Origin of the sequence: Streptomyces sp. SA15 (assembly GCF_002291145.1) — a bacterium.
Classification (GTDB): Bacteria; Actinomycetota; Actinomycetes; order Streptomycetales; family Streptomycetaceae; genus Streptomyces.
The window spans coordinates 1-55,745 of sequence record NZ_NTGE01000169.1 but is presented as its reverse complement, the minus strand read 5'-3'; the positions used below and the strand labels follow the sequence as shown (position 1 = coordinate 55,745).

The window sequence follows — 55,745 nt, the reverse complement described above, 5'->3', positions numbered from 1 at the left end:
AGGACCAGGGCGTCGAGACGACGCTCCAGCTCGATGATCAGGGCCTCACCGGTCTTGCCCTGAACCTTGGAGGCACGCTCGTAGGCGCGGACGAGCTGGCGCTCGGACACGTCGTACTGCGCGCGCAGACGCTGCTTCTCCAGCAGACGGACCTTGTAGTCCGAGTTCTGCTTGCGGCCACGGCCGTGCTCACCCGGCGGGTAGGGGCGGGCCTCGAAGTACTTGACGGCCTTCGGGGTCAGCGCGATACCGAGGGCACGCGACTTCTTGACCTTGGGGCGGGACTGATTCGCCACTGTCTTTAGTCTCTCTGTCTGTATCCGGCTCACCAGGGTTAGGGGAGGTCGCATCCGCAGCCGGGGAAACCCTGCGGGTCCGCAAGGGGACCTGCGGGGCAGCCGCTCCCCTGGTCTGGGCACATACGTGCAGCACGCGAGTGGCCCACCGACCCTTCCCGGAGCTCCGGGTGGTGGTGGGCTGCCCGCGACACCGTTCGACGGTGCGCGACGCTCCTGGAGATCCTGGCGGACCAGGCCTCCGGCTGGATGTCCCGTTCTGGTGGTGCCGGCTCCCTTGCGGGGTCCGGACACGGGACTCAGCACTTCAGGTGAGTCTACAGGGTGCTCAAGGCCGCTTGCGACCGAGGTGTTTCCTGGTCCACTCAACGGCGTCCGCGTACCGCGCCTCCGCGCCGTGCCGGCCCGGCGTGTAGTACTCGCGGTCCTTGATGGCGTCCGGGGCGTACTGCTGGGCGGCGATGCCCTCGGGCAGGTCGTGCGGATACACGTACCCCTGTGCGTGTCCCAGCTTGGCGGCGCCCTTGTAGTGCCCGTCGCGCAGATGCGGCGGCACCGGACCGGCCTGGCCCTTTCGTACGTCGTCCAGGGCGGCGCCGATCGCGGTGGTCGCGGAGTTGGACTTGGGGGCCAGGGCGAGGGCGATGGTGGCGTGGCTGAGGGTGAGGGCGGCCTCGGGGAAGCCGATCATGGCGACCGCCTGGGCGGCCGCGACCGCTATGGGGAGGGCGCCCGGGTCGGCGAGCCCGATGTCCTCGCTGGCGGAGATCATCAGGCGGCGGGCGATGAAGCGGGGGTCCTCGCCGGCCTCGATCATGCGGGCGAGGTAGTGCAGGGCCGCGTCGACGTCGGAGCCGCGGATGGACTTGATGAGGGCGCTGGCCACGTCGTAGTGCTGGTCGCCGTCGCGGTCGTACTTCACGGCGGCGCGGTCGACGGTCTCCTCGAGCGTGGTGAGGCCGACCTCCGTCTCGCCCTTGTCCAGCGCGGCCCCGGCGGCGGCTTCCAGGGCGGTCAGGGCGCGGCGGGCGTCGCCGCCGGCGATGCGCAGCAGGTGGGCCTCGGTGTCCTCGGGGAGGGTGACGGCGCCCTTCAGACCGCGCTCGTCGGCCAGGGCGCGGTGCACCAGGCCGCGCAGGTCCTCGTCGGTGAGGGGTTCGAGGGTGAGGAGGAGGGAGCGGGACAGGAGCGGGGAGATGACCGAGAAGTACGGGTTCTCGGTCGTCGCGGCGATCAGTGTCACCCAGCGGTTCTCGACCGCGGGGAGCAGGGAGTCCTGCTGGGCCTTGCTGAAGCGGTGGATCTCGTCGAGGAAGAGGACGGTCTCCTTGCCGTATCCGCCGGTGGCGCGGCGGGCGCCGTCGATGACCGCGCGGACCTCCTTGACGCCGGCGGTGATCGCCGAGAGCTCCACGAAGCGCTTGTTGGTGGCCTTGGAGACGACGTACGCCAGGGTCGTCTTGCCGGTGCCGGGCGGGCCCCACAGGATCACCGAGGACGGTCCGGCCGGGCCGCCGCCGCCCTCGCCGACCAGCCTGCGCAGCGGGGAACCCGGCTTCAGCAGATGCTGCTGGCCCACGACCTCGTCGAGGGTGCGCGGGCGCATCCGGACCGCCAGGGGGCTGCTGGACGGCTCCTTCTCCTGGCGTTCTTCTGCGGCTGCGGTGAACAGATCGGGCTCCACGCTCAGAACCCTAAATCACCGCACTGACAACGCGGAGGCCGCGTCAGCTGGTCCAGAAGTCCCACCAGCGGGTCAGGATCAGCATGCCGATGATGCCGATGTGCAGTACCGGCATGACCCAGGTGAACTCGCCGAAGAAGCTCTTCAGCCAGCTGGGCGCGGGCAGAAAGCCGTTGCGCACGTTGAACGAGGTCACGTACCAGAACATGATGATCGTCGCGACCCAGGCCAGGCAGCACCACAGGCACAGCGCGTTGATGCGGTACAGGGACTGGAACGTCAGCCAGGCGCAGAAGCCGACGCCGAAGAGGGTGCCGGCGTTGAAGGTGAGCCAGTACCAGCGCGGGAAGCGGGCGCGGCCGAGAAGGCTCATGCCGACGCAGATGACGATGCCGTAGGCGACGAGACCGAGCATCGGGTTGGGGAACCCGAAGGCGGCGGCCTGCTTGCTCTCCATGACGCTGCCGCAGGAGACGACGGGGTTCAGGCTGCAGCCCGGTGTGAAGGACTTGCCCTCGACCTTGGCCTCGAGCAGCTTGAACTTGTCGATCGTGATGACCCACGCGGCGAGCAGTCCCGCCGCACCGGTGATCACCAGCAGCAGGGCGAACGCGCGACTACCGCCCACCGACCGCGGCGCGACGTCCGCTCGCTCGGGCTCGGGTTCGGGCTCGGTGGAGACGTCTTTGACTGTCGTCTTGCTCATCACGCCGATTCCGTCACTTGAGAGTTGGACCTGGTCGGGACACGGGCCATTGTGCCGCACGCGCGCGCGTGTCCACCGTTCGGTGGACGTAAGGAGGTACGCACGGTCGTCCCGGAGCGCTCGATTCAGGACGAGGCTCGTCTCCATGACAGCACACGCGAACGGACTCGCGGTGGACGTGCGGGGGCCGCGCAAGCAGTACGGCTACGTGACCGCGGTCGACTGGCATCGATCTCGGTATCCGCAGGGGCGAGGTCTTCGGACTGCTCGGCCCCAATGGCGCGGGCAAGAGCACGACGGTGGAGAGCCTCCAGGGCAACCGCGCGCGGGACGGGGGCGAGGTGTCCGTGCTGGGCACGGACCCGGCGCACGGCACGTGCGCGTGGCGCTCGCGTGTCGGAATCGTCTGGCAGGACGAATCCGCGCCCGCGGAGTTGACGATCCGCGAAACACATCGCGCTGGCGCACGCCGACGAGACCCTGACGGTGTCCGTACGGGACGACGGCTGCGGCTTCGACCCGGGCGCCGCCGGTGACGGCTACGGTCTGGCGGGACTGCGCGCCCGGGCCGCCGAGGTGGGCGGCACAACACGGATCAGCAGCGCGCCGGGCGCCGGCACGACAGTGACGGTCCGCCTCCCCGTACCACCGTCCCTGTCGCCGTCAAGGAGCGCATCGTGATCCGGATCATCCTGGCCGACGACCACCCCGTCGTACGGGAGGGTCTGCGGGCGATGCTGAGTGCCGACCCGGACCTGGAGGTCGTCGCCGACGCCTCCAGCGGTCCGCGGGCGGCCACACCTGTCGGAGCGGGAGACGGCGGTGCTGCGGCTCGTGGCCGAGGGGGTGTACGAACGCCGAGATCGGGCGGCGGCTGTGCATCGGGGAGTCGACAGTAAACCCACCTGCTGCGGGCCTTCGGAAAGCTGGTGGCTCCGCCCCAGACCCCCGGCCTATGCCCACCCACCACCCGACTCGGCAGATCAAGAGGTGAAACCACCCGCGCCCGTCCGGCGTGGGGATGAGGCCGTTCAGGTCGATGGGTGCGGGGGCGGAGCCCTGGGCCAGGCCCTCAGCGATATTCAGGGCCGGAACTCCCAGCGGGTGCAGGGGCGAAGCCCCGGCGGAATTCTGGGCCGGAATTCCCAGCGGGCGCAGGGGACGTAGTCCCCGCCGACGTACAGGGGCAGACCCCTGGCGAGGTCGAAGGGGCGCAACCCAGCGGGGTGCAAGCGCACTCCGTCGGGTGCAGGGGCGAAGACCCAGCCGGGTGCAGGGGGGAGCCCCATGGCCGGGCCCCCAGCGGAGTACTGGGCCGGAATCCCAGCGGGTGCAGGGGACCCAGTCCCCGCCAGGGTCCAGGGGCGGAGCCCCTGGCGGGGTCGAAGGGGCGGAGCCCCTGGCGGGGTCAAAGGGGCGGAGCCCCTGGGATGGGACGGGTAGGGGCGGCGGGGGCGAGAACCACCCGGCGCGCCCCACCGCCTCAGCCCAGCCTCGACTCCAGCTCCGCCACGATCTCGTTCACGCCGACCGCCGTCTGCTCGCCCGACCCCATGTCCTTCAGCTGCACCACGCCCTCGGCGAGGTCGCGTTCCCCGGCGACGATCGTGTAGCGGGCGCCACTGCGGTTGGCGTTCTTCATCGCGCCCTTGAGGCCCTTGGCGCCGTAGGAGAAGTCCGCCGCGATGCCCACCTTGCGCAGCTCGGTGACCTTGGCGAACAGGACCCGGCGGGCCTCCTCGCCGAGCGGCACCGCGAACACGCTGGTGGCGGAGGGGAGTTCAAGCTCGACGCCCTCCGCCTCCAGGGCGAGGACCGTGCGGTCGACGCCCAGGGCCCAGCCGACGGACGGCAGCGCCGGGCCGCCGATCATCTCCGACAGGCCGTCGTAGCGGCCGCCGCCGCCCACCGCGGACTGGGAGCCCAGACCGTCGTGGACGAACTCGAAGGTCGTGCGGGTGTAGTAGTCCAGGCCGCGCACCAGCTTCGGGTCGTCCTCGAAGGAGACGCCCGCCGCCGTGATCAGCTCGCGCACCTCCTCGTGGTACGCCTTGCAGGCGTCGCACAGATAGTCGCGCAGGAGAGGAGCGCCCGTCAGCTGCTTCTGCACCGACTCCCGCTTGTCGTCCAGGACACGCAGCGGGTTGATCTCCGCACGGCGCAGCGTGTCCTCGTCCAGGTCCAGGCCGCGCAGGAAGTCCTGCAGGGCGGCCCGGTAGACCGGTCGGCACTCCTTGTCACCCAGGCTGTTCAGAAGGATGCGGAAGTTCCTCAGCCCCAGCGTGCGGTACGCCTGGTCGGCCAGGATGATCAGCTCGGCGTCCAGCGCCGGGTCCTCCGCACCGATCGCCTCGGCGCCGACCTGGGAGAAGTGGCGGTAACGGCCCTTCTGGGGGCGCTCGTAGCGGTAGTACGAGCCCGAGTACCAGAGCTTGACCGGGAGGTTGCCCGCCTTGTGCAGGTTCGCCTCCAGCGCGGCACGGAGGACGGATGCCGTGCCCTCGGGGCGCAGGGCCAGCTTGTCGCCGCCCTTGGTCTCGAAGGCGTACATCTCCTTGGTCACGATGTCGGTGGACTCACCGACTCCGCGCGCGAACAACTCGACGCTCTCGAAGCCGGGCGTCTCGATGTAGCCGTAACCGGAGTTGCGCAGCGGGGCGGCGATCGCCTCACGGACGGCCAGGTACTTGGCGCTGTCCGGCGGAGTCAGGTCGTACGTGCCCTTGGGGGCCTTGAAGGTGCTCACGGAAGGTCTCTCGTCACATTCCTCGTCGGGGAGGGGTGTCCACACCCGCGCCACGATCTTGGCGGCCTGCGGCCACTTGCCGCAGATACGGGTTGGTGGCGCGCTCCTGGCCGATGGTCGTCTGGGGGCCGTGGCCGGACAGCACCACGGTCGAGTCGTCGAGCGGCAGGCACACGCGGGCCAGCGAGTCGAGCATCTCGGCCATGTCACCGCCGGGCAGGTCGGTGCGTCCGATGGAGCCGGCGAAGAGCAGGTCGCCCGAGAAGAAGATCGGCGGGATGTCCGCCGCCTCGGGCAGCCCGAAGGTCACCGACCCCTTCGTATGGCCCGGCGCGTGCGCGACGGACAGCTCCAGACCGGCCAACTCCAGCTTCGCGCCGTCGGTCAGCTCCTTGACGTCGTCCGGCTCCCCCACAGTCAGCTCGCCCATGAGCGGCATCCCGATGGAACGGCCGAGACCCATTGACGGGTCGTTCATCATGTACCGGTCCTCGGGGTGGATCCACGCCGGTACGCCGTGCGCGCCGCACACCGGGACGACCGAGGCCACGTGGTCGATGTGGCCGTGCGTGAGGACGACGGCGACGGGCTTGAGCCGATGCTTCTTCAGCGTTTCCTCGACTCCCTCGGCGGCCTGGTGGCCGGGGTCGATGATCACGCACTCCTCACCGGCGGCGGGGGCGACGAGATAACAGTTCGTACCCCAAGCCCCGGCGGGGAACCCGGCAATGAGCACGATCGTCCTTCGTTTGTGTCGATACGGGTGTGCTTCAGGGCGGCTGCGCCTGTGGTCAGAGCCTACCGGCGCTGCCGATTCCTCAGCGAACCCATATACGGTACGGGGCACACGCAGGCGGTCGGCTCACAAGACGCACGCGTCCCAGTCGACGTACGAGACGCACGAGGAGAGAACCCGGTGGTCACCCAGGAACAGCGGAAGCGTCAGCTCGCCCGGGAGAAGTTCTTGCGGCAGCAGCAGCGGCGTACGGCCGCGCGGCGCAAGGCGCGCATGCGCAACTCGGTGATCGCGTCGGTGCTCGGCGTGATCCTGGTGGGCAGCCTGGCCCTGTACACGACCGACGTCCTCAAGGGCGACGACAAGGCCAACGCCAGCTCCGAGACGAGCCCGAGCGCGCAGGCGTCGCCCAGCAAGGCGCCGGACCCGTGCGACAAGCCGGCCGCGGGCAAGGTCAAGTCCGAGACCTGGAAGAAGGAGCCGGCGATGACCATCGACGAGTCGGCGCAGTACACGATGAAGCTGGCCACGACGTGCGGTGAGATAGACATCGCGATGAAGACGTCCGCGGCCCCGCACACCGTGAACTCGTTCAACTTCCTCGCCGGCAAGGGCTACTTCGACCACACCAAGTGCCACCGGCTCACCACCAACGGCATCTACGTGCTGCAGTGCGGCGACCCGACCGGCTCCGGCAGCGGCGGTCCCGGCTACACGATCCCGGACGAGAACCTCAAGGACAAAAGCCTGAAGGGCAACGTCTACCCGGCGGGCACGGTCGCGATGGCGAATACCGGCCAGGCGCACACCGGCGGGAGCCAGTTCTTCCTCGTGTTCCAGGACAGTCAGCTGCCGCCCAGCTACACACCGTTCGGTACCATCTCCGGTTCCGGAATGAAGGTGCTGAAGAAGATCGCCGACGCGGGCGAGAGCACCGGCCAGGGCGACGGGGCGCCCAACGCGACGGTCGTGATCAACAAGGCAACTGTCACCAAATCCTGACCGCCAACTGCGAAATTTCGGTCGCGCGGGATGCGGACAGGCAACCCGCCGGTCGCCTATGTTGGCCGTGACGAAACTGTGGACGATGCCCGGGGGTACGTCAGGCCCCCCGCAGGCATCATGTGGAGGAGGCGCTGTGAGCAGCGACCCGTGGGGACGCGTCGACGAGACGGGGACCGTGTACGTGCGGACGGCCGACGGTGAGCAGGTCGTCGGTTCCTGGCAGGCCGGCTCCCCCGAGGAGGCGCTGGCCTACTTCGAGCGCAAGTACGAGGGCCTGGTTGTCGAAATCGGCCTCCTCGAGAAGCGAGTGAAGACCACCGACCTGTCGGCGAAGGACGCGCAGGCCGCCATCGACCACATTCGGGAGCAGGTCGACGCACACCACGCGGTCGGCGACCTGGACGCGCTCCGGGTCCGGCTGGACAAGCTGGTGGAACTCGTCGAGAAGCGCCGCGAGGAGCGCAAGGCGCAGCGGGCGAAGCAGTCGGACGAGGCGCGCCACGCGAAGGAGGCGCTGGTCGCCGAGGCGGAGGAGCTGGCGCAGTCCGACCAGTGGCGGGCCGCCGGCGAGCGGCTGCGTGCCCTGGTGGACACCTGGAAGGGTCTGCCGCGTCTGGACCGCAAGTCGGACGACGAGCTGTGGCACCGCTTCTCGCACGCCCGCTCGGCGTTCTCCAAGCGCCGCAAGGCGCACTTCGCCTCGCTGGACGCGCAGCGCGAAGAGGCCCGCAAGACCAAGGAGCGGCTGGTCGCGGAGGCGGAGGCGCTGTCCGGGTCGACGGACTGGGGTCCGACCGCGGCGCGCTACCGCGAGCTGATGGCCGAGTGGAAGGCCGCCGGCCGTGCCCAGCGCGAGCACGAGGACGACCTGTGGAACCGCTTCCGCGGCGCTCAGGACGTCTTCTTCGCCGCCCGCAGCTCGGTCTTCGCCGAACGCGACGCCGAGCAGGCCGAGAACCTGAAGCTGAAGGAGGAGCTGGCCGAGGAGGCCGAGAAGCTCCTGCCGATCGGGGACCTGAAGGGTACGCGGGCCGCGTTCCGCTCGATCAACGAACGCTGGGAGGCCATCGGCCACGTGCCCCGTGACGCGCGGCCGAAGGTCGAGGGCCGGATGCACGCCGTCGAGCGGGCCATCCAGGAGGCCGAGGAGACCGAGTGGCGCCGGACCAACCCGGAGGCACGCGCGCGTGCCGAGGGTCTGACCGGCCAGCTCCAGGCCGCCGTGGACAAGCTGAAGGGCCAGATCGAGCAGGCGCGCGCCCAGGGCAACAACGCCAGGGCCGACAAGCTGGAGAAGGAGCTGGAGGGCCGCCAGGCCCTACTGGACCAGGCATTGAAGGGTCTGCAGGAGTTCGGCGGCTGACGGACACGTGAAGAGGGGCTCCCGTACCTGTCCGGTACGGGAGCCCCTCTCGTCGTATGCGGTGCTAGCGGCTGCGCGCCGACGTCACCCGGTACACGTCGTACACGCCTTCCACACCTCGTACGGCCTTCAGCACATGGCCGAGATGCTTCGGGTCGCCCATCTCGAAGGTGAAGCGGGAGGTGGCGACGCGGTCGCGGGAGGTCTGGACGGCCGCGGAGAGGATGTTGACGTGCTGGTCGGACAGCACGCGCGTGACGTCCGACAGGAGCCGGGAGCGGTCCAGGGCCTCGACCTGGATGGCGACCAGGAAGACCGAGGACTGGGTGGGTGCCCACTCGACCTCGAGGATGCGCTCGGGCTCGCGGGACAGTGAGTCGACGTTGACGCAGTCGGTGCGATGAACCGATACGCCACTGCCGCGCGTGACGAAGCCCATGATGGGGTCGCCGGGGACGGGCGTACAACAGCGGGCCAGCTTGACCCACACGTCGTCGACGCCCTTGACGACGACACCCGGGTCCGTGCTGGAGCGGCGCTTGCGGCTGCGGCCGCGGGACGGCGGTACCGACTCGTCGATCTCCTCGGTGGCGGCCTCCTCGCCGCCGAGCGCCTGGACCAGCTTCTGTACGACGTTCTGCGCGGAGACGTGGCCCTCGCCGATCGCCGCGTACAGCGCGGAGATGTCCGGGTAGCGCATCTCGTGGGCGAGCGTCACCAGTGAGTCACCGGTCAGGATGCGCTGGATGGGCAGGTTCTGTTTGCGCATGGCACGGACGATCGCGTCCTTGCCCTGCTCGATCGCCTCGTCGCGGCGCTCCTTGGAGAACCACGCCCGGATCTTGTTGCGGGCACGCGGCGACTTCACGAAGCCGAGCCAGTCGCGGGAGGGGCCCGCGCCGGACGCCTTGGAGGTGAAGACCTCCACCAGGTCGCCGTTGTCCAGGGTGGATTCGAGCGGTACGAGACGGCCGTTGACCCGCGCCCCTATGGTGCGGTGGCCGACCTCGGTGTGCACCGCGTACGCGAAGTCGACGGGCGTGGCCCCGGCCGGGAGCGCTATGACGTCGCCCTTGGGGGTGAAGACGAAGACCTCGTTGCGGGAGAGGTCGAAGCGCAGGGACTCCAGGAACTCGCCCGGGTCCTCGGTCTCCTTCTGCCAGTCCAGCAGTTGCCGCAGCCACGCCATGTCGTTGATGGCGCCGGCATCCTTGCCGGCCTTGCCGGACGATGACTTCGGCGCGTCCGTACGGACCTTGGAGGCACCGGCGACGGCCTCCTGCTTGTACTTCCAGTGTGCGGCGATGCCGTACTCGGCGCGGCGGTGCATGTCGAACGTGCGGATCTGGAGCTCGACCGGTTTGCCGTTGGGTCCGATGACCGTCGTGTGCAGCGACTGGTACATGTTGAACTTGGGCATCGCGATGTAGTCCTTGAACCGGCCGGGGACCGGGTTCCATCGCGCGTGCACCGTGCCGAGGGCTGCGTAGCAGTCGCGGACGGTGTCCACGAGGACGCGGATGCCCACCAGGTCGTAGATCTCCGCGAAGTCACGGCCGCGGACGATCATCTTCTGGTAGACGCTGTAGTAGTGCTTCGGGCGGCCGGTGACGGTCGCCTTGATCCGGGCGGCCCGCAGGTCGGCCTGGACCTCGTCGGTCACTATGGCCAGGTACTCGTCACGCTTCGGTGCCCTTTCGGCCACCAGCCGTACGATCTCGTCGTACATCTTGGGGTAGAGGATCGCGAAGGCGAGGTCCTCCAGTTCCCACTTGATGGTGTTCATGCCCAGGCGATGGGCGAGCGGCGCGTAGATCTCCAGGGTCTCGCGCGCCTTCTTCTCCTGCTTCTCGCGCTTGAGGTAGCGCATGGTGCGCATGTTGTGCAGGCGGTCGGCCAGCTTGATGACCAGGACGCGCGGGTCCTTGGCCATCGCTACGACCATCTTGCGCACGGTCTCGGCCTGTGCGGCCTCGCCGAACTTGACCTTGTCCAGCTTGGTGACGCCGTCGACGAGCAGGGCGACGGAGTCGCCGAAGTCGCGGCGGAGCTGGTCGAGGCCGTACTCGGTGTCCTCGACGGTGTCGTGCAGGAGACCGGCCATGAGGGTGGCCGGGTCCATGCCGAGTTCGGCGAGGATCGTCGTCACCGCGAGGGGGTGCGTGATGTACGGGTCGCCGCTCTTGCGTTTCTGGCCGCGGTGCCAGCGCTCGGCGACCTGGTAGGCACGCTCGATCTGGCGGAGCGTCGATGTCTCGATCTTCGGGTCGTTGCTGCGGACTATCCGCAGCAACGGCTCCAGGACCGGGTTGTAGGGGTTGGAGCGCTGCACGCCGAGTCGGGCGAGGCGGGCGCGGACGCGGTTGGAGGAGCCGGTGCGGGCGGGCTGGCCGGCGGGCGGGCGGACCGCGGGCGGATTGGTGGGCCGCTGGGCCGATGAGGGTTCCCCCGCTCGAGACGAGTCGAGAGTGGGGGAAGGCTTGGGGCGCGTCTGCTCGGCCGGCTTGTCGACGGGCGTGGACTGGGCATGCTGGACCGGCCCGCGAGTGTCGTTCTTCACGTTCGGCGCGTTGGTCGCGTTCGGCGCGGGCTTCGCCGCCGCTGCCGAGGCGGACTCGGGCTTGGCGGCGGTCAGGTGCTGGGCCTCGTCTGGCAAGAGGGCTCCTCGTGCGCGATCCGGGTCCCCCGGTCAGGCTCCGGAGACCCCATGGTAGCCATCCTGCGCCCCAGGATCGCCTTCAGGCCAATGTGAAGGCCGTCTACCCGAGAAACGCGAGAGGCGGGCGCCGGATTCCTCCGGGCCCGCCTCCCTGTCCTGCGAGGGCCTGCGAGGGCCTTCGAGAGCCTTCGAGAGCCGTCAGACCGTGAGCAGCGCCTCCAGCGGGGCCCCGGACAGGGCCGGTTCCAGGCGGGTGCGGCCGCCGAGGAAGCCGAGCTCCATCAGGACCGCGAGGCCCGCGACCTCGGCGCCCGCCCGGCGGATGAGCTGGAGGGAGGCCTCGGCGGTGCCGCCGGTGGCGAGGACGTCGTCGACGACCAGGACACGGTCGCTCGCGCTCAGGTCCTCGGCGTGCACCTCGATCTCGGCAGAGCCGTACTCCAGGTCGTAAGCCTGGCTGAGGGTGGCTCCGGGCAGCTTGCCCGCCTTGCGTACGGGGATGAAGCCGACGCCCGCGCGGACGGCGACCGGCGCGCCGAGGATGAAGCCGCGGGCCTCCAGGCCGACGATCTTCGTGGCTCCGGTGTTCCCGGCGATCTCGGCCAGCGCGTCGGTGAGCGCGGTGAACGCCGCCGGGTCCGCCAGGAGCGGGGTGATGTCCTTGAACATCACGCCCGGCTCCGGGTAGTCGGCCACGTCACGGATCCGGCTGAGCAGCAGCTCTTCGATGCCGGTCATCGGCGCTTCCCCGAGGGTCGGCCGCGGCCCCGGTTGCGGGAGGCGGGCTGGTTGCGCGGGCCCACGACGGCGGAAGCGGCGTCGACGTCCTCGGGCTCGTCTTCGAGCGGCTCGTCGGTGACCGGCGCGTCCAGGGACTCGCCCTTCGCGGCGGCCTGGGCCCGCTTGGCGAGCACCCGCTTCCTCAGGGCCTTCATCTGCGGCTCGCGCTCCTTGAGGTCGGCGACGAGCGGCGTGGCGATGAAGATCGAGGAGTACGCACCGGCCGCGAGGCCGACGAACAGCGACAGCGAGATGTCGTTGAGCATGCCGGCGCCGAGCACACCGCCACCGATGAACAGCAGGCCCGCCACCGGCAGCAGCGCCACCACGGTGGTGTTGATGGAGCGGACCAGGGTGCTGTTGATCGAGCGGTTGGCGATGTCGCTGTAGGTCCAGCGGGTCTGTTTGGTGATGTCCTTCGTCTGCTCCTTGAGGCTGTCAAAGACGACGACCGTGTCGTAGAGCGAGTAACCGAGGATGGTCAGCAGACCGATCACCGTGCCGGGTGTGACCTCGAAGCCGACGAGGGCGTAGATGCCGACCGTGATGGTGATGTCGTGGATCAGCGCGACGAACGCGGCGAACGCCATGCGCAATTCGAAGGCGATCGCCAGATAGATCACGACCAGGACCAGGAAGATGCCGAGGCCCTGCCACGCTTTGTTGGCAATCTGCTCGCCCCAGCTGGGGCCGACCAGGTCGGCGTTGATGCTCTCGGCGTCGACCTTCAGGTCCTCGGCGAGGTCCGCCTTGATCTGGTTGGACTTGTCGGTGTCGATGCCCGCGACCTGGATGCGCAGGCTGCCGTTGCCGAGCTCCTGCACGATCGCGTCGTGCCCCGAGGCCTCCTCCGCGTACGTCTCGGCCTGGGACACGGAGACGGAGGTTTTCTCCGGGGTGGTGAAGACGGCACCGCCCTGGAACTCGATGCCCATGTTCAGGCCGCGTACCGCCAGGCCGACGATGGCCGTGATGGTGATCAGGATCGAGAGGCCGTACCAGATCTTGCGGTTGCCGACGAAGTCGTAGCCGACCTCGCCACGGTGCAGTCGGGCGCCGAGGTTGCCGAGCTTCGACATCTCACGCCTCCTTCGTCTCGACGGGGGCGGAGGGACGGCGCGTGCGGCGCAGCGGCGGCTTGGCACCCAGGCTCTTCGGGTCGAGGCCGGACCACTTGTGGCCGCTCGCGAAGAACTTGCGGCGGGCCATCAGCGTCAGCAGCGGCTTGGTGAAGAGGAACACGACGACCACGTCGAGCAGGGTGGTCAGACCGAGCGTGAACGCGAAGCCCTGGACCTTGCCGACGGTGACGACGAACAGCACCGCCGCGGCGAGGAACGACACGAAGTCGGAGACCAGGATGGTGCGCCGGGCGCGCGGCCAGGCCCGCTCGACGGCGGGGCGCAGCGAGCGGCCCTCGCGGATCTCGTCGCGGACGCGTTCGAAGTACACGATGAACGAGTCCGCTGTGATGCCGATCGCGACGATGGCACCGCAGACGGCCGGCAGGTTCAGGGCGAAGCCGATGGTCGGGCCGAGCAGCGACATGATCACGTATGTCAGGGCCGCGGAGACCAGCAGTGAGGCGATGGCGATGAACGACAGGCCGCGGTAGTACGCCAGCAGGTAGATGACGACCAGGGCGAGGCCGATCGCGCCGGCGATCAGACCGGCCTTCAGCTGCTCGCCGCCGAGCGCGGCGGTCACCGTGGTGACGCTGTCCTCCTTGAAGGTCAGCGGCAGGGCTCCGTAGGACAGCATGTTGGCCAGGCTCTCGGCCGACTGCTGGTTGAAGTTGCCGGAGATCTCCGCGTTGCCGCCGGTCAGCGCCTGGCTGACGTACGGGTCGGAGACGACCTCGCCGTCCAGGACGATGGCGAACTGGTTCTGCGGGGACTGGTTCTGGGCCAGCTTGCCGGTGATCTCGGCGAACTTCTTGGTGCCGCTGGACGTGAACTCCATGGTGACGGTCCAGCCGGCGCCGGTCGTGGTGTTGAGGACGGCCTGGGCCTTGTCCACGTCCGTGCCGTCGACCTCGGCGGGGCCGAGGATGTACTTCTGCCACTGGCCCTGCGAGTTCTGGCCGCAGGCCACGGTCGAATCGCCGGGCTTGGCACCCTTGCCGGCGTTGGCGCGGGTCTCCGGCTTGCTGCAGTCGAGGGCGGCGTACTGGGCCTCGAGGTTGCCGGTCGCGTCACCGGAGGGGCTGCCGCTCGCGGACGGGGGGGCGCTCGTCGACGGGGATCCACTCGCGGACGGCGTGGGGTCGGCCTTCAGGGCGTCGGTGACCGCGCGGCCCTGCGAGGTGGGGCTGGCGGAGCCGGAGGGCGACTGAGACGAGGTCGCCTTGTCCTTGTCGGCGGACTGGTCGGTCGCCTTGTCCGAGGCGCTGCCGGAGGGGCTCGGCGACGGGCTGGTCGGCGCGGCACCGCCGGAGACCTCGGTCGCGATGACCGGCCGGAAGTACAGCTTGGCGGTGGTGCCGACCTGGTCCTGGGCCTCCTTGGAATTCGTGCCCTTGGGGATGTTGACGATGATGTTCGCGTCGCCCTGGGTCTGAACCTCGGCTTCCGTGACACCCAGACCATTGACACGACGGTTCATGATGTCGACCGCGGTGTCCATGTTGGTCTTGTTGATCGCGGATTCCTGGCCGGCCTCGGGGACCGCCCGGAGCGTGATGCTCGTACCACCGGCCAGGTCGATGCCGAGACGCGGAGTGGTGTGCCCGGAGAGGAACATCCCCCCGGTGAGCGCCACGATGGCGATCAGGATGAGGGCCAGCGAGCGCCCTGGCTTGCTCTGGGCGCTCGCGCTCCGGCCCCTCTTAGGTGCTGCCACCTTCTCGTACTCCCTCTCGGGCCGCCTCGCGCCTGGTCTGCGGGCGGGCGGCCATCACATGGTGTCGGGATCCCGTGCGAGCTGTGCACGGCCGGGGCGCGCGGAGGCAGGCCCGCGCGCCCAGGAGTGTGCGACTACTTCGCGTCGGAGTCGCCGTCGGTCTTCTTCGGCTCTTCGTCCGTCTTCGCCTCGGCGGCGGGGGCCTCGGCGGGCTCCTCGGCCGGGTCCTTCTTACCAAGGTCGACGGACTTGTCGTCGGAAGCGGCGGCAGCGTCGTCGGCGGGCTCGTCGGTTTCGGTGAGGGAGGAGGCGTCGTCCGGGACGTCGGTGTCGGACTTCAGGTCGTGCTCGATGCCGTGGACGATGCGGTTGTACTCGTCGTCGGAGAGAACGGCACCGATCGCGTTCTTCGCGAAGAGCAGCTCCACGCCCGGACCGGCGTCGACGAGAACCGAGTCCTCGTTGACTTCCTTGACCGTCGCGTAGATGCCCCCGATGGTGCGGATGCCACTGCCGGGCTGCATCTGGTTGCGCATGTCGGCGGCCTGCTGCTGCTTCTTCTTCGCCGACCGAGTCATCAGGAACATGGCCCCGATGAGCACGATGAACGGGAGGAGGGTCACGAGACTCACGGGTCGGAACTTCCTTCACGCGACCGCGATGGTGAGCGGCCTGATGGTTGGGGGTGTGCATACCGCCGACAAAGGCGGCATCGGCGGAGTCTAAGCGAGTCCGCGCGCATGGAACAACGTTCAGCATGGCACCGGGGTTCCTGCTCCGGCCAATGCTCGCGCCGTCACCGCGTCGTCACGTCCCGAACAGGTCCTGTTGTCCGTTTCCTGCAGCCGACGAACGGGGCGGGGTGAGGCCGAGATGCGCCCATGCGGCGGGGGTGGCGACGCGACCGCGCGGCGTACGGGCGAGCAGCCCCTCCCGGACGAGGAAGGGCTCGGCCACCTCCTCCACGGTCTCACGCTCCTCCCCCACCGCGACCGCCAGCGTGGACAGGCCCACGGGGCCGCCGCCGAACAGCTTCAGCAGGGCTTCCAGGACGCCTCGGTCGAGGCGGTCGAGGCCGCGGGCGTCGACCTCGTAGACGGCGAGGGCCGCCGCGGCGATGTCGCGGGTGATCAGGCCGTCGGCCTTGACCTGCGCGTAGTCCCGAACACGGCGCAGCAGACGGTTGGCGATACGGGGCGTGCCGCGCGAGCGGCCGGCGATCTCGGCGGCGCCGTCGGGCTCGATCTCCACGTCCAGCAGGTGCGCCGAGCGGTGGATGACGCGCTCCAGCTCGACGGGTTCGTAGAACTCCATGTGCGCGGTGAATCCGAAGCGGTCGCGCAGCGGGGGCGGCAGCAGGCCCGCGCGCGTGGTGGCGCCGACCAGGGTGAAGGGCGGCAGTTCGAGCGGGATGGCGGTGGCGCCGGGGCCCTTGCCGACGATGACGTCGACGCGGAAGTCCTCCATCGCCATGTAGAGCATCTCCTCGGCGGGCCGGGACATGCGGTGGATCTCGTCGAGGAAGAGGACCTCGCCCTCCTGAAGGGAGGACAGGATGGCGGCGAGGTCGCCGGCGTGCTGGATCGCGGGGCCGCTGGTGATCCGGATCGGGGCGTTCATCTCGGCCGCGATGATCATCGACAGGGTGGTCTTGCCGAGGCCGGGGGCGCCGGAGAGCAGCACGTGGTCGGCGGTGGCCCCACGCGCGCGTGCGGCGCGCAGGACGAGGTCGAGCTGTTCGCGGACCTTCTCCTGGCCGATGAACTCGTCCAGGTCCTTGGGGCGCAGGGCGGCCTCGACGGCCTGGTCCTCACCATCGGCGACAGGGCCCACCAGCCGCTCGGAGGCGGGGGTGTCGGTCGTGTCGTCCCAGTTCATGTGGAGTGCCTCAGAGTGTGATGGGTCAGCGGGCTCGGTTGAGAGTCTGCAGGGCCGCCTTCAGCAACTGGCCGACCTGCGGGGTGCCCTCCGCGGCCTCGGCCTGCGGGGCCACGGCGGACACCGCCTCGTCGGCCTCGCGGGTCGCGTACCCCAGGCCGATGAGGGCGGCGTGCAGCTGGTCGCGCCAGCCCGTGCTGACCGGTGCGCCCACCGCGGGCGCGCCGATCGGCTGCCCGAGGCGGTCCTTCAGCTCCAGCAGCAGTTTCTGGGCGCCCTTCTTGCCGATGCCCGGGACAGCGGTGAGCGCCTTCTCGTCCCCGGTCGAGACGGCCCGGCGCAGGGCGTCCGGGCTGTGGACCGCCAGCATGGCCTGGGCCAGGCGGGGGCCGACACCGCTCGCGGTCTGGAGCAGCTCGAAGGTCTGCCGCTCGTCGTCGTCCGCGAAGCCGTACAGGGTCAGCGAGTCCTCCCTTACGACGAGAGAGGTGGCCAGCTTGGCCGGCCGGCCGAGCCGGAGCGTGGACAGCGTGTTCGGGGTGCACTGGATGGCCATGCCGACGCCGCCCACCTCGATCACCGCGGCGTCGGGAGCGAGTGCGGCGACCGTGCCGCTGACGAAGGCGATCATGCCCTACGGCCTTTCGATGCGTGCAGGGCGACGGCCTGCTGGAGTCGGTTCTGGGCGGGGGCGCGCCAGATGTGGCAGATGGCGAGGGCGAGGGCGTCGGCGGCGTCGGCCGGTTTCGGGGGCGCGTCGAGCCGCAGCAGGCGGGTGACCATGGCACCGACCTGGGCCTTGTCGGCGCGGCCGCTGCCGGTGACGGCCGCCTTGACCTCGCTGGGGGTGTGCAGGGCGACGGGAATACCGCGGCGGGCGGCGCAGAGCATGGCGACGGCGCTGGCCTGGGCGGTGCCCATCACCGTGCGGACGTTGTGCTGGCTGAACACCCGCTCCACGGCGACGAATTCTGGCCGGTGTTCATCAAGCCATTGCTCGATGCCCTCTTCGATGGCGACGAGTCGATGGCCCAAGTCCGCGTCCCCGGGCGTGCGTACGACACCGACGCCGAGCATGGTGAGCGACCGCCCGGCCACGCCTTCGACCACGCCGACACCGCATCGGGTCAGCCCCGGGTCCACCCCCAGTACGCGCACGCGCGCTCCCCTCTTTGCGGCTGAACCGCCGCCGCTCTCGCGGAGCTGGCTGAGCACCGTCGTGGGTTCCTCAATTGATGGTCGCGGTCCGTGGACGGTGATCTTTGACTGACGCCAGGCTATCCGCTGCCACCGACAATGACGGCGGGCCGGGGGACGTGGTCCTCCGGCCCGTCAGGATCGGGTGTCCGCGGCAGCGTTACGCGTCGACCTTCTCCATGATCTCGTCGCTGACATCGAAGTTGGCGAAGACGTTCTGCACGTCGTCGCTGTCCTCGAGCGCGTCGATCAGCTTGAAGATCTTCTTCGCGCCCTCTTCGTCCAGCTCGACCTGCATGGTCGGGACGAAGTTGGCCTCGGCGGAGTCGTAGTCGATGCCCGCGTCCTGGAGGGCGGTGCGGACGGCGACCAGGTCGGTCGCCTCGCTGATGACCTCGAAGTTCTCACCGAGGTCGTTGACTTCCTCGGCACCCGCGTCGAGCACGGCGCCCAGGACGTCGTCCTCGGTCAGCTCGCCCTTGGGCACGACGACGACGCCCTTGCGGTTGAAGAGGTACGACACCGAACCGGGGTCGGCCATGGAGCCGCCGTTGCGGGTCATGGCGACGCGGACGTCCGAGGCGGCGCGGTTGCGGTTGTCGGTGAGGCACTCGATGAGCACCGCGACACCGTTCGGCCCGTAGCCCTCGTACATGATCGTCTCGTAGTCGGCGCCACCGGCCTCCAGGCCGGCGCCACGCTTGACCGCGGAGTCGATGTTCTTGTTCGGGACCGACGACTTCTTCGCCTTCTGGATGGCGTCGTACAGCGTCGGGTTGCCGTCCGGGTCGGCACCGCCCATCCGCGCCGCGACCTCGACGTTCTTGATCAGCTTCGCGAAGAGCTTGCCGCGCTTGGCATCGATCACGGCCTTCTTGTGCTTCGTCGTGGCCCATTTAGAGTGGCCGGACATCTGCCTGTCTCCTTCGCGTAACCCATCTCTGTACGAACGGCAGAGATCCTACAAGGACTCCGCTGTCCGCTTCGCGCGGACCATGTCGACGAACAGGGCGTGCACTCGATGGTCGCCGGTCAGTTCCGGGTGGAACGACGTGGCCAGCGCATTGCCTTGGCGGACCGCGACGATGTGGCCGTCGTGCTGGGCCAGCACCTCGGCCTCGGCGCCGACGGACTCCACCCAGGGGGCGCGGATGAAGACCCCCTCCACAGGATCGCCCGCGATGCCCTTGACGTCGAGGGCCGCTTCGAAGGACTCGTTCTGGCGTCCGAAGGCGTTGCGGCGCACGATCATGTCGATGCCGCCGACGGTCTCCTGGCCCGAGCGCGGGTCGAGGATCTTGTCGGCCAGCATGATCATGCCGGCGCAGGTGCCATAGACGGGCATGCCGCTGTGCACGCGCGCGCGTAGGGGCCCCATCACGCCGAAGAGGACGGCCAGTTTGGAGATGGTCGTGGACTCGCCGCCGGGGATGACGAGGCCGTCGACCTCGGCGAGTTCTTCGGGGCGCCGCACCGGCCTGGCCACGGCGTCGGCCGCGGCCAGGGCGATGAGGTGCTCCCGTACGTCGCCCTGGAGGGCCAGGACGCCTATGACAGGTGCGTCGGTCATGTAAGTGCAGTCCTCGGTACGTGCGGTGCCAACAGGTGGCTCACCAGCCGCGGTTGGCGTAGCGCTCGGTCTCGGGGAGGGTGTCGCAGTTGATGCCGACCATGGCCTCGCCGAGGTTGCGGGACGCGTCCGCGATGATCTTCGGGTCGTCGTAGAAGGTGGTCGCCTTGACGATGGCGGCGGCGCGCTTGGCCGGGTCTCCGGACTTGAAGATGCCGGAGCCGACGAAGACGCCCTCGGCGCCGAGCTGACGCATCAGGGCGGCGTCGGCGGGGGTGGCGACGCCGCCGGCGGAGAAGAGGACCACCGGCAGTTTGCCCAGCTCCGAGACTTCCTTGACGAGTTCGTACGGGGCGCGCAGCTCTTTGGCGGCGGCGTACAGCTCGTTGTTGTCGTAGCCGCGCAGCCTGGCGATCTCGTTCTTGATCTGGCGCAGGTGGCGGACGGCCTCGACGACGTTGCCGGTGCCGGCCTCGCCCTTGGAGCGGATCATCGCGGCGCCCTCGGCGATGCGGCGCAGTGCCTCGCCCAGGTTGGTGGCACCGCAGACGAAGGGGGTCGTGAACGCCCACTTGTCGGAGTGGTTGACCTCGTCGGCCGGGGTGAGGACCTCGGACTCGTCGATGTAGTCGACGCCGAGGGACTGCAGCACCTGGGCCTCGACGAAGTGGCCGATACGCGACTTGGCCATCACCGGGATGGACACGGCCTCGATGATGCCCTCGATCATGTCCGGGTCGGACATGCGGGCCACGCCGCCGTCCTTGCGGATGTCGGCGGGGACGCGCTCCAGGGCCATGACGGCGACGGCGCCCGCGTCCTCGGCGATCTTCGCCTGCTCCGGCGTGACGACGTCCATGATCACGCCGCCCTTGAGCTGCTCGGCCATGCCGCGCTTCACGCGGGCGGTGCCGGTCTCGGGAGCCTGGTTGTCGGAAAGCGTGCTGGACACGGGGTGACCTCACTCGGTGAAAGAGGGTTTCTGCAAACACCGAGGAAACGGGAGGGGACCAGGCCACAGCAAGGGCCAATGCGGAGCCGGTGGATCGTTTTCCGGCCAGGGAGCCGGCGAGCAGGGCCTACGCCGGTCGGTCCGCCAGGGCCGCCGGAGGTTCGTCGTCCATCTCGAACGCCATCGGGAACGGCGCGTGTCCCGCCAGTCTGAACCAGCGCACCTTGCGGTGCCGTCGCAGGGCGCGGGCGGCCCGTACGGCATCGTTGTGGAAGCGCCGGGCCATCGGCACCCGGCGCACCGCCTCGGTCAGTTCCCGGGCCGCCGCCTCTCCCCCGGGCGCCTCCCGTACCGCCTCGACCTGCGGGGCCTCGGCGAACACGGCGCGCAGCGCCTGGCTCAACTCGCTCTCGGCGACCTCCCGTTGCTCCTCCTCGGCCTGCCGGGCGGCATGCGCGGCCTCGTACAGGACGATCGACGCGGCCGGGTCGAGCACTCCCGAGGTCGCCAGTTCCTGAGCCACGGAGGCGCGGCGCAGCAGTTGCGCGTCGAGGGCGGCGCGGGCCGCGTCGATCCGGGCGTGCAATCGGTCGAGCCGGCCGGCGGTCCAGCTCAGATAGAGGCCGATCGCGACCAGCGCGACGAGGATCCAGATGAGGGTTGCGGTCACGGGCGGCAAGGCTACCGGTGACCGGCGGAACGTCCGCACCCGCCCGAAACCGGCCTTCTCCGGCGCGATTCGCCCTTGGAGCAGGGCACGCCCTCGGCAACCCTGGTGTGCGCGTGTCCGCGTATGTCCGCGCCGAGGGCAGACGAGCATGGACAGACGTACGGTGCCGGCGGCGGGAGTCGCCGGGCCGGCCGCGACCGGAGACTCGGAGGCGTGACCCGAGCGAGTGCGGCGTGCCGGGGTACGGCCACGGCGACCCGGTGTTCAGCGCGACGACGTGTGGCCGCTCCTGACGCCTCAGGAAGACGGCGGCCGGGGCCGGGGGTCAGTCCCGTGCCAGCCCGAGCCGCGCCCGCAGCCCCGGGGCCCGGTCGTCCGCCGCGGCGACCGCCGCCGCGCCGGCCGTCACCGTCTCGTACACGGACAGGATGTCCGCGCCGACCGTCGACCAGTCGAACCGCCGTACGTGCGCGCTGCCGCGCGCCCGCAGCTCCTCGCGTCGCTCCGGGTCCGCCAGCAGCCGCAGTGCCGCCTCGGCGAGCGCGTCCGCGTTCTCGTTGGCGAACAGCTCGCCCGCCGCTCCCTGGTCCAGCACCTGAGCGAAGGCGTCCAGGTCGGAGGCGAGTACCGGGGCCCCGGCCGACATGGCCTCGACCAGGATGATCCCGAAGCTCTCGCCGCCGGTGTTGGGGGCGACGTACAGGTCGACGCTGCGCAGGAAGCGGGCCTTGTCCTCGTCGCTGACCATGCCGAGGAACTCCACACGCGAGCGCAGTTCGGCGGGCAGCGACTCCACTGCCTCCTCCTCGTCCCCGCGCCCGGCGACCAGCAGCCGGGTCCGCGGGCGCTCGGCGAGAATCCTCGGCAGGGCCTTCATCAGCACCGGCAGGCCCTTGCGGGGCTCGTCGATCCGGCCGATGAAGCCGATCGTGTCCACCTGCCACTCGGGCTTGGCCTCCGCCTTGGCGAAGAAGTCGACGTCGACGCCGTTCGGGATCACCACCGCGTCGCCGCCCAGATGCTCGACGAGGGTGCGGCGGGCGTACTCGCTCACGGCGATCCGGGCGCTGATCTTCTCCAGGGCGGCCTGGAGGATCGAGTACGCGGCGATCATGGCCCGGGAGCGAGGGTTGGAGGTGTGGAAGGTGGCGACGATCGGGCCCTGCGCCGCCCAGCAGGTCAGCAGGCCGAGGGACGGAGAGGTCGGCTCGTGGATGTGGATGACGTCGAACTCGCCGTCGTGCAGCCACCGCCGCACCCGGGCCGCCGACAGGAAACCGAAGTTCAGCCGGGCCACCGAGCCGTTGTACGGCACCGGCACCGCGCGGCCGGCCGAGACGACGTACGGCGGCAGCGGGGTGTCGTCGTCGGCGGGGGCGAGGACGGACACCTCATGGCCGAGGCGGATGAAGTACTCGGCCAGATCACGGATGTGGAACTGGACGCCGCCCGGCACGTCCCAGGAGTACGGGCAGACGATTCCGATCCTCACGGACGCTCCCCGTCCGCACTTTTCGAGCCGTCCGAGCTGTCCGACGGGCGTGGTTCCAGGTCGGCGAGCCACAAGCGCTGGAGCATGTGCCAGTCCTCCGGATGGTCGGCGATCCCCGTGGCGAAGGCATCGGCCAGCGCCTGTGTCATGACAGACGTCTTCTCGGCCCGCGTACCTGTCTCGGGAACGTCGATCGGGGGATGGACCCGCCCCCGCATGATCGGTGAGTCGTCGTACCAGAGTGTCACCGGGAGCAGCAGGGCACCGGTCTGCTGGGCGAGGAGTGCCGGACCGGCGGGCATCCGGGTGGCCTCGCCGAAGAACTTGACCTCGACGCCGGAGGCGGACAGGTCCCGTTCGGCGACCAGACAGACCAGGCCGCCGTCGCGCAGCCGCCGGGCCAGCGTGCCGAAGGCGGTGCCGCCACTGTGCGGCAGAACCTCCATGCCGAGGCCCTCGCGGTAGGCGACGAAGCGGTCGTACAACGTCTCCGGCTTGAGGCGCTCGGCGACCGTCGTGAACGGCGTCCGGAGCTTGGTGGTGACCCAGGCGCCGGCGAGGTCCCAGTTCGCCATGTGCGGCAGCGCGAGGACGACGCCCTTGCCGGCCGCGAGCCCCTCGGTGAGGTAGTGCACGTCCGTGGCGTCGAAGCCGCTCTCAATGCGCTCGGCACTCCACGCCGGAAGCCGGAAGGACTCCATCCAGTAGCGCAGGTACGACCGCATGCCCGCGCGCGAGAGCTCTGCGAGGCGCTCAGGGGTCGCGTCGGGCACCACGCGCGCGTAGTTGCTCTCCAGCCGCCTGACGCCCTTGCCGCGCTGCTTCCAGGCGAGGTCGGCGATGCTCCTGCCAAGACGTACGGCGGCCGGCTCGGGGAGCTTCTTGACCACACCCCAGCCCAGTCCGTACAGCGCGTCGGTGACCCGCTCCTGGGCGCTCACTTCGCCGCCTCACTCCCCTGGGTCTCCTGCTCCTCCCGGTCGGCCGCGGCCTCCGCCTCGGCCGACTCGCGACGGACCGTGACGACTCGCTGGATCAGCGTGACCAGGCTGCCGACGGCCACGATCCACAGCGCGACGGGCAGCAGGTACTGGATGCCGGGTACCCCGAACTTGTCGAAGCCCGCCAATCCGGCCGCGACCAGGGAGATCACCAGGCGCTCCGCGCGCTCCACGAGGCCGTTGACGGCGACCGGCAGGCCGATCGACTCGCCGCGGGCCTTGGTGTACGACACCACCTGGCCGCTGGCCAGGCAGAAGATCGAGACGGCGCACAGGACGAGGTCGTCACCACCACCGGCGTACCAGAGGATGAAGCCGCCGAAGATCGCGCCGTCGGCGACCCGGTCGAGGGTGGAGTCCAGGAAGGCGCCCCAGCGGCTGGAGCGGCCGAGCTGGCGGGCCATGTTGCCGTCGACGAGGTCCGAGAACACGAACAGCGTGATCACGACCGTGCCCCAGAAGAACTCGCCCATGGGGTAGAAGACCAGCGCGCCGGCGACCACACCGGCGGTGCCGATGAGGGTGACCGTGTCGGGGCTCACGCCCCGCCGGATGAGAAACGCGGCGAACGGTGTGAGGACACGCGTGAAGAATGCACGCGCGTACTTGTTCAGCATGGCCTTCCCGACGGTCGGTGTGGCCGAGCGGCCCCTGCTGGCCACCGGCTGGCCCATCGTAGCCACGCGCGCGCGTGGGCGGCGGCCGGGCACCGTCAGCCCGGGTCACGGCCTGACGGCATCCGGGTCACGGCACGGTCGCGCGGCCACGGCGGTGCACAGCGGCGCGATCCCGTCCGCCGTATGGACGCACCGTGACGGGAGTGGAAAGCTCGAAGAACAACCGCGGGCGTCGCCGGAGCCGCCACCGCACGCGGGTCCCGCGTGTCCGCGCCCACAGTGACCTCACCGTGCACGGGAGGCAAGGCCATGGGCGACAAGGCGAACGCACACCCCGGAGCCGCCGGCAGGGCAACAGCGGCCGACCACCCCGCGTCCGTACGGAATGTGGTGCTGGTCGGCCACTCCGGTTCGGGCAAGACGACTCTGGTGGAAGCTCTCGCGCTGACGGCGGGAGCGGTGAACCGGGCGGGCCGCGTGGAGGACGGCGGCACCGTCTCCGACTACGACGAGATCGAGCACCGGCAGCAGCGCTCGGTGCAGCTCTCCCTGGTACCCGTCGAATGGGACGGGTACAAGATCAATCTTCTCGACACCCCCGGATACGCCGACTTCGTCGGAGAACTCAGGGCCGGTCTGCGAGCGGCGGACGCGGCCCTCTTCGTCGTTTCGGCCTCCGACGGGGTGGACGGCTCGACCCGCATGGTGTGGGAGGAGTGCGCGGCCGTCGGCATGCCACGCGCGATCGTCATCACGCACCTGGAGTCCGCCCGGGCGAACTTCGAGGAGATGACACGGACCTGCGCGGAGGCCTTCGGCGGCGACGACCCCGACGCCGTACTGCCGCTGTACCTGCCACTGCGCGGCCCCCAGGCACCGGACGGGCACGCGCCCGTCACCGGGCTGATCGGCCTGCTGTCGCAGAAGCTGTTCGACTACTCGACCGGGGAGCGCAAGGAGTCCGAACCGGGAGAGGACCAGCTGCCGCTGATCGAGGAGGCCCGCAACCGGCTCATCGAGGGGATCATCTCCGAGAGCGAGGACGAGACCCTCATGGACCGCTACCTCGGCGGAGAGGAGATCGACTTCAAGACGCTGGTGGAGGACCTGGAGCGGGCCGTCGCACGCGGCGTCTTCTTCCCGGTCCTGGCCGCCGCCCCCGCGGCCGAGGGCGCCCGGCAGGGGCTCGGCACGGTCGAGCTGCTGGAACTGGTCACCCGCGGCTTCCCGACCCCACTGGAGCGCGAGGCGCCGAGGGTCACCACGGTCGACGGCAAGCCGCGCGAGCTGAAGCTGTGCGACCCGGACGGACCGCTGGTCGCCGAGGTCGTGAAGACCTCGTCCGATCCGTACGTCGGCCGGGTCTCACTGGTACGGGTCTTCTCGGGCACCCTGCGCCCCGACGAGACCGTCCACGTCTCCGGGCACGGGCTCGCCGACCGGGGCCACGAGGACCACGACGTCGACGAGCGGATCGGCGCCCTGTCCGGACCCTTCGGCAAACAGCAGCGCGTGCTGACGCACTGCATCGCGGGCGATCTGGCCTGCGTGGCCAAACTGAGCCGCGCGGAGACCGGGGACACCCTCTCGGCCAAGGACGACCCGCTGCTCATGGAGCCGTGGGAGATGCCCGATCCACTGCTGCCGCTCGCCATCCAGGCGCACAGCAAGGCCGACGAGGACAAGCTCTCCCAGGGCCTGTCCCGGCTGGTCGCCGAGGACCCGACCATGCGGCTGGAGCAGAACCAGGACACCCACCAGGTGGTGCTGTGGTGCCTGGGCGAGGCACACGCCGACGTGGCGCTGGAACGGCTGCGCAGCCGGTACGGCGTGCAGGTCGACGTCGTCCCGCACAAGGTCTCCCTCCGGGAGACGTTCGCGGCCAAGTCGGCGGGCCGCGGGCGCCATGTGAAGCAGTCCGGCGGACACGGGCAGTACGCCATCTGCGAGATCGAGGTGGAACCGCTGCCGGGCGGCTCGGGCATCGAGTTCGTGGACAAGGTCGTCGGCGGAGCGGTGCCGCGCCAGTTCATCCCGTCCGTCGAGAAGGGCGTAAGGGCCCAGGCGGCCAAGGGAGTTGCCGCAGGCCATCCGCTCATCGACATCCGGGTCACCCTGCTCGACGGCAAGGCGCACTCGGTGGACTCCTCCGACGCCGCGTTCCAGACGGCCGGCGCGCTCGCCCTGCGGGAGGCGGCGGCCGACGCGAAGATCCATCTGCTGGAGCCGGTCGCCGAGGTGAGCGTCCTGGTCGGCGACGACTACGTCGGCGCCGTGATGAGCGACCTGTCCGGGCGGCGCGGCCGGGTCCTGGGAACGGAACAGACCAGCGGCGGCCGCACCCTGGTGCGCGCCGAAGTGCCCGAGATCGAGATCGGCCGGTACGCCGTCGACCTCCGCTCCCTGTCTCACGGCACGGCACGCTTCAGCCGCCGGTACGCGCGGCACGAGCCGATGCCGCCGCAGATCGCAGAAAGGATCCGTGAAGAGGCGCGCGACGGCTCATAGTTGGCGCCGGGCGCACGACAAGTGGCGTTCGGCGCCCGACAAGTGGCGTTTGTGGAACGCTCCCCTCCCAGTCGGCGGGCGGCTTCGGCCGTCCGCCGACGGATGTCGGTGCCTGGGGATACGCTGAAGACCTGATCAACAGGTGTGCGAAGCACCGAAGTCGGGAAGGCCGCATGAGCAGGACCTGCGGCGATCGGGGGCGGGAATGACCGTTGAGAGCGGTTACGCGGACATCTTCGGTCCGCAGGTGCCGCGCACGGGCGACGGAGGCCAGGCGCCGACGTTCGCGCTGGCCTCGGCTGCCTATCGGGACAATCCGGTGGAGGAGATCCTCCAGGCCAACAACGAGTGGCACGAGTCGACCGTCAAGGGCGGCCGCAAGTGGGCGAAGATCTTCCGGCCCAACCTGGGCGAGGCCTTCTCCGGGGCCGTGGTCGCCCGCATGCTGGGCGCCGGCCGCAAGCCGCTCATCCAGTCCTTCGGCGCCGAGCCGCAGGTCGTGGTCGAGCACTGCCTCGCGGCGAACAACATCCGCAGGGACCGCGACAACCTGCTGACCATCGTCATGGTGCTGTGCGGTCTGCTGTTCCTGCCCGGGCTCCTGCTGTGGCTGCTGGTCTTCCAGATCCGCACCACCATCGCCAAGAACGAGAACAAGCAGGCCGGAGCGCTCGCCACCGCGCTGCTCGTCGGCGTGGGCGCCCTCGCCGTGATCTTCCTGGTCCGCATGCCGTTCTCGGGGTTCTGGGGCTGGTACGCGCGCGGGGCGGTCGTCATGCCGGTCGTCGGCTGGTTCTGGGCCAAGCAGATCTGCGAACGCACGGCGAAGGACCTGCGGGAGCGCTGGGGCAGCCTGCTGGCCGGCAGCAGCGTGGGTGCCAAGGTGCCCGAGGCGGTGCCGACCAGCCCCCGCGAGACCGCGGCCGAGCAACTGCGCCAGTCCCTGGCGAAGCTCAGCGCCGAACAGCAGTCCAACTCCGTGTTCTACGCCGGGCCCAAGGGCATACTCGGCATGGGCACACGGTGGGGCAGCTGGCAGCTGGCCGAAGACCTGGTGTCCGCCGATCCCACCCGCGAGATCCATCCCTTCCGCAGCTGGGACGTCATCCGCTCGATCCACGACCAGCTGCGCATGCTGGAGCGCGGACCGCTGAACTCCGGCGGCTTCCCGAAGCCGTCGATACGGCACTGGATCGTCACCCCGGTCGCGGAGGGCGCGACGGAGGTGTCCCGGCCGGAGGGCACGGACGTCGACGCGTACCAGATCAAGTCGCACGCCATACAGGACATCTGCAACAAGCAACAGTTCGGCGCCGGTGACCGGCACTACCTCGGCGTGCAGTGGACGCTGTGGGACGGGCAGCTGGTCATCACCATGCTGATCACGGTCACCGTGCTGCACGAGACACTGCGCATCGAGGTGACCGGGCACGCGCTGGGGCCGGTGCACGGGCTGTTCACCTCGAAACCGGCGGCCAAGGAGAAGGAAGTCCAGAAGTCGCTCAAGTTCTGGGAGACCCGAAAGGTGAAGCTCCCGCTGGTCGACGCGGACGAGGTGGTCCGCCTGGCGGCCCGGGCGCCCCTCACCTGGTATCCGCCGCTGCTGAACTGGCTGGGCGGCTCACTGACCCTCCCCGAGCCGTTCGGACTGCGACACGCCTGGGCGGACAAGCCGTGGCGCCACCGCTTCATGGCCGACGACGCGCTGCGCGCGGCGGCGCCGGTGCTGCGGGTGGTACACGCGGCGGCGATCCGGGTCCTGGAGGAGAACGGCGTGGACACGGAGAAGTTCGGCACGCGGTCGGCGTTCCTCAGCACGGCTGTGCAGGATGTGTCACCGAAGAAGGCCGACCTGTACGACGCGTAGGTCTGGGGGTCGTACCCCCAGACCTCCACCCCGCATCAGGCCGCCGGCCAGACCTCCGCCAGCATCTTCCGGGTGTCCGCCAGCAGCTGCGGCAGCACCCGCGTGTGGCCGACGACCGGCATGAAGTTCGTGTCGCCGCCCCAGCGCGGGACGATGTGCTGGTGCAGGTGGGCGGCGATGCCTGCGCCGGCCACGGAGCCCTGGTTCATGCCAACATTGAAGCCGTGGGCGCCGGAGGCGGTCCGCAGGGCCGTCATCGCCTGCTTGGTCAGGGCGGCGAGCTCTTCCGTCTCAGCGTCGGTGAGGTCCGTGTAGTCGGCGACGTGGCGATAGGGCACGACCATCAGGTGGCCGCCGTTGTACGGGTACAAATTGAGTACCGCGTAGACCTGCTCACCGCGCCTGACGATCAGCCCGTCCTCGTCGGACTTGGCCGGCAGCGAGCAGAAGGGGCAGCCGTCGTCGGCTCCGGGGCCGGTCGGCTTGTTCTCGCCCTGGATGTAGGCCATCCGATGGGGCGTCCACAGACGCTGGAACGCGTCCTGGATCCCCACTCCCCACTGCTGCTCCGGCTCACTCGTCATGCGTGCAGCATATGGCGTACCACCAGGGGGCGGGGAAAGGCCCCCGGGGTAACCCCGGGGGCCTGAAACCCCGCGTTGGCGGGGAGCACCGCACCTTATGCCTGTGCGCTGTCCGGATCTTCGGACCATCCCCGCAATGGCGGGGAAGGCGTCACACCTGGATGCGACGCTGCACCACATCAACGAGCTTCGCCAGCGCTTCGTCACGCGGAATGCCGTTCTCCTGCGATCCGTCGCGGTAGCGGAACGACACCGTACCCGCGTTCATGTCATCATCACCGACAATGATCATGAAAGGAACCTTCAGCTTCTGGTGCGTTCGGATCTTCTTCTGCATGCGGTCCGACGACGAGTCGACCTCGACCCGCAGCCCCTTCGCCTTCGCCTCGGCAGCGAACTTCTCCAGGTACTCGACATGCGCGTCGCCCACCGGGATACCGACCGCCTGCACGGGCGCCAGCCACGCCGGGAACGCACCCGCGTAGTGCTCAAGGAGCACCGCGAAGAACCGCTCGATCGAGCCGAACAGGGCCCGGTGGATCATGACCGGTCGCTGCTTGGAACCGTCGGGCGAGGTGTACTCCAGCTCGAAGCGCTCCGGCAGGTTGAAGTCGAGCTGGATCGTCGACATCTGCCAAGTGCGGCCGATGGCATCCTTGGTCTGGACGGAGATCTTCGGCCCGTAGAAGGCGGCGCCACCCGGGTCCGGAACCAGCGGCAGCCCCTGCTTCTCGGCGACCTGGCGCAGCGTCTCCGTGGCCTCCTCCCAGACCTCGTCGGAACCGACGAACTTCTCCGGATCTTTGGTCGACAGCTCCAGGTAGAAGTCGGTCAGACCGTAGTCCCGCAGCAGGCCGAGGACGAAGGTCAGCGTCTTGTCGAGCTCGTCGGCCATCTGCTCGCGGGTGCAGTAGATGTGCGCGTCGTCCTGGGTGAAGCCGCGGGCCCGGGTCAGACCGTGCACGACGCCCGACTTCTCGTACCGGTACACGGTCCCGAACTCGAAAAGCCGCAGCGGCAGTTCACGGTACGACCGCCCACGCGCATCGAAGATCAGGTTGTGCATCGGGCAGTTCATGGGCTTGAGGTAGTAGTCCACGCCCTCGTCGAGCTGCATGGGCGGGTACATGCCCTCGGCGTACCAGTCCAGGTGGCCGGACGTCTCGAAGAGCTTCCCCTTCGTCGCGTGCGGGGTGTAGACGAACTCGTAGCCCTCCTCCTCGTGGCGGCGGCGCGAGTAGTCCTCCATGACCCGGCGGATGATGCCGCCCTTGGGGTGGAAGACGGCGAGGCCGGAGCCGATCTGCTCCGGGATGGAGAACAGGTCGAGTTCGCTGCCCAGCTTGCGATGGTCGCGCTTCTCGGCCTCGGCGAGGAAGTCGAGGTGCGCCTTCAGCTCGTCCTTGGTCGGCCATGCGGTGCCGTAGATGCGCTGGAGCATCGGGTTTTTCTCGCTGCCCCGCCAGTAGGCGGCCGCGTTGCGCATCAGCTTGAACGCCGGGATGTTCCGCGTGGTGGGCAGGTGGGGACCACGGCAGAGGTCCTTCCAGCACAGGTCACCGGTCTTGGCGTCCAGGTTGTCGTAGATCGTCAGCTCACCCGCGCCGACCTCGACGTCCGCGCCGTCGTCCGAGGAGGCCGAGCCCTTGAGGCCGATCAGCTCCAGCTTGTACGGCTCGGACGCCAGCTCCTCACGGGCCGCCTCGTCCGTCACCACACGGCGCGAGAAACGCTGCCCGCGCTTCTGGATCTCCTGCATCTTCTTCTCGATGGCCTTGAGATCCTCGGGCGTGAACGGCTTCTCGACGTCGAAGTCGTAGTAGAAGCCGTCCTTGACCGGCGGGCCGATGCCCAGCTTGGCCTCGGGGAAGAGCTCCTGCACGGCCTGCGCCATCACGTGCGCGGTGGAGTGGCGCAGGATGTTCAGGCCGTCCTCGGAGGAGATCTCGACGCCCTCGACCTCCTCGCCCTCGGACAGGACGTACGACAGGTCCTTGAGCTCGCCGCCCACGCGCGCGGCGATGATCGAGCGCTCGCCGGCGAAGAGGTCCGCGGCCGTAGTGCCCGTCGTCACCACGCGTTCTTCCCGCTCGGAATCGCGTTGGATGATCACACGGACGTCTGACACCGGTCTCTCCTGACTGAAGGTGGGGTGCGGCGCCATACCTGGAGCGCGCGCATTAGGGGATCGTACCGACCCCGGCCCCCCGACCGCGAAACGGATGAGCTCCGCCCCGGCCTCCCCCGCCTCAGTCCCCTCCGCATACCTCTTCGAAGAAGTCCAGATCCTCCTGCAGCGACTTCATCAGCCGGTCCCGCTCTGCCTCGTCCACCTGAACCGGTACGACCCCCGAGACCCCCGTCAGCTTGCGGAACCCGCCCCGGCTCTCCAGCCGCCCGTGCACCCGCACCGGCAGCCCGACGAGGTGTGCGTGTCCGGCGATCCGGTACGCCTCCTCGTCCAGCGTCAGGCGTACGTGCGGCACCTCGGCGCCCGCGATCACCCGCAGCCGTACCGTCCCCGCCCCGCGCGGCGCCGACCTGCGCATCCGCACCACGGCACCCGTGATCCGGACGGGCACGGACGGTTCCTCGCGCAGGTACCGGGCCCCGGCTTCACGCAGTACCGGTAGGTCTCCGGGCGAGAACTCGACGGGATCGCCGCCCGCCGCGCAGTCCTGCGGAACACCGGCCGCCGGCGCCCACTCCACGGCGATGCGCGCCCCCTCCGTACCGCGCACGAGGGCGATCAGTGCCTCGGTGAGTTCGCGGCTGACGCCTGCCTCGACGGCGCCGTCGAAGGCGTCCATGCCGCCGGTGGCCCGCTGGTAGTCGATGGCCTCGCGGGCGGCGTACAGGGCCTGGTGCAGGCGTACGGCGAGCGGTCGCCCGGCGTCGACCGGCACGAAGGCGGTGAGGCGGCGGCCGCCGGCCGCGGAGCCGACGAGGACGTTCTCCAGGGACGCGGCGGCGGTGCGCCGGTGGCGGGCGCCGTAATAGCCCGCACGCGCGCGCGTGGCGAGCGCGCCGGCGAGCAGCATCTGGCGGGCGGCGGCGCGCAGCTGTTCCTCGACGGTCCAGGGCGCTGCACCGGCCGGCCCGGTCGGCACATCGCGCCACCAGCGGATCTCGTCGCTGGGCACGGCGAGGGAGACCAGCACCTCGCGCGCGGAGGGGGTGCCGCTGCGGGACAGCGCGAGGAGTGCCTCGCCGAGCAGGTCGTCGCTGTCGGGGAAGGCGCGGCTCTCGGGCACCAGCAGGCTCGTCCCGCCGCCGCCCGGTCCGGGCGGGGTCCAGCGGCCGTAGCGTCCGGCCGCTCCCCCGCGTCGCTGCCAGCCGTGCCGGTGCAGCAGGGCGCTGAGTACGGCCGGGTCGACCTCGGCGGGGTCGGGGGGACGGTTCCAGGCGACGGCGGTCCGGTCGACGGGGTGCGGTCGTACGGGCCTGAGTGGTTCCTCCAGCGGGCGGTGCGTCATGGTCTGCCTCCGGTCCCGACCCGCGTCATGATCTCGCAGAGCGCCCGGTCGTCGAAGATGCGCGAGGTCGGTATCCGCACGGTGGTCCGGTTCCGGCCCGTGACGGGCTGACCGGCGAGGTTGGTCCAGTAGCAGCAGTGCCTGAGGTCGAGTCGGTCGTGGCTGGCGCGCAGCCAGTCGTCCTGGGACCTGGGCACGAGCATCACTACGAGGATCTTGTGCACCGAGACCGGGGTGCGGGCCAGCTTGCGCAGGTGGTCGTTGTCGAGCGTGAAGGAGAAGGTGCGGCCGGGTGGGTTCGGCGGGATCTGATACGTGCATTTCAGCTGCACCTTGATGGTCACCTCGTCGTCGACGGTGTGTCCGGGTGCGCTGTGGCTGACGTGCCAGTCGATGCCGTTGTCCGGGAACGGCTGGGACAGCGAGCAGCCGGCGGCCGCCGCGACCGCGTGCAAGTAGCCCACCTGCAAGGTCTCCATGCAGGCGGTGGTGGCGAGTGTGCCGCGATGGGGGCCCGTTCGTTCGGGCAGCAGCCCGCCCCGCTCGGGCTGCGCTATCGCCATGACCAACAGCCTTCCCAGCCAAGTGAATTGCCCACACCGGGGCCGAGTGGATCCCGCGTCGGGCCGCTGAACTGCAAGGACCCGTACTCCTGTTGTGTCCTTCCGGCGTACGGCGCAAACAGCCCGGGTATCACCAAACGGGCAGAAGACGGGACGTCAGCTGCCGTGGGTGAACGAGGGGTTGTGTAGGTATGACGTGCTGGTATGAGGGGGCCTTGGCCGCTTTCGACACAGAGACCACGGGTGTGGACGTCGAGGCCGACCGGATCGTGTCGGCCGCCGTCGTCGTCCAGGACGCTCCGGGGACCCGGCCTCGGGTGAGCCGGTGGCTGGTGAACCCGGGCGTGCCGGTGCCCGCCGCGGCGACGGCGGTGCACGGGCTGACGGAGGAGCATCTGAGGCTCAACGGCCGCTGGCCGGCGCCGGTGATGTACGAGATAGCCGAGGCGCTGGCGGAGCAGGCGGCGGCGGGCCGTCCGCTGGTGGTGATGAACGCGCCGTTCGATCTGACGCTGCTGGACCGCGAGTTGCGTCGCCATCGGGCCTCGTCGCTGAGCGGCTGGTTCGAGACGTCGCCGCTGTTGGTGCTCGACCCGCGGGTCCTGGACAAACACCTGGACCGCTACCGCAAGGGCCGCCGCACTCTCACCGACCTGTGCGCGCACTACGGCGTCTCGCTGGAGGGCGCGCACGACGCGGCGGCAGACGCACTGGCCGCGCTGGATGTCGTACGGGCGGTGGGGCACCGTTTCGCGGCGCGGCTGGAGCGCCTCTCCCCCGCCGAACTGCACATGCTGCAGGCGGTGTGGCACGCGGCGCAGGCGCGGGGCCTGCAGGCGTGGTTCGCTCGCAGCGGCACGGAGGAGGCGGTGGATCCGGCGTGGCCGCTGCGTCCGGACCTGCCGGCGGCGGCCGCATAGGTTGCCAGGTACACAAAAAAGCCGGTCCGCTGCGGCGGACCGGCCTTTCCCGGTGGGCGATACTGGGTTCGAACCAGTGGCCTCTTCGGTGTGAACGAAGCGCTCTCCCACTGAGCTAATCGCCCGGGAACGCAGTGAACAATACAGGTCCCGGCACGTTTCCTTCAAACCGCTTCCAAGTAGGCGGCCAGTCCCCGCCGTCCGGCCCGCATCATCAGCCAGTGGTTGAGCCGGAAGACCGGCCGTCCCGGCACGGCGAAGCGCCTCAGCAGCGGTTTTTTCACGTCGACCACCTGGTCGTACCGGGCCAGGCTGCCACCCTCCCGAGCGGTGATCGTCCAGCGCGCCCAGCCGTCGACGTCCCCGGTCATGGCGACCTCCAGGACCCCGGCATCCGGATCGCGTCGCACCTCGCGCGCGACGAAGGTCATGTCGTACGGCAGGAGGGAACGGATCCTGACCACCCCGCTCGTGTCGTCGATCCGGTTCACCTCACGCACCTGCCGCCACCAGCGCGGATAGTCCTCGACCCGTTCCAGGGCGTCGTACACGGTGGCGGGCCGCGCGGGCAGCGCCCACAGGCTGCGGAAGCGGTAATGGGTCCAGTCCATGAGCTGAGTCTGCCCGGCATGGGGGCGCGTATCTGAGTACGTCGTGAGTACCCGCACTCATGCCGAGCGCCGTGACCCAGACCACACTCCAGGCATGACGCAGATTCCGCCCCCGGCCGAGGAGTTGCGGCTCCTCGATGCCGAGCTGTGGCAACTGGACGCCCGGCGAGCCCAGTTGCTGGCCCGCCGTGCCTGGCTGGTCGCGGCCCTGCACAGGGTCCAGCCCCAGGCTCCCGTCGCACCGCCCCGCCCGGAGGCGGCCGCACCCAGTGTGCAGAACGTGCTCCTGCTGCTCGGTGGGGTCCTGCTCACCATCGCGGCGATGGTCTTCACCCTGGTCAGCTGGGGTCATCTGGGGATCACCGGGCGGGCGCTGGTCTTCGGCGCGGTCACGCTGGCCGCGCTCGCGGTGCCGGCGGTGCTGCTGAAGCGGGGGCTGCGGTCGACGGCCGAGTCGGTGGCGGGCCTCGGGCTCGCACTGACGGTTCTCGACGCCTATGCCCTGCACGAAGTCGCCCTCGCGGGGACGGACGGGGCGGGGTACGCGGCGGTGGCGTCGGCGGTGCTGGCGGGGACCTGGCTGGCGTACGGCCTGCTGCCGGGTACGGCCGGGTTGCGGCTGCCCCTCCCCGCCGCGCTGGCCGCGGCCCAGCTCCCGCTGCTCCTGTGGGCACTGGCCGCCGGCGCCGATCCGTACGGGATCACGGCCGCGCTGCTGGTGACGGCTGGGGTGGACACACTGGTGGCGCTTCGGGGGACGGCCGGGTCCGTACGCGTCGTCGCCGCCGTCGGCGCGTACGGCATGGGTGCCTGGGGCGTACTGACCGCCGGCTGGCTGTCCTGGACGGCCACCGGCCCGAGCGCCGCCGCCCGTGCGGCGGCGCTCCTCACTCTTGGGTCGGCGATCGCGCTGGGCGCCGCGTGGCATGGCGGGCGTACGGCTGTGCGCGAGGCGGGCGAGGCTGACGGCCGAGCCGATCAGCGCGCCCCGGGCGGCGCAGACGGCCGCGGTGACGCGCGCGAGCCCGGCGACGCAGACAGCCGAATCGAACAGCGCGGACCCGGCGACACGAAGAACCGGCCCGACCAGAGCCGGCCGGGCGGCCTCCGAGGACGAGTCGATGCCCGCGAGCCCGGCGACACCGACCGTCGAAACGAACAGCGCGGACCCGCCGACACGGAGAACCGGCCCGACCACAGCCGAGCCGATGAGCACAGCCCTGGCGCCACCATGGGCCATGGCGATGCCCGCACCCCCGGCGAAAGGCGCTCTCTCGGCCTCGCCGTCACCTCCGGGCTGCTCATGGTTGCCGCGCTCGGCGGTCTGGCGCGCTCTGTGCTGCCGGAGATGTGGACGGTTCCGGCGCATCTGGCCTGTGGGATCGCCCTGTTGGCGGCGGTACTGGCCGGTCGGCTGCCGGATGCGGTGCGGCAGGGACTCGGCTGGGCCTCCGGTGCCGTACAGGCGCTGGCCGTGCTGTGGGCGCTGCCCGTCGTCGGTGTGGCGGTGCTGGGGCCGGTGGGCTGGGCGGAGCGCGCCTGGACCGGTACGCCGTCGGACGTCCGTGCCGCGGTGACGATCGACGCGCCCTGGCCGCCGGAGGCGGCCGCGGCTCCCATCGTGCCGGCGGCGGTGGCGGTCGTACTCGCCCTGGTGGTCCGTGACGCGGCCTGGCGTCCTCGGGCACGGACCGGCGCGCTGGGGCTGATCTGGGCCACGGCGCTCGTCCTGCCTGCGGTCCTCGAACTTCCCTACTTCGCCGGGCTGTTGGCTCAGGGAGTCACGGCAGCCGGAGCGCTCGCGGCAGCGGCGTACATGCGCGAAGCCACGCCCGACGCCGAAGGACGTCGGCTCACCGCCCTCGTCCTCGCGCTGGTCACCTCCCTCAGCCTCGCCCTCCTCTCCCTCGCCTCCCAGACCGCGACCCTTGTTGTGCTCGGCGCGCTGACGGCACTGTTCGCGTCGGCCTCGTGGCGGGCACATCTCGCCCCCGTCACGGCCCCGGCCGCGCTCGCGTACGCCGCCGCGCTGGCCGCGGCGACCGGCGCCGCCGCGGACTGGCAGCCGGAGTACACCGCCCTGCTGGTCCTGGCGGTGCCCGTGGCCTCGGCCTTGCTCGCGGCGCGGCTGGGCGATTCCCGGTCCACGGTCCCGGTCGAGGTCGCGGGCGCGGCCGCCGCGCTGCTCGCCGTCGGCCTGGCCGCAGGCGACCCGCCGATCCTCGCCCTGGTCCTCGCGCTCTGCGCAGTGATCGCCGCGGGCACGGCGATCCGTCCCGGCCGCCGCTCCGTCGCCTACGCGTCCGGGGCCCTTTTCGTCCTGGCCACCTGGGTACGCCTGGCGGCATGGGACGTCGACACTCCTGAGGCGTACACGATCCCGGTCACCGTCCCGGCGCTGCTCGTCGGCGCCCTGCGCAGGCGCCGCGACCCGCAGGCCTCCTCCTGGACGGCGTACGGCTCCGGACTCGCCGCCACCCTCGTGCCGAGCCTCGTCGCGGCCTGGGGCGACCCGCACTGGACGCGCCCGCTGCTGCTGGGCGCGGCGGCGCTGCTGGTCACCCTGCTGGGCGCCCGGCATCACCTCCAGGCGCCGCTGCTGCTCGGCGGCTCGGTGCTCGCCCTGGTCGCCCTGCACGAACTCGCTCCGTACCTCGTGCAGGTGACCGGCGCGCTTCCCCGCTGGGTGCCTCCCGCCCTCGCCGGACTCCTGCTGCTCGCGCTGGGTGCGACGTACGAGCAGCGGATCCGGGACGTCCGGCGGGTGCGGGAGGTTCTGGAGAGGATGGACTAGACGCCGGCTACGGCATCTTGTCGCCCACCAGCGCGAGGTTCTGGATGGCCGCCAGTCCGTACAGCGCGGTGGCGTTGGTGGACACCCACGCCGCCTCGCTGCCGGGTACCAGGGCGGTCGGTCCCTCTATCTTCTTCGTGGACCAGTCGGTGGACTCCTTGTAGTCCCAGGGGTCGGCGCTGTTGTAGAACTGCCGCCACGCCCGTGCGGCCAGCTTGTCGTCGCCGGTCTGGACGGCGGCGTAGGCGTCCTGCCGTGAGTGCCCCTGGAAGAGCAGCAGGTTGCCGAAGTTGGAGCCGTAGCGGGCGGCCTGCTCGGCCTTGGTGGCGTTGAAGTAGCGGCAGTAGTCGAGCCACGCCTCCTTGAACTTCGGCATGTCGACCTGGTCGATCAGCTCGGCGCACAGCTCGACCAGACCGAACATGGCCGACAGGTGCGAGACGCCGACCTTCGGCTGCTTGGCGACGGCGAACTTCCCGGTGTCCAGGTCGTAGAGCGCGTCGCCCTGGACAAAGCCGTTGGGCTGGGCGGCGATGGTCTCCATGGTGGACATGACCCGCGCTTTGGCCTTCTCCCACTTGGGGCCGCGCCGCTCCCACTCGGTGAGCCAGGCCGAGACCAGGCCGCTCCAGTCGGTGCCGAAGCCGATGGACAGGGCGTTGCGGTCGGGGGTGTACGGCTCGGTGCGGATCTTGCGGATGGGGTCGAGGACGAGGAACGTCTCGTCGGAGTCGACGTTGGCGTGCATGAGGTCGCCGACGCGTTCGTCCGCGGTGAGGAAGTAGTAGTAGCGGCGGTAGGTGGTGTTGGCGATGCGCTGCTGCTTGGCGCTGTCCGCGTAGTGCTGGACGCCATGGCGGGTGCCGAGGCCCGCCCACTTGCCGAGGTGGTAGACGTCGACCTCGCCGGTGTGCCGGGTCATGGCCTCGGCGAAGCGGAAGACGTCGGCGCGGCCGGAGCGCATGTACGCGAACCAGAGCCACAGGTCGGGCGAGAGTTCGGAGTTGTCCCAGGCGTAGCCGCCGACGTCGTAGCACCACTGGTGGCGGCTGGGGTCGTAGCTGTGCATGATGTCGCCGTAGTCCCAGAAGCCGTACCAACGGCGCATCTCCACCTGGTCCTTGTAGTAGGTGAAGAGGAAGTCGAGGTGGTCCTCGATCTTCGCCTTGGCGCTGGTGGAGCGGTCCGGCTCGGAGAACAGCTTGCCGAAGACGCCCGCCTTGATGAGCTGCTTGGGCGGGGCGGCCAGCTGCGGCGGGGTGCGTACGGCCTCGACCTGCTGGGCCATCGCCTCGGCGCTGGGCGTGGAGTCGTGGGCCCAGAAGAGGAGTTCGCTGGTGCGGGCGATGCCGTAGGGGGTGCCGAAGCCGGGTTCGTAGTCCTCGTAGGTGATGTTGAGGCCTTCGAGCTGTTCGGGGTACGTGTCCTGGCCCATGCCGTCGTGGTAGAAGCGCAGGTCCATGGGCTGCGCCTCGGGTGACCAGAGCCAAAGGGTGACCTCGGCCTCGTCGGTCTGGGCGTCGCGGATGTCGAGTTGGGCGGGGTGCTTCTCCCAGAAGTCCCGCAGCCCAAAGGCGAATCCGCCGCTCGCGCCGCCGACGTAACCGAAGCCGCTGGCCCGCCGGCCGCCTCCCGCGGGGATCCAGCCGTGGCCCTTCTTGGTGCGCTTGCGCACGCCGAAGCCGTCGGCGGAGAGTTGCGAGAGGGTGTAGTCGCCCCACTCGGGGATGTACTGGAGGCGGGTGGTGACCCGCTGGTCCCAGGTGGACGGGTCCGGCAGCTTCTTGCCCTCGAACTGGGCCGTCCGCACGGCCGCCCCCGGGTCGCGCCGCAGTCCGGTGATGCCCTTGACGGCCTCCCGCAGCAGACCGGTGCCGTCGCCGCCGATGCGGATGTGGCGGTCGTAGGACTGGTCCCGCATGGGGACGGTGAAGCGCACGCCCAGCCCTCGGATGAAGTCACCGCTGGCCTTGCCCGGCTCCTGCGTGCCGTCGTACGTGATCGTGTGCACCATGCGGAAGGATTCGGCACCCGCGTAGAAGTACAGCCGGATCGAGAACGGCAGCCAGCTCCGGCTGCCCTTGCGGTGCTTGCCGTCGATGCGGACGACCGCGCGGACCGGGCCCTCCTGTTCGACCTCGACCTTCGAGATGGCGCCCTCGAAGCGCTCGGTCTTCACCGAGCCCTGGTCCTCGTCCTCGATCTCGGGCTGGCGGATCAGCACGAGCCGGCCGTTCTTGGCGATCTCGGTGGATCCACGGGTGACCGACTTGATCAGCGTGGCACCGGACTTGCCGATCTTGGCGGTGATGACGCCGGTGGAGATGTCGATGGTGCCGCCGCTCTTGTCGACGGTGACCTTCTTGTCGGGGGTGGCGGCCTCACCCGCGGCGAGGGTGAGCTTTCCGGAGCCCGAACTGACCGCGTGCGCGGTCCACTTGAGCGAACCGTCCGGCCAGTAGGCGATCGGCCACGACTGCACGGGCACGGACTTGCCGTCCGCGTCCGTCACCGCGAACTTCTGGTCCTCCTGGTAGACGCCCTTCGGCCAGGGGACGCCGACGGTGGAGCCGGGGGCGGCGCCCAGGCCGCCGTCCTCCAGCCAGTCCAGGGTCACCGGATCGGCGTCGGCGTCCGCGGCTCTCGGCGCGGCCTCGGCGTCCTTGGCTCCTAGCGCCCAGCTGAACTGCGCGGCGGCTCCGGCGACGGCGGCCGCCTTGAGGATGGACCTACGGGGAATGGGGGACATGACCTTTCCTTTCCGTGCGGGGGTGCAGGGTGGTCAGGGGCATGACAGAGTGAGGTACGGCGCCCAGGGCGCCGACCTGATGCGAGGGCACCGCCCGTCAGCGGAGCCGGTACCGCTCCTCCACGGCGACGGCCGCCGCCGCGACGGCCCCCAGGACGGGGACCGCCAGCGGCGCGACGAACCAGGCGGACACGGCCACCACGGCCAGCCCGCCGATGATCAGGAAGGACCCGGCAGGGTCGAGCACGGTACGGCGGCCGGCCTGAGCGAGCAGGGCGCGCCAGGAGGCACCCGGCGTCCAGACGGCCGCCGCGCGCAGCAGGGCGACGGCGAGCCCGATCAGCGCGAAGATGCCGACGGCCCCCACGAACGGCCCACCGGGCAGCCCGGCCTGCGCGGCCAGGACATCCACCCAGACCGCGGCGGCCGCCGCCCACCCGGCGAGCCCGACGACCCACCCGCCGCGCACGGCCCTCCGGAAGTCCGCGACGAACTCCCGCCAGCCACCGCCCTCGTGGGCCGTACGACGCCGCAGGTGCCGTGCGCCGGCGGCGAAGGCCGCGGGGTAGGTGACGACCCCGAGACAGGCCACGGCGATCCACACGCCCGTGAGCAGACACTCGGCGAAGACTGCGAAGCGCTCGCCGAACACGGACTCCTTGCGCGGGGAGCGGGCCTTCACGCGTGCTTGCGCCATGGTGACCGCCTCAGCCCTTCAGTCCGGAGGTCGCCATACCGTCGATGAGGTAGCGCTGGAAGGCCATGAAGAAGGCGATGACCGGAACCAGCGCCACCAGCGACATCGCGATCATGCTGCCGTAGTTGGAGATGCCCTCCTGGTCGCGGAACATCATCAGGCCGAGCGAAACGGTGTACTTCTCGGGGGTGTTGAGGTAGATCAACGGTCCCATGAAGTCGTTCCAGGCGTTGATGAAGGTGAAGATCGCGCTGGTGATGAGCGCGGGCCGGCTCAGTGGCAGCACGATCGACCAGTAGGTGCGCAGATGCCCGCAGCCGTCGAGCTTGGCGGCCTCGTCCAGCTCCTTGGGGAGCCCGCGCATGAACTGCACCATCAGGAACACGAAGAAGGCTTCCGTGGCAAGGAACTTGCCCGCGACGAGCGGCACCAGGGTGTCGGTGAGCTCGAGGTTGCGGAAGAGCACGTACTGCGGGATGAGCAGCACGTGGTACGGCAGCAGCAGCGTGCCGATCATCAGCGTGAAGAGCAGGTTCCGTCCGGCGAACCGGATCTTGGCGAAGGCGTAGGCGGTCAGGGAGCTGGACAGCACCACGCCGACCACGGCCAGGACCGCGTACATCAGCGAGTTGGTGAAGAAGCTGGTGATGGAGATGCCCGAGATGCCGTCGGCAAGCCCGGAGAAGTTCGCCCAGACCGGCTTGGTGGGCAACAGGTCGAGGCTGGCGATGATGTCCTTGCTCGGCTTGAACGAGGCGCCGACCACCCAGATCACGGGATACAGGACGACCGCGAGGACGACGAGTGCGCCCACGTGCCAGGCGATCGATCCGGTGCGCCGCCGCTCGTTGGCGGTGCGCAGGGCAGGGCTGGTGGCACTGGTCACTTGGCGGCCTCCTCGTAGTGCACCCACTTCTTCTGCGACCAGAACAGGACCGCCGTGACGAGCGCCACCGCGATCACCAGCGTCCAGGCCATCGCGGAGGCGAAGCCCATCTGGGCCTCCTTGAAGCCCTTCTGATAGAGGTAACAGGTGTAGACGAGCGTGGCGTCGGCGGGCCCGCACCGGGTGTCGGAGACGACGTAGGCGGATCCGAACACCTGGAACGCGTGGATGGACTCCAGCAGCACGTTGAAGAACAGCACCGGGGAGATCATCGGCAGCGTGATGTTCCAGAACCGCCGGAGGGGACCCGCCCCGTCCACCTCGGCAGCCTCGTACAGCTCCTGCGGGACCTGCTTGAGGCCGGCCAGGAAGATGACCATGGGCGCGCCGAACTGCCAGATACTCAGGGCCACCAGGGCGTAGATCACGTAGTCCGGGTTGCCGATCCAGCCGCCCACGTCGAAACCGAAGATCTTCTGCGTACGGTCCACGATCGCGTCGTCCGAGAACAGCGCCCGCCACACGAAGCCCACGGAGACGCTGGCACCGATGAGCGAGGGCATGTAGAACGCGGCCCGGTACAGGCCCTGTCCGCGCCGACTCTGCGCGAGCAGCAGCGCGACGCCGAGCGCGAGCAGCAGCTTCAGCGGTGTGGCCACGACGACGTACTTCAGCGTGACCTCGACCGACTTCTGCCAGCGCGGGTCCTGGAACATCGTCGTGAAGTTGTCCAGCCCCACCCACTGGGGCGGCGTGAACAGGTTGTAGCTGGTGAACGCGTAGTACAGCGACGCGATCATCGGCCCCGCCGTGAGCAGCAGGAACCCCGCGATCCACGGCGACATGAAGAGATAGCCGGCGAGGTTCTCGCGGCGCCGCCCGCGCCGCCCGGCGGCGGGAGCGGCGGACCGCTTCCCGGCCGGGCGCACGGGCGCTTCCTTGACGAGCGTCATGGTGGTACGTCCCCTCAGCCCGCGAACGCGGCCTTGGCCTCGCTGAACAGCGCCTTCGCGGCGTCGGCCGGCTTGCTCTTGCCCTGGGCGACCTCACCGCCGAGACGCAGGAACGCCGCCTCGATGACGTCCGTGCCGGACGGGTGCGGGGTGATCTTCCCGAGGACGCCGGCCGCGGCGACCTCCTCCTCGTACGCCTTGACGCCCTTGTTGTTGTCGTCGGTGGGCGTGAAGGCCTCGTACTGCTCGGTCGTGGCGAGGATGCCTCGGTCGTAGCCCATGATCTTGCCGACCTCGGGGTCATGGACCATGAAGCTGATGAACTGGGCGACTTCCTTGGGGTGCTTGGTCCCGGAGAAGGCACTCATCATCAGCGAACCGAGGTACTGGCCGGTGTTCTTGCCGTCCGTGGTGGGGATCGGCGCGAGCCCGTAGTCGGACTCGCCCTCACCCTCGTAGCGGATGGAGAAGTTGTCCCAGGTGAACTCGGACGCGGCGAGCCCCGCCGACAGACCGGACTTCGGCTTGACCTGCTCGATCTTCTTCGGGTCGGCGACGAGCCCGGACCTCACGCGCTTGTAGCCGTCCTCCCACCACTGCGTCAGATCATCCTCGGTGAAGCCGAGATCGGTGTCGGTGAAGAAGGCCTTGCCGTTCTGACGCAGATACAGGTCGTAGAGATACATGATGCTGAAGTAGCCGGTGTCACCGGCGATCTTCAGCTTGTCCTGGATCGTCTGGAGCGCGTCGAAGTACTCGTCCCAGGTCCAGCCGAACTTCGCCTCGACGCCCGCCTTCTCGAAGGCCTTGCGGTCGATGACGAGCGCCATGGTGTTGGCGCCGACGGGTATGCCGATCTGCTTGCCGTCAACCTGACCGTTCGCCAGAACGCCGTTGCGGAAGTTCTTCAGGTCCAGGTTCCCGGCGTCCGCCTGCGCCTTGAGATCCATCAGAACGCCGCGCTTGTCGTACTTGCGCAGAAAGCCGACCGCATTCTGGAAAACGTCCGGCGGATTCCCGCCGGAGGCCTGGGTCTGGAACTTCTCCCAGAACGCCTCGTAGTCGGTGAATTCAGGCTTGATCTTGATCTTCGGGTACTTCTTCTCGAAGAGCGCGATCGTCTTCTTGATGGCGATGGTGCGCGGCTCCCCGCCCCACCACGCGTAACGGAGTGTCACCGTCCCGTCTCCGGAACCGCTCTCACCACCGCACGCGGTCGTCGCTCCCAGCCCGAGCGTGGCAGCCGAGGCCCCGGCCACCTTCAGGATCGTTCGCCTCTCAACATTCCTGCTGGTTCCCATGGTTGGGCCCCCTCCCCGCAGCGTCATTGCCGCCTGCATGAATCGTTTCAAGTAAGCGCTTGCTGGCACAAGCTACGGAGGGCTTCGGGGTGCGTCAATGATTCGGACAGGAATTTCTTGGGGCGCGACTCGGCGATCTGACGTTCCGTCGGAGGCGGGTCGGGCGACGGTCGGGGCAATGCCGCAGGTGAGGCGGGTGCGATCGGTGGGCCGAACGCGAACCGACCTTCCACAGCCGGTTCTTGCTCGGCCAAAAATCGCCGGACGCCACAGGCCTGCCCGAGGGGTGGGAAGCCCACCCGAGAGGTGCGCACACGTCGGCGGCCCGCCTGCTCTGTCGCAGACGGGCCGCCGATCCGGGTGGGCGATACTGGGTTCGAACCAGTGACCTCTTCGGTGTGAACGAAGCGCTCTCCCACTGAGCTAATCGCCCGGACGCAGGAAGAACATTACCGCATGTCAGGGGGTGCGGGTGACCCGTGCCGACCGGACGGCGCACCCCCGTCACGGATCACTGGTCCTTGATCTTCCAGGGCATCACTGAACCGAACTTCACCAGGTAGATCCCGACGATCACGCCTACGATCACGAGCCCGATCGTCGTCAGGATGATGTTGCGCCGCCGCACCTTCGGGTCCAGGGCGCGCGAGGCTGCCTCGGTGACCTTGCGCTTGGTCCAGCGCAGCACCAGCTGGGCCCAGACGAACTCGGTCGCCCAGATCGCCATGCCGCCGAAGATCACGACCCAGCCCGGGCCGGGCAGCGGCAGCATGATGATACCCACGACCACGACCGCGAGCCCGATGATGAAGACGCAGACCTGCCAGCTCAGGTGCAGCAGACGGCGCGCCTTGATGAATTCGGGTGCTCTGGAGCCGAGCCCCTGCTCGCTCTTCACCCCGTCAGTCTTGGTCTCGTCCGCAGCCACGGCAACGACCTCGCCCGGCTCGTCACTCCCCGTATTCATACGGCCAAACCCTACCGGACGTAAACCGGTCACCGGAATGGCCGTACGGGACGAACGTACTCTCGGCCGGAAGAGTTACGTAAAGACACGCAAAACGCTCAGAGGGGTTTACAACGGCACCGTAGGTGGCATGTCGATTTCGCCGACGTGCGAATCCCCGAGCGCACACTGAGCGAAAGGCCCTGGCGCTTATGAACACCACGGTCAGCTGCGAGCTGCACCTGCGCCTCGTTGTGTCGAGCGAGTCCTCCCTGCCTGTCCCCGCAGGCCTGCGGTACGACACGGCCGACCCCTACGCCGTGCACGCCACCTTCCACACCGGAGCCGAGGAGACCGTCGAGTGGGTGTTCGCCCGCGACCTCCTCGCGGAGGGCCTCCACCGGCCCACCGGCACCGGCGATGTTCGCGTCTGGCCGTCGCGCAGCCACGGTCAGGGCGTCGTCTGCATCGCCCTGAGCTCTCCGGAGGGCGAGGCCCTGCTCGAGGCCCCGGCGCGGGCCCTGGAGTCCTTCCTGAAGCGGACGGACGCGGCTGTGCCTCCCGGCACGGAACACCGGCATTTCGATCTCGATCAGGAGCTCTCGCACATCCTGGCGGAGAGCTAGGGCGAGGGCACACAGAGCCGCCCGGCGCCGTCCACTCGGGGAGACGGCTCGGGCTCAGACAGCCGTATACGGCGAGGATCGGCGCCGCGCCCTTTGCGGGGGCGGCGCCGATGCGTGTGTGCGGGCGCCGGGTTTCCGGTGCCCGGGGTTTCAGGTGCCCGTTGGTGCCAGGTGCCCGGTATGGGGGCTGGGCGGGGGTGGGTCGCGCGGCCCGGCGCTTACGGGCTGCCGCCCGTTTGGGGTCGGGAGCCGCCCATGGGGCCCCCAGGCCCTCAAGGCACCCTCGAGGCACTGGGGGGAGGCACGACTGCCCGTAGCCTGACGACTACGGGATCGGCCGTCGGCAGGCCGTGCAGCTCGGAACGGGCCGTTCCACGGGTGCTTCCTCTTCGGGCGAGCCATTACCATCGGCCTGCATCGGCGGGCGCACGCCCGACCCCCAGGCCAGGGAGCGAAACGTGCTGATCACCCACGACACCCGGTGCGCGCTCGACACCGTGGTGGATCTGGTGAACACCGCGCCGGAGGACGACGCGGCGCCCGACGCACTGCCGGACGTCGCGGCCCTCGAGGATTTCGTACGAAACCACGAAATCAGTGATGTGGGGACGCTCTCGGAGTTCGATCTCTCGGCGGTGCGCAAGATCCGCGGACGCTTCGCAGCGGTCTTCGCCGCTCCGAACCCCCGGGCCGCCGCCGCGCTGATCAACGATCTGGTCGCCGCCGCCGGCACCACCCCCCGTCTCACGGACCACGACGGTTACGACTGGCATGTGCACTACTTCGCCCCCGGCGCCTCCGTCGCGGATCACCTGGCGGCCGACTGCGGGATGGCACTCGCGTTCTTCGTGGTGGCCGGCGAGCAGGAGCGGCTGCGCCGCTGCGAGGCGCCCGACTGCCGACGGGCCTTCGTGGACCTCTCGCGCAACCGCTCGCGGCGCTACTGCGACAGCCGGACCTGTGGAAACCGTCTGCACGTGGCCGCATACCGGGCGCGGCGCAAGGAAGCGGCCGGCTGACGTCCGGGCGACACGCCAGGACCGACAACAGAAGTGTCGACGTGGTCCCCGGCGGGTGGCGCCGGGAACCACGGGTACGGCTCACAGCAACAGCAGGTCGTGCAGCGCAGCCGTGAGCAGCAGACACCCGATCACCGCAAGGAAGATCATCAGCGGTGGCTGGGAAAGGGCGAAGAGGCATCCGCGCGGCTCGTCCTGCGGCGGCGCGGCATCGCTCTGTGTCGTGTCCAGCATCTCGCGGCGATGATGACGCAGTCGGCACTCCCGGCGCGATCAACACGCCCGTAATGAGCGGGAGTTCGCCGGATTCCGTGATGTCCGGTTCGGGTCGTGATCACTTCCGGACGCGCGGGAGCCCACTGTGTCGTTTCAGTCCGTCATGCGGACGTCATATGCCGTCTTCCGCGAAGGTCATATGCCGTGCTTCTTCAGGATGGCCTCGATGTCGCTGAAGTCGTCCGTGGCGGTCTCGGCGCGGGGCTTGCCCGCGGGCCGGGCCGACGGGCGGGAGCCCGCCGCCAGAGAGGGCGCCGAAGCCGCCGGAGCCACGGCCTCCCGCTGGGCGGCGCTCTTGGCCGCCTTGCGCTCCTTGCGGGTGCCGCCGCGCCGGCGCTCCACGGCACGTGTGGTCGCGAACAGCATCCAGGACAGGCCGAGCACTCCGAAGCCCGCCCAGGCCGTCGGGCTGAAGGCGGTGTCCGCCAGCCATTCGACGACGCCGGTCATGACCAGGCCGATCGGGACGAGTGAGTACGCGGCGATGCGGGCGGCTGTGAGGAAGCGCTTGCGGTACGCCGTGACCACCGCGATGCCCAGGCCTGCCGCGGAGACGGCGGAACAGACGGTCTCGGCAATCATCCGGTCCTCCAGGCAGGGTTCGGTCGGGCAGGGGCCACTTCGTCCCTTCCATCCTGCACCCGCCGCGCCCCGCCGGGCCATCCTCCGGCCGGACATCAGGGACATCTCCGGGTCGGCTCCTCCGCAGGTGCCGGTCGAGGTCGTACAACTCGACGGGCCGCCGGACGCCGAGGTCCGATTGGGCCGTCCGGGGCAGGGCCTGTTTCGGAAGTGGCGCCTGCCGGGCGACGCCTGGCCCGCCCTCCGGGCGGACGACGCCACTTCCGACACAGGCCCTGGGGCTGGGAGACTGTGACCATGAGCGACTCCTCTCCCGCCCGTCCCGCCGTCCCCGTGCTCGACGTCTGGTGCGACCTCCAGTGCCCGGACTGTCGCAGCGCCCTGGACGACCTGCGCGCTCTGCGCGCCCGCTACGGCGACCGGCTGGAACTGCGGCTGCGGCACTTCCCGCTGGAGAAGAACAAGCACGCCTTCGCCGCCGCACAGGCCGCCGAGGAGGCCGCGGAGCAGGGGCAGGGCTGGGCGTACGTCGAGGCCGTGCTGGGCCGGGTGGAGGAACTGGGCCGTAAGGGAGAACCCTTCCTGGTCGAGGTCGCCCGTGAACTCGGTCTGGACGCCGAGGAGTTCGACACCGCGCTGATCGACGGCCGGCACATCCTGATCGTGGACGCCGACCAGGCCGAGGGCAAGGCGATCGGCGTGACCGGCACCCCCACGTACGTCATCGGCGGCGAGCGTCTCGACGGCGGCAAGAGCCAGGAGGGGCTGCGCGAGCGTGTCGAGGAGATCGCGGACCGGTTGCTGGCTCAGTGACCTCAGAGCAGGTTCTTGTACATGGAGTACCGCACCGGGACGTAGCCGAGTGACTCGTACAACCGCTCGGCCGGGGTGTTGCCCGTGAAGACGTTGAGGCCGAGGACGCGCTTTCCGGCGGCCACCGCCTGGACCTCGGCCAGCAGCATCAGAGAACGGCCGTGTCCCCGGCCGCGGAAACGCGCGGCGGCCTCGACGTCGTAGACGTACGCCCTCTCCTCCTCAAGCGCCACCCAGAGCGTGCCCACTCGGGTGCCCTCGTGCTCGAGGACGCTCAGCAGCACACCCGGGGTCCCGGGCCCCTGCGGCAGCAGCCGCGCGTGGTCCCTCTCGGACTTGGCCCGTGCCTCGTCCGCGGGGACGCCGCGGTCGATCCAGCTCTGCGCGTACTTCTCCTTGCCGTGTTCGAGCCACGGCCCGTACTCGGTCCCGGTCAGGGGTCTGCCCCGGCTGCCCTTCGGCAGTTCGGGCGCGGTCGTGCCAAGGTGTTTCTCCATGCCGCGGTTGCGCTGCACGTAGCCGAGGGCCGTGGCGAGCCGCAGCGCGGCCTCCGCCTCGGCGGGCACGGAGATGTCGATCCGCTTGCAGCCCCAGCCCCGTGCCACTTCTTCGGCGGCGAGCGCGGCCACTGTGCCCCGGCCGCGCCGACGGTCCGGTTCCTCGATGCGCAGGTCTTCGATCCGGGCGACGGCGGGCTCGAAGACAGGGTGCGTCGACAGGTGTATCGCTCCGACGGGACGGCTGTTCACGCACACCTGGTAGTGGCGGGACAGCACCCCGTCGGCGGCACGCTGGAGCGGCTCGGTGGGCCGCAGGGTCGTGGTCATCATCGGTGTTCTACCCGCTGCGGCGCTCCGGGTCAGCCCAATATGTGCGGCCGCCCCATATGTGCGGCCTTTACGGATCGAGGTCGTCCCCGGACCGCTCGTCGAAGATCCGCATGGCCTTTGCGGTCACCGGGCCCGGCGCGCTCGGCAGTTCACGGTCGTCGACCCGGTGCACGGCCTGGACGTCCCGCAGCGTGGAGGTGAGGAAGATCTCCTCAGCCTGTTCCAGGACGTCCAGTGGCAGGTCGGTCTCCCTCGCGCCCGTCCACTCGACGGCCAGGGCGCGGGTGATGCCCGCGAGGCAGCCGGAGGCGAGCGGCGGGGTGTGGATCTCGCCGTCGAGGACGACGAAGACGTTCGACCCGGTGCCCTCGCAGAGCTGTCCGACGGTGTTGCCGAACAACGCCTCGGTGGCGCCGCGTTCACGGGCCCGGGCGAGGGCGACGACGTTCTCCGCGTACGAGGTCGTCTTGAGGCCGGTGAGCGCGCCGCGCTCGTTGCGGGTCCAGGGGACCGTGATCACGGCCGTGGAGTCGGGCCGCCGGGCGGACGCGCCGAGGGCGACCACGAGGGTGGGGCCCTGGACACCGCGGTCGGAGCCGAGCGGGCCGTGGCCGCCGGTGTACGTGATGCGCAGCCGGCCCAGCGGCATCGGGTTGGCGTCCAGGACGGCGGCGCAGGCGCGGCGAACCTCGTCGTGGTCGGGGTCGGGCAGGCCCAGGCCGCGCGCGGAGCGGGTCAGCCGGTCGAGGTGCCGGGTGAGCGCGAACGGCTTCCCGTCCATCGCCTTCACCGTCTCGAAGATGCCGTCGCCCACGGTCAGCCCGTGGTCGAAGACGGATACGCGGGCGGCTTTGACGTCCTGCAGCCCGCCGTCGAGCCATAGCTTCACTGGTCTCTTCCTCGCAAGTCAGTACCGGGGGCGTCGCAGCGGCCGGGGGTCCGGCCCGCGGTGGAACCGCTATGAGGTGCTGCGTCCCCCGGGCCGGCACAGCACGTCGTCAGACCCTCTCCGCTCACCTCGTATGTCCCCGACGCTACCGCGAGGAGCCGGGCCGCCTTCAGTTCGGTCTCCTGCCACTCGCTCTCGGGATCGGAACCCCAGGTGATGCCGGCACCGGTGCCGAAACGCAGCACGCCCGCCTCCCGGTCGATCCAGAAGGTGCGGATGCCCACGGCCAGCTCACCGACGCCCCGGTCCGCGTCCACCCAGCCGATCCCGCCGCAGTACGGACCTCTGGGCGCCGTCTCCAGCGCCTCGATGATCCGCAGGGCGCTCGACTTGGGCGCCCCGGTGACCGAGCCGGGGGGGAATGCGGCGGTCAGCAGCTCCGGCCAGCCGGCACTCTCGCGCAGCTCGCCGCGGACGGTCGACACGAGGTGGACCAGGCCGGGGTGCTTCTCCACGGCGCACAGATCGGGGACGGTCACGCTGCCGGTGGCGCAGACGCGACCGATGTCATTGCGGACGAGGTCCACGATCATCACGTTCTCGGCGTAGTCCTTGTCCAGGAGGTCCGCCTCGGTACGCCCTGTGCCCTTGATCGGGCCGGACTCGACGACCCGGCCCTCGCGGCGCAGGAACAGCTCGGGGGACGCGGTGGCTATCTCCACGCCGTGACCGGGCAGGCGGATCGTTCCTGCGTACGGCGCCGGGTTGCCGCGGGCCAACAGGGCGGTGAGGGCGTCCACGTCGGCGTCCGGTGGCACGGGCGCGGACAGCACCCGGCAGAGGTTCGCCTGGTAGACCTCGCCGGCGGCGATGTGCTCACGGATGCGCCGCACGCCGGCCGTGTACGCGGCGCGGTCGAGGGAGGACATCCAGTCACCGGCGGTCGGCCCCCGCCACTCCCCCCGCACCGGGGTGGGCACGGGCTCCTCACGTACGTCCCTGAAGCGGGCGCAGGTCACACGGCCCTCGTAGTCGGCGCAAACCGCCCAGAAACCGGTGGAGTCCAGGGCCGCGGTATCGCCGGTGACGTCGAGGAGCCCCGTGGCGACACGGTCACCGAAACGAGCGAGAGGAGGCAGGTTGGGCACGCAGCCGAGTCTATGGCGGGTGTCCCGCGGGTGACCTCGTCGTGACCCTCCGGGTGTCCTGAGCAGGCCCGTGAGCAGGCGTAGCGCAGCACGCTGCGCAAACGCGTTTTTGTCCTGGACCCGGAATCCGCTAGAGTTCACCACGTCGCCGGAACGCGTAAGCCGACCGAAACGACAGGCGGACGTAGCTCAGTTGGTAGAGCGCAACCTTGCCAAGGTTGAGGTCGCGAGTTCGAACCTCGTCGTCCGCTCGAAGGAAGAAGGGGATCTTCCCGTTCCCCGCACTCCTGGTGGAGTGGCCGAGAGGCGAGGCAACGGCCTGCAAAGCCGTCTACACGGGTTCAAATCCCGTCTCCACCTCCAAGGACGATTAGCTCAGCGGGAGAGCGCTTCCCTGACACGGAAGAGGTCACTGGTTCAATCCCAGTATCGTCCACTGGATCTTCCAGCATGTACGGCAAGATCCGGCCCCGCGCGATTAGCTCAGCGGGAGAGCGCTTCCCTGACACGGAAGAGGTCACTGGTTCAATCCCAGTATCGCGCACGCAGTACCCGGGACGATTAGCTCAGCGGGAGAGCGCTTCCCTGACACGGAAGAGGTCACTGGTTCAATCCCAGTATCGTCCACACACCGAAGCCCCCGGCCCTGCGGCCGGGGGCTTCTTCGTCTGCCGGTCGGCTCTCGGCTCTCAGCTGGAGAACAGCATGCGGCCGAAGCCCCGGTCGCGGTGGTGACCATGGTGCCCACCATGGTGGCCGCCGTGCGGGGCGCCCCAAGCGGGGGCGGCATGGCCGCCGGGCGCGGCCGGGTACTGCGGAGCGGCCGGGGGCGGCGGGACGGCGGGCCCGGACCACTGGGACTCCAGGCGGGTCAGCGCCTCCAGCTCGCCGTAGTCGAGGAAAATGCCGCGGCAGCCGCTGCACTGCTCGATCTGAACGCCGTTGCGGTTGTACGTGTGCATCGGCGCATGGCACTTCGGACACTGCATGGTCGGCTCAACTCCTCGCCGGTCGGTCCTGCTTCGCGTTTCGCCAGGACAGACTCTGTCCGGCTGCGGTCGGTTGCACCCTACGTCGGGAAACCTCGCGCCAAGTCCGGCGGGGTGGAACTCATTCGGTCGCAGGCGTCGACCAAGGCCTGCTCCACCTCGTCCAGGGCATGGCCCGCCGCGGCCGCCTTGGCGATCGACCGGGCGGCGGTCTGCACGGTGAGCGCGCGGGCGGGGACGTCGAGTGCCGGCCAGGGGTCGCCGTGCGCGGGGACGGCCGGGCCACCCGCCACGCGGTATGCGGTCAGGAAGCGGGTCCACTCGTCGAGCGGGAGCAGCCCGCAGGCGTACCAGGCCGCGGGGCGGGCCAGGTCCCAGGCGGGGACGCCGACGCCGAGATCGTCGACGTCGATGAGCAGCCAGGGGCCGTTGGGGGCGGGGTGGCGAACGAGCTGGCCGAGGTGGAGGTCGCCGTGGCAGAGGGTGGTGGTGTCCGGCATGGGGCCCTCGGCCCGGGCCCAGGCGGGGAGGGTGGACCAGGCGCGGAGGACGGGGGCGGTGGCGGTGACGGTCGCCGTCGCCCGGAGGCGGGCGACGGCCCGGGCCGCTTTGGCGGGGCCGCGCATGGGAGGCAGGGCCGGCGCGGGGGTGCGGTGGAGGTGGGCGAGGAGGGTGGCGGCGGACTCCCAGGGGGCCGCGTCCGGGTCTTCCGGGTCCACAGGGGTGCCGTACGGCCAGAACGTGACGAGTCGGCCGTGCAGGTCGACCGGCGTCGGGCTGAGCGGGGGCAGGAGGATGCCGGGGAGGTGAGTCGCGACGGTGAGGCGAGGCGCCAGATCGGTCCTGGCCATGTCCGGGGCGTGGGCCTTGGCGACGGTGTCGGCGTGCCGGACGACTGTGGCGTCGGGGCGGTCGGCGAGCGTGCCGGTTGCTCCGCAGGGGCAGGCGGGTGCTGCCGAGTGGGCCTTGGCCCTGACTCGGGCGGTGAGGTCGGAGAGGAGGGTGCTTGAGATCACGGGGCTCCTGGAGCGGACGGGGCTGGTGCTGAGGGTACGCAGGCTGCTGGGCCGGAGTTGCCAGGTGCCCGGCGTTGGCCTCGCTGGGGGCTCCGCCCCCAGACCCCCGGACCTATGCCCACCCACCACCCGACTCGGTCGGCCAAGAGGTGACCCTCGAAGGAAACCGCATGAACCGCAACCAATAATTGAGGAACCCCCACGAACAGCAACCACGTCCGCGAGAGCGGCGCCGGTTTAGGCGCAGAGCACAGCAATGCCGGCGCAGCTCCCCAGCTGCGCCGGCATTTGTGCCGTCCGCCGCACCCCCGTCCCCACGGGGTTTCATGGGTGGATGTCCCCGCCCGGACCGCTCTTCCGGGCCTGGGGTCGCCGCTCAGCGCCCCAGCATCACTCCCACGGACGACGCCTGTGTCGCCACTGTCTCCCAGCCGTCGAAGACGACGAGGAGCAGTGCCGCCAGGGGAAGAGCCATGAGCGTCGCCACCAGCGGGTGGCGGCGACCCGTGCGGCGGGTGCGGAACGCCGCGCGCTCCTGCCTGCGGATCATCGTCCGCGATGCCGTCTGGGCCATGGTCCCTCTCCTGACCGTTCTCAGTTGTGGTTGGCAGCGGCGGGTGTCTGACCTCGGGGGACGAGTGCTGCACCCGCCGCTTGACCTCAAATCTAGGCGGCCGGGCCTCCACGGGCGTCATGCCCTCGTACCGATTGCCGGGCCTCCCGGAGGATGAGCCATGACCTGCGGAGTACTCCCCTGGGTGGAGACGACGTCCTAGGTCTCGGGGTCTTCCCGGAGGGGGCGTCCGCTGTGCCCCGATTTCTCCGAGCTGTCCTCCCGGGGAACCGGCTGTTCCACCAGCGCCAGGACCCGGTTCGCCATGAATCGGGCCGTACGCACGACGGTGCCGCTGCGGGTGACTTCGCTCACTTCCACCACGCCTCGGCGCACCGCCGTCTCCACGCGGCGGCCCGCCCGGCTCGCCACCACCTCGTACGTACGCGTCGTGTCCCCGGCATCCACGACTATCTCCACACGATCACCCTTCATGGGCTCAATCCCCCTTCTGCGGCGGGTGGTTGGGATCGCCCGCAGGCCGAAGTCGGCCTGCTCACCCACTCCCTGACCACCTTTCAAGTGTCCCACCCGGCACTGACAATCCATCGCCCCGAGAGGGCGCGGCCTCTGCGCGCAGCGGGCCGTGGAAACGTAAGCTGTGCCACGTCACACGGACCGGGCAGCGGGGATGAACATGGCGATGATGCGCCTGAGGCGCGAGGACCCGCGCGTCGTCGGCTCGTTCAGGCTTCACAGACGGCTCGGCGCGGGGGGAATGGGCGTTGTCTACCTGGGCTCCGACCGGAAGGGCCAGCGGGTCGCGCTGAAGGTGATCCGGCCGGATCTGGCGGAGGATCAGGAGTTCCGCTCGCGGTTCGCGCGTGAGGTCTCGGCGGCACGGCGGATCCGCGGTGGGTGCACGGCGCGGCTGGTCGCCGCCGACCTGGAGGCGGACCGGCCGTGGTTCGCCACGCAGTACGTGCCCGGCCCCTCCCTGCACGACAAGGTGGCCGGCGAGGGGGCGCTGGGCGCGGCCGACGTCGCCGCGATCGGCGCCGCCCTGTCGGAGGGACTGGTCGCCGTGCACGAGGCCGGGGTCGTGCACCGGGACCTGAAGCCGTCCAACATCCTGCTGTCCCCCAAGGGCCCGCGGATCATCGACTTCGGCATCGCCTGGGCGACCGGGGCCTCGACGCTCACCCACGTCGGCACGGCGGTCGGCTCCCCCGGCTTCCTCGCCCCCGAGCAGGTGCGCGGCGCCGCGGTGACGCCCGCCACGGACGTGTTCTCCCTCGGCGCGACGCTGGCGTACGCGTCGATGGGCGACTCGCCCTTCGGGCACGGCAGCTCCGAGGTGATGCTGTACCGCGTGGTGCACGAGGAGCCCCAACTGCACGGCGTACCGGACGCACTGGCTCCGCTGGTGCGTGCGTGTCTGGCGAAGGACCCCGAGGAGCGGCCCAGCACGCTCCAGCTGTCGCTGCGCCTGAAGGAGATCGCAGCCCGGGAGGCGCAGGGGCTGGCGGACGTACGTCCGCCGGCGCCGCGCGGCGGTGAGGCGGACCGGCCCACCGGGCGGCTCGCCGACGCCTACCCGGAGCGAGCGCCGCAGCGGCGTCCGCATGGACAGCAGGGCACCCAGGGTGCGCCGGGGACGCACGGCGTACCGGACGCACTGGCTCCGCTGGTGCGTGCGTGTCTGGCGAAGGACCCCGAGGAGCGGCCCAGCACGCTCCAGCTGTCGCTGCGCCTGAAGGAGATCGCAGCCCGGGAGGCGCAGGGGCTGGCGGACGTACGTCCGCCGGCGCCGCGCGGCGGTGAGGCGGACCGGCCCACCGGGCGGCTCGCCGACGCCTACCCGGAGCGAGCGCCGCAGCGGCGTCCGCATGGACAGCAGGGCACCCAGGGTGCGCCGGGGACTCCCCCGCCGCGCAGTGGTGCGCCGTCGCGCGG

General features: G+C 70.1%; 50 protein-coding genes, 7 tRNA genes and 3 pseudogenes (1 of these 60 running past the window's edge). 18 read left to right on the top strand and 42 right to left on the bottom strand.

Annotation, left to right across the window (positions count from 1 at the left end):
- The 3 genes from rpsD to CLM62_RS37850 all read right to left on the bottom strand — a co-directional run.
- Positions 1 to 296: the 5' portion of a 30S ribosomal protein S4 gene (gene rpsD / locus CLM62_RS37860; RefSeq protein WP_095754424.1), read on the bottom strand. 319 nt of this gene lie to the left of the window's left edge; the window shows 296 of its 615 coding nt (coding positions 1-296); it begins with the start codon at positions 294 to 296; the stop codon falls past the left edge of the window.
- A 328-nt stretch (positions 297 to 624) separates the two neighbouring features.
- Positions 625 to 1,980 (bottom strand): replication-associated recombination protein A, encoded by a 1,356-nt coding sequence (locus tag CLM62_RS37855; protein WP_095754423.1) that lies wholly within the window; start codon positions 1,978 to 1,980, stop codon positions 625 to 627.
- Between the two features lie 43 nt (positions 1,981 to 2,023).
- Entirely contained in the window at positions 2,024 to 2,686 is a 663-nt protein-coding gene (locus tag CLM62_RS37850; RefSeq protein WP_095754422.1) for a vitamin K epoxide reductase family protein, read from the bottom strand.
- Between the two features lie 145 nt (positions 2,687 to 2,831).
- Here CLM62_RS37850 and CLM62_RS37845 point away from each other — a divergent pair.
- From CLM62_RS37845 to CLM62_RS52815, 3 pseudogenes are all read left to right on the top strand, one after another.
- Positions 2,832 to 3,177: pseudogene (locus CLM62_RS37845) on the top strand (ATP-binding cassette domain-containing protein); the annotation flags it as partial.
- A pseudogene (locus CLM62_RS37840) lies at positions 3,137 to 3,367 on the top strand (sensor histidine kinase); the annotation flags it as partial. The pseudogenes CLM62_RS37845 and CLM62_RS37840, both read left to right, overlap by 41 nt.
- A pseudogene (locus tag CLM62_RS52815) lies at positions 3,364 to 3,711 on the top strand (response regulator transcription factor). The pseudogenes CLM62_RS37840 and CLM62_RS52815, both read left to right, overlap by 4 nt.
- 458 nt (positions 3,712 to 4,169) lie before the next feature.
- On the opposite strand, the gene hisS reads toward CLM62_RS52815, so the two are convergent.
- Positions 4,170 to 5,432 (bottom strand): histidine--tRNA ligase, encoded by a 1,263-nt coding sequence (hisS, locus tag CLM62_RS37830; protein WP_095754420.1) that lies wholly within the window; start codon positions 5,430 to 5,432, stop codon positions 4,170 to 4,172.
- Positions 5,433 to 5,445: 13 nt separating this feature from the next.
- Complete coding sequence (locus tag CLM62_RS37825; RefSeq protein WP_095754419.1) at positions 5,446 to 6,168, bottom strand: MBL fold metallo-hydrolase; 723 nt, start codon at positions 6,166 to 6,168, stop codon at positions 5,446 to 5,448.
- A 180-nt stretch (positions 6,169 to 6,348) separates the two neighbouring features.
- Here CLM62_RS37825 and CLM62_RS37820 point away from each other — a divergent pair, with 180 nt between their 5' ends.
- Positions 6,349 to 7,170, top strand: a complete 822-nt coding sequence (locus tag CLM62_RS37820; RefSeq protein ID WP_095754418.1) for a peptidylprolyl isomerase — start codon at positions 6,349 to 6,351, stop codon at positions 7,168 to 7,170.
- A 136-nt stretch (positions 7,171 to 7,306) separates the two neighbouring features.
- Complete coding sequence (locus tag CLM62_RS37815) at positions 7,307 to 8,536, top strand: DUF349 domain-containing protein (RefSeq protein WP_095754417.1); 1,230 nt, start codon at positions 7,307 to 7,309, stop codon at positions 8,534 to 8,536.
- Positions 8,537 to 8,600: 64 nt separating this feature from the next.
- Here CLM62_RS37815 and CLM62_RS37810 read toward each other — a convergent pair whose 3' ends face one another.
- From CLM62_RS37810 to pgsA, 15 genes are all read right to left on the bottom strand, one after another.
- Entirely contained in the window at positions 8,601 to 11,192 is a 2,592-nt protein-coding gene (locus CLM62_RS37810) for a bifunctional (p)ppGpp synthetase/guanosine-3',5'-bis(diphosphate) 3'-pyrophosphohydrolase (protein WP_095754416.1), read from the bottom strand.
- A gap of 201 nt (positions 11,193 to 11,393) precedes the next feature.
- Entirely contained in the window at positions 11,394 to 11,933 is a 540-nt protein-coding gene (locus CLM62_RS37805; RefSeq protein ID WP_095754415.1) for an adenine phosphoribosyltransferase, read from the bottom strand.
- Complete coding sequence (gene secF, locus CLM62_RS37800) at positions 11,930 to 13,054, bottom strand: protein translocase subunit SecF (protein ID WP_095754414.1); 1,125 nt, start codon at positions 13,052 to 13,054, stop codon at positions 11,930 to 11,932. Before secF ends, CLM62_RS37805 begins: the two co-directional genes overlap by 4 nt.
- A gap of 1 nt (position 13,055) precedes the next feature.
- Positions 13,056 to 14,816, bottom strand: coding sequence for a protein translocase subunit SecD (gene secD, locus CLM62_RS37795; protein WP_095754413.1), 1,761 nt, complete (start codon positions 14,814 to 14,816; stop codon positions 13,056 to 13,058).
- A 134-nt stretch (positions 14,817 to 14,950) separates the two neighbouring features.
- Positions 14,951 to 15,448 (bottom strand): preprotein translocase subunit YajC, encoded by a 498-nt coding sequence (gene yajC, locus CLM62_RS37790; protein WP_095754412.1) that lies wholly within the window; start codon positions 15,446 to 15,448, stop codon positions 14,951 to 14,953.
- A gap of 175 nt (positions 15,449 to 15,623) precedes the next feature.
- A complete protein-coding gene (gene ruvB, locus CLM62_RS37785; RefSeq protein ID WP_095754411.1) occupies positions 15,624 to 16,694 on the bottom strand; it encodes a Holliday junction branch migration DNA helicase RuvB in 1,071 nt (356 codons plus the stop codon).
- A gap of 25 nt (positions 16,695 to 16,719) precedes the next feature.
- On the bottom strand, positions 16,720 to 17,325 hold the full coding sequence (gene ruvA, locus CLM62_RS37780; RefSeq protein WP_095754410.1) for a Holliday junction branch migration protein RuvA: 606 nt from the start codon (positions 17,323 to 17,325) through the stop codon (positions 16,720 to 16,722).
- Positions 17,322 to 17,852 (bottom strand): crossover junction endodeoxyribonuclease RuvC, encoded by a 531-nt coding sequence (ruvC, locus tag CLM62_RS37775; protein WP_095754409.1) that lies wholly within the window; start codon positions 17,850 to 17,852, stop codon positions 17,322 to 17,324. The genes ruvA and ruvC overlap by 4 nt, the downstream gene beginning before the upstream one ends.
- Before the next feature lie 199 nt (positions 17,853 to 18,051).
- Entirely contained in the window at positions 18,052 to 18,804 is a 753-nt protein-coding gene (locus tag CLM62_RS37770) for a YebC/PmpR family DNA-binding transcriptional regulator (RefSeq protein WP_095754408.1), read from the bottom strand.
- A 48-nt stretch (positions 18,805 to 18,852) separates the two neighbouring features.
- On the bottom strand, positions 18,853 to 19,461 hold the full coding sequence (gene pdxT, locus CLM62_RS37765; RefSeq protein ID WP_095754407.1) for a pyridoxal 5'-phosphate synthase glutaminase subunit PdxT: 609 nt from the start codon (positions 19,459 to 19,461) through the stop codon (positions 18,853 to 18,855).
- Between the two features lie 40 nt (positions 19,462 to 19,501).
- On the bottom strand, positions 19,502 to 20,413 hold the full coding sequence (gene pdxS / locus CLM62_RS37760) for a pyridoxal 5'-phosphate synthase lyase subunit PdxS (RefSeq protein WP_095754406.1): 912 nt from the start codon (positions 20,411 to 20,413) through the stop codon (positions 19,502 to 19,504).
- Positions 20,414 to 20,540: 127 nt separating this feature from the next.
- Complete coding sequence (locus tag CLM62_RS37755; RefSeq protein WP_095754405.1) at positions 20,541 to 21,083, bottom strand: hypothetical protein; 543 nt, start codon at positions 21,081 to 21,083, stop codon at positions 20,541 to 20,543.
- 325 nt (positions 21,084 to 21,408) lie between these two features.
- Positions 21,409 to 22,575, bottom strand: a complete 1,167-nt coding sequence (locus tag CLM62_RS37750) for a glycosyltransferase family 4 protein (protein WP_095754404.1) — start codon at positions 22,573 to 22,575, stop codon at positions 21,409 to 21,411.
- A complete protein-coding gene (locus tag CLM62_RS37745) occupies positions 22,572 to 23,516 on the bottom strand; it encodes a phosphatidylinositol mannoside acyltransferase (protein WP_095754403.1) in 945 nt (314 codons plus the stop codon). Before CLM62_RS37745 ends, CLM62_RS37750 begins: the two co-directional genes overlap by 4 nt.
- The gene (gene pgsA / locus CLM62_RS37740) at positions 23,513 to 24,250 is read right to left on the bottom strand and encodes a phosphatidylinositol phosphate synthase (RefSeq protein WP_095754402.1); all 738 of its coding nucleotides are present in this window, start codon (positions 24,248 to 24,250) and stop codon (positions 23,513 to 23,515) included. The genes CLM62_RS37745 and pgsA overlap by 4 nt, the downstream gene beginning before the upstream one ends.
- 252 nt (positions 24,251 to 24,502) lie before the next feature.
- On the opposite strand from pgsA, the gene CLM62_RS37735 reads away from it, so the two are divergent.
- Together CLM62_RS37735 and CLM62_RS37730 are read left to right on the top strand one after the other, a co-directional pair.
- A complete protein-coding gene (locus tag CLM62_RS37735; RefSeq protein ID WP_095754401.1) occupies positions 24,503 to 26,701 on the top strand; it encodes an elongation factor G-like protein EF-G2 in 2,199 nt (732 codons plus the stop codon).
- A 205-nt stretch (positions 26,702 to 26,906) separates the two neighbouring features.
- A complete protein-coding gene (locus CLM62_RS37730) occupies positions 26,907 to 28,568 on the top strand; it encodes a hypothetical protein (RefSeq protein WP_095754400.1) in 1,662 nt (553 codons plus the stop codon).
- Between the two features lie 35 nt (positions 28,569 to 28,603).
- Here CLM62_RS37730 and CLM62_RS37725 read toward each other — a convergent pair whose 3' ends face one another.
- The 4 genes from CLM62_RS37725 to CLM62_RS37710 all read right to left on the bottom strand — a co-directional run bounded on the left by CLM62_RS37725 (position 28,604) and on the right by CLM62_RS37710 (position 33,191).
- Positions 28,604 to 29,152 carry an HIT domain-containing protein gene (locus CLM62_RS37725; RefSeq protein ID WP_095754399.1) on the bottom strand — a complete coding sequence of 183 codons (549 nt, stop codon included), beginning with the start codon at positions 29,150 to 29,152 and terminating at the stop codon, positions 28,604 to 28,606.
- A 151-nt stretch (positions 29,153 to 29,303) separates the two neighbouring features.
- On the bottom strand, positions 29,304 to 31,280 hold the full coding sequence (thrS, locus tag CLM62_RS37720; protein WP_095754398.1) for a threonine--tRNA ligase: 1,977 nt from the start codon (positions 31,278 to 31,280) through the stop codon (positions 29,304 to 29,306).
- Between the two features lie 121 nt (positions 31,281 to 31,401).
- Positions 31,402 to 32,628 (bottom strand): hypothetical protein, encoded by a 1,227-nt coding sequence (locus CLM62_RS37715; RefSeq protein ID WP_095754397.1) that lies wholly within the window; start codon positions 32,626 to 32,628, stop codon positions 31,402 to 31,404.
- Entirely contained in the window at positions 32,625 to 33,191 is a 567-nt protein-coding gene (locus CLM62_RS37710; RefSeq protein WP_095754396.1) for a DUF4365 domain-containing protein, read from the bottom strand. The genes CLM62_RS37715 and CLM62_RS37710 overlap by 4 nt, the downstream gene beginning before the upstream one ends.
- 191 nt (positions 33,192 to 33,382) lie before the next feature.
- On the opposite strand from CLM62_RS37710, the gene CLM62_RS37705 reads away from it, so the two are divergent.
- On the top strand, positions 33,383 to 34,111 hold the full coding sequence (locus CLM62_RS37705) for a 3'-5' exonuclease (RefSeq protein WP_095754395.1): 729 nt from the start codon (positions 33,383 to 33,385) through the stop codon (positions 34,109 to 34,111).
- 53 nt (positions 34,112 to 34,164) lie between these two features.
- Here the strand turns inward: CLM62_RS37705 and CLM62_RS37700 are convergent.
- Together CLM62_RS37700 and CLM62_RS37695 are read right to left on the bottom strand one after the other, a co-directional pair.
- Positions 34,165 to 34,236, bottom strand: a tRNA-Val gene (locus tag CLM62_RS37700).
- A gap of 39 nt (positions 34,237 to 34,275) precedes the next feature.
- A complete protein-coding gene (locus CLM62_RS37695) occupies positions 34,276 to 34,722 on the bottom strand; it encodes an SRPBCC family protein (RefSeq protein ID WP_095754394.1) in 447 nt (148 codons plus the stop codon).
- Positions 34,723 to 34,816: 94 nt separating this feature from the next.
- On the opposite strand from CLM62_RS37695, the gene CLM62_RS52305 reads away from it, so the two are divergent.
- Complete coding sequence (locus CLM62_RS52305) at positions 34,817 to 37,516, top strand: SCO7613 C-terminal domain-containing membrane protein (RefSeq protein WP_095754393.1); 2,700 nt, start codon at positions 34,817 to 34,819, stop codon at positions 37,514 to 37,516.
- A 7-nt stretch (positions 37,517 to 37,523) separates the two neighbouring features.
- On the opposite strand, the gene CLM62_RS37685 is transcribed toward CLM62_RS52305, so the two are convergent.
- From CLM62_RS37685 to CLM62_RS37655, 7 genes are all read right to left on the bottom strand, one after another.
- The gene (locus tag CLM62_RS37685; RefSeq protein ID WP_095754392.1) at positions 37,524 to 40,265 is read right to left on the bottom strand and encodes a Tat pathway signal sequence domain protein; all 2,742 of its coding nucleotides are present in this window, start codon (positions 40,263 to 40,265) and stop codon (positions 37,524 to 37,526) included.
- A 97-nt stretch (positions 40,266 to 40,362) separates the two neighbouring features.
- Positions 40,363 to 40,962: a hypothetical protein gene (locus CLM62_RS37680; protein ID WP_095754391.1), complete on the bottom strand. Its 600-nt coding sequence runs from the start codon at positions 40,960 to 40,962 to the stop codon at positions 40,363 to 40,365.
- Positions 40,963 to 40,972: 10 nt separating this feature from the next.
- A complete protein-coding gene (locus CLM62_RS37675; RefSeq protein ID WP_095754390.1) occupies positions 40,973 to 41,848 on the bottom strand; it encodes a carbohydrate ABC transporter permease in 876 nt (291 codons plus the stop codon).
- Positions 41,845 to 42,801: a carbohydrate ABC transporter permease gene (locus CLM62_RS37670; protein WP_095754389.1), complete on the bottom strand. Its 957-nt coding sequence runs from the start codon at positions 42,799 to 42,801 to the stop codon at positions 41,845 to 41,847. Before CLM62_RS37670 ends, CLM62_RS37675 begins: the two co-directional genes overlap by 4 nt.
- 14 nt (positions 42,802 to 42,815) lie before the next feature.
- Entirely contained in the window at positions 42,816 to 44,102 is a 1,287-nt protein-coding gene (locus CLM62_RS37665; protein ID WP_095754388.1) for an ABC transporter substrate-binding protein, read from the bottom strand.
- A gap of 361 nt (positions 44,103 to 44,463) precedes the next feature.
- Positions 44,464 to 44,535: transfer RNA gene (locus CLM62_RS37660), tRNA-Val, on the bottom strand.
- A gap of 78 nt (positions 44,536 to 44,613) precedes the next feature.
- The gene (locus CLM62_RS37655; protein ID WP_095754387.1) at positions 44,614 to 45,069 is read right to left on the bottom strand and encodes a TIGR02611 family protein; all 456 of its coding nucleotides are present in this window, start codon (positions 45,067 to 45,069) and stop codon (positions 44,614 to 44,616) included.
- A 191-nt stretch (positions 45,070 to 45,260) separates the two neighbouring features.
- On the opposite strand from CLM62_RS37655, the gene CLM62_RS37650 reads away from it, so the two are divergent.
- Both CLM62_RS37650 and CLM62_RS37645 read left to right on the top strand, forming a co-directional pair.
- Positions 45,261 to 45,674, top strand: coding sequence for an SsgA family sporulation/cell division regulator (locus tag CLM62_RS37650; protein WP_004002642.1), 414 nt, complete (start codon positions 45,261 to 45,263; stop codon positions 45,672 to 45,674).
- Positions 45,675 to 46,132: 458 nt separating this feature from the next.
- A complete protein-coding gene (locus CLM62_RS37645; protein ID WP_095754386.1) occupies positions 46,133 to 46,693 on the top strand; it encodes a CGNR zinc finger domain-containing protein in 561 nt (186 codons plus the stop codon).
- 81 nt (positions 46,694 to 46,774) lie between these two features.
- On the opposite strand, the gene CLM62_RS50435 is transcribed toward CLM62_RS37645, so the two are convergent.
- Together CLM62_RS50435 and CLM62_RS37640 are read right to left on the bottom strand one after the other, a co-directional pair.
- Positions 46,775 to 46,927 carry a hypothetical protein gene (locus CLM62_RS50435; RefSeq protein ID WP_164873000.1) on the bottom strand — a complete coding sequence of 51 codons (153 nt, stop codon included), beginning with the start codon at positions 46,925 to 46,927 and terminating at the stop codon, positions 46,775 to 46,777.
- Between the two features lie 177 nt (positions 46,928 to 47,104).
- Entirely contained in the window at positions 47,105 to 47,551 is a 447-nt protein-coding gene (locus tag CLM62_RS37640; RefSeq protein ID WP_095754385.1) for a hypothetical protein, read from the bottom strand.
- A gap of 297 nt (positions 47,552 to 47,848) precedes the next feature.
- Between CLM62_RS37640 and CLM62_RS37635 the strand changes: the two genes are divergently transcribed.
- On the top strand, positions 47,849 to 48,364 hold the full coding sequence (locus CLM62_RS37635; protein WP_095754384.1) for a DsbA family protein: 516 nt from the start codon (positions 47,849 to 47,851) through the stop codon (positions 48,362 to 48,364).
- Positions 48,365 to 48,366: 2 nt separating this feature from the next.
- Here the strand turns inward: CLM62_RS37635 and CLM62_RS37630 are convergent, their stop codons facing one another.
- The 3 genes from CLM62_RS37630 to CLM62_RS37620 all read right to left on the bottom strand — a co-directional run bounded on the left by CLM62_RS37630 (position 48,367) and on the right by CLM62_RS37620 (position 51,231).
- On the bottom strand, positions 48,367 to 49,194 hold the full coding sequence (locus tag CLM62_RS37630; RefSeq protein ID WP_095754383.1) for an N-acetyltransferase: 828 nt from the start codon (positions 49,192 to 49,194) through the stop codon (positions 48,367 to 48,369).
- Positions 49,195 to 49,261: 67 nt separating this feature from the next.
- Positions 49,262 to 50,083, bottom strand: coding sequence for an aminotransferase class IV (locus CLM62_RS37625; RefSeq protein ID WP_095754382.1), 822 nt, complete (start codon positions 50,081 to 50,083; stop codon positions 49,262 to 49,264).
- Entirely contained in the window at positions 50,080 to 51,231 is a 1,152-nt protein-coding gene (locus CLM62_RS37620; protein WP_095754381.1) for a chorismate-binding protein, read from the bottom strand. Before CLM62_RS37620 ends, CLM62_RS37625 begins: the two co-directional genes overlap by 4 nt.
- Before the next feature lie 178 nt (positions 51,232 to 51,409).
- Here CLM62_RS37620 and CLM62_RS37615 point away from each other — a divergent pair.
- The 5 genes from CLM62_RS37615 to CLM62_RS37595 all read left to right on the top strand — a co-directional run bounded on the left by CLM62_RS37615 (position 51,410) and on the right by CLM62_RS37595 (position 51,858).
- A tRNA-Gly gene (locus CLM62_RS37615) sits at positions 51,410 to 51,482 on the top strand.
- Between the two features lie 38 nt (positions 51,483 to 51,520).
- Positions 51,521 to 51,594 (top strand) — tRNA-Cys (locus tag CLM62_RS37610).
- Position 51,595: 1 nt separating this feature from the next.
- A tRNA-Val gene (locus CLM62_RS37605) sits at positions 51,596 to 51,667 on the top strand.
- A gap of 36 nt (positions 51,668 to 51,703) precedes the next feature.
- A tRNA-Val gene (locus tag CLM62_RS37600) sits at positions 51,704 to 51,775 on the top strand.
- Positions 51,776 to 51,786: 11 nt separating this feature from the next.
- Positions 51,787 to 51,858: transfer RNA gene (locus CLM62_RS37595), tRNA-Val, on the top strand.
- Positions 51,859 to 51,920: 62 nt separating this feature from the next.
- Here CLM62_RS37595 and CLM62_RS37590 read toward each other — a convergent pair.
- The 4 genes from CLM62_RS37590 to CLM62_RS37575 all read right to left on the bottom strand — a co-directional run bounded on the left by CLM62_RS37590 (position 51,921) and on the right by CLM62_RS37575 (position 54,284).
- Positions 51,921 to 52,220: a zf-TFIIB domain-containing protein gene (locus CLM62_RS37590; RefSeq protein ID WP_095754380.1), complete on the bottom strand. Its 300-nt coding sequence runs from the start codon at positions 52,218 to 52,220 to the stop codon at positions 51,921 to 51,923.
- Between the two features lie 80 nt (positions 52,221 to 52,300).
- Positions 52,301 to 53,236 carry a phosphotransferase family protein gene (locus CLM62_RS37585; protein ID WP_095754379.1) on the bottom strand — a complete coding sequence of 312 codons (936 nt, stop codon included), beginning with the start codon at positions 53,234 to 53,236 and terminating at the stop codon, positions 52,301 to 52,303.
- A gap of 376 nt (positions 53,237 to 53,612) precedes the next feature.
- Positions 53,613 to 53,810: a hypothetical protein gene (locus tag CLM62_RS37580; protein WP_095754378.1), complete on the bottom strand. Its 198-nt coding sequence runs from the start codon at positions 53,808 to 53,810 to the stop codon at positions 53,613 to 53,615.
- 198 nt (positions 53,811 to 54,008) lie between these two features.
- Positions 54,009 to 54,284 carry a hypothetical protein gene (locus CLM62_RS37575; protein WP_095754460.1) on the bottom strand — a complete coding sequence of 92 codons (276 nt, stop codon included), beginning with the start codon at positions 54,282 to 54,284 and terminating at the stop codon, positions 54,009 to 54,011.
- 196 nt (positions 54,285 to 54,480) lie between these two features.
- On the opposite strand from CLM62_RS37575, the gene CLM62_RS37570 reads away from it, so the two are divergent.
- A partial coding sequence (locus tag CLM62_RS37570) for a serine/threonine protein kinase (protein WP_257004323.1) occupies positions 54,481 to 55,745 on the top strand: 1,265 nt, incomplete at its 3' end.

Coding starts and splice junctions, on each gene's coding strand:
- CLM62_RS37850 (WP_095754422.1), bottom strand. CDS start 2,686: ATGAGCAAGACGACAGTCAAAGACGTCTCCACCGAGCCCGAACCCGAG.
- CLM62_RS37805 (WP_095754415.1), bottom strand. CDS start 11,933: ATGACCGGCATCGAAGAGCTGCTGCTCAGCCGGATCCGTGACGTGGCC.
- secF (WP_095754414.1), bottom strand. CDS start 13,054: ATGTCGAAGCTCGGCAACCTCGGCGCCCGACTGCACCGTGGCGAGGTC.
- ruvB (WP_095754411.1), bottom strand. CDS start 16,694: ATGAACTGGGACGACACGACCGACACCCCCGCCTCCGAGCGGCTGGTG.
- ruvA (WP_095754410.1), bottom strand. CDS start 17,325: ATGATCGCCTTCGTCAGCGGCACGGTCGCCGCACTCGCTCCCGACGCC.
- CLM62_RS37770 (WP_095754408.1), bottom strand. CDS start 18,804: ATGTCCGGCCACTCTAAATGGGCCACGACGAAGCACAAGAAGGCCGTG.
- pdxT (WP_095754407.1), bottom strand. CDS start 19,461: ATGACCGACGCACCTGTCATAGGCGTCCTGGCCCTCCAGGGCGACGTA.
- pgsA (WP_095754402.1), bottom strand. CDS start 24,250: ATGGGCCAGCCGGTGGCCAGCAGGGGCCGCTCGGCCACACCGACCGTC.
- CLM62_RS37735 (WP_095754401.1), top strand. CDS start 24,503: ATGGGCGACAAGGCGAACGCACACCCCGGAGCCGCCGGCAGGGCAACA.
- CLM62_RS37730 (WP_095754400.1), top strand. CDS start 26,907: ATGACCGTTGAGAGCGGTTACGCGGACATCTTCGGTCCGCAGGTGCCG.
- CLM62_RS37725 (WP_095754399.1), bottom strand. CDS start 29,152: ATGACGAGTGAGCCGGAGCAGCAGTGGGGAGTGGGGATCCAGGACGCG.
- CLM62_RS37715 (WP_095754397.1), bottom strand. CDS start 32,628: ATGACGCACCGCCCGCTGGAGGAACCACTCAGGCCCGTACGACCGCAC.
- CLM62_RS37710 (WP_095754396.1), bottom strand. CDS start 33,191: ATGGCGATAGCGCAGCCCGAGCGGGGCGGGCTGCTGCCCGAACGAACG.
- CLM62_RS37705 (WP_095754395.1), top strand. CDS start 33,383: ATGACGTGCTGGTATGAGGGGGCCTTGGCCGCTTTCGACACAGAGACC.
- CLM62_RS37695 (WP_095754394.1), bottom strand. CDS start 34,722: ATGGACTGGACCCATTACCGCTTCCGCAGCCTGTGGGCGCTGCCCGCG.
- CLM62_RS52305 (WP_095754393.1), top strand. CDS start 34,817: ATGACGCAGATTCCGCCCCCGGCCGAGGAGTTGCGGCTCCTCGATGCC.
- CLM62_RS37685 (WP_095754392.1), bottom strand. CDS start 40,265: ATGTCCCCCATTCCCCGTAGGTCCATCCTCAAGGCGGCCGCCGTCGCC.
- CLM62_RS37680 (WP_095754391.1), bottom strand. CDS start 40,962: ATGGCGCAAGCACGCGTGAAGGCCCGCTCCCCGCGCAAGGAGTCCGTG.
- CLM62_RS37670 (WP_095754389.1), bottom strand. CDS start 42,801: ATGACGCTCGTCAAGGAAGCGCCCGTGCGCCCGGCCGGGAAGCGGTCC.
- CLM62_RS37665 (WP_095754388.1), bottom strand. CDS start 44,102: ATGGGAACCAGCAGGAATGTTGAGAGGCGAACGATCCTGAAGGTGGCC.
- CLM62_RS37655 (WP_095754387.1), bottom strand. CDS start 45,069: ATGAATACGGGGAGTGACGAGCCGGGCGAGGTCGTTGCCGTGGCTGCG.
- CLM62_RS37650 (WP_004002642.1), top strand. CDS start 45,261: ATGAACACCACGGTCAGCTGCGAGCTGCACCTGCGCCTCGTTGTGTCG.
- CLM62_RS50435 (WP_164873000.1), bottom strand. CDS start 46,927: ATGCTGGACACGACACAGAGCGATGCCGCGCCGCCGCAGGACGAGCCG.
- CLM62_RS37640 (WP_095754385.1), bottom strand. CDS start 47,551: ATGATTGCCGAGACCGTCTGTTCCGCCGTCTCCGCGGCAGGCCTGGGC.
- CLM62_RS37635 (WP_095754384.1), top strand. CDS start 47,849: ATGAGCGACTCCTCTCCCGCCCGTCCCGCCGTCCCCGTGCTCGACGTC.
- CLM62_RS37630 (WP_095754383.1), bottom strand. CDS start 49,194: ATGATGACCACGACCCTGCGGCCCACCGAGCCGCTCCAGCGTGCCGCC.
- CLM62_RS37590 (WP_095754380.1), bottom strand. CDS start 52,220: ATGCAGTGTCCGAAGTGCCATGCGCCGATGCACACGTACAACCGCAAC.
- CLM62_RS37580 (WP_095754378.1), bottom strand. CDS start 53,810: ATGGCCCAGACGGCATCGCGGACGATGATCCGCAGGCAGGAGCGCGCG.
- CLM62_RS37575 (WP_095754460.1), bottom strand. CDS start 54,284: ATGAAGGGTGATCGTGTGGAGATAGTCGTGGATGCCGGGGACACGACG.